Source organism: Aeromonas salmonicida subsp. salmonicida, assembly GCF_001643305.1.
In the GTDB taxonomy this organism is placed as follows: domain Bacteria; phylum Pseudomonadota; class Gammaproteobacteria; order Enterobacterales; family Aeromonadaceae; genus Aeromonas; species Aeromonas salmonicida.
Genome location: NZ_LSGW01000118.1, coordinates 54,148 through 110,287, shown reverse-complemented (window position 1 = coordinate 110,287; position 56,140 = coordinate 54,148). Strand labels below are relative to the sequence as shown.

The following is a 56,140-nucleotide window of genomic DNA, read 5'->3' as shown; positions in this document are numbered from 1 at the left end:
GGCACAGGTTGGTCTTGCCGGATCTGCAGAACTTGCACTCGCCGCACTCCGGGGTGTAGAGCGGGATCACGTGATCACCCACCTTGACGCTGGTGACGCCTTCCCCGATTGACTCGACGATGCCGCCGCCTTCATGGCCCAGGATGCAGGGGAAGACCCCTTCCGGATCTTCGCCGGATAGCGTGAAGGCATCTGTGTGGCAGACGCCGGTGGCGACGATCCGCACCCGCACTTCACCGGCCTGGGGTGGCATGACCTCCACCTCTTCGATGGAGAGGGGCTGGCCCGGTCCCCAGGCGATGGCGGCTTTACACTTGATGCTTTGAACCTGTGCCATGAATGACATCCTTCTTGTTGCGGTAGGTGAACAGAGATGAACTCAGGTATGCAGTGTAGTTTCCCTTCGATTTGGTGATAATAAGGCTAAATATCAAATCACTTTTACACACAGGTAATAATGCTCGGCTGGGAAGGGATCTGTGAATTTGTCAGTGTGGCGGAGCAGGGGGGCTTTACCCCGGCTGCGCGCAAACTGGGGGTATCGGTGGCGCAAGTCAGCCGGCAGGTGGCACAACTGGAAGACAGGTTGCAGGCCAAGTTGTTGCTGCGCACCACCCGTCAGGTGCGGCTTACCGAGCTAGGCGAGATCTACTATCGTCACTGCCGTCAGCTGCTGGACAACCTCTACGAGGCAGAGCTGGCGGTGGGACGCCATCAGGCGGTGCCGCAGGGTTCTCTGCGCATCACGGCGCCCGTCTCTTACGGTGAAAGCCGCATCGCCCCGCTGGTAAACGACTTCATGGTGCGTTTCCCCCAGCTGGAGGTCACTCTCAACCTCACCAACCAGCTGCTGGATCTGGTGCACGAAGGTTACGATCTGGCGATCCGGCTTGGCCACCTCAAGGATTCGAGTCTGGTGGCGCGCAAGCTGGCGCAACGGGTGCCCTATGTGTGCGCCTCGCCAGCCTACACAGCCCGCCACGGCATGCCCAACAGCCTCTCCGAGCTGACCCGCCATACCTGTCTGGTGGGCAATGGCGACGAGTGGTACTTCACCCTGGATGGCCGCCCTCACAGCGTCCGGGTGCACGGTCTGTTGCAGTGCAACAGCGGCCACGCCCTGCTGGATGCGGCGCTCAAGGGGATCGGCATCATCCAGCTGCCGGACTACTACGTGAGTGACCACCTGGCCCGGGGGGAGCTTATCGAACTGCTGCCTGAACTGCGGGCACCGGAGGAGGGGATCTGGGCCCTCTATCCCCACAACCGCCACCTATCTCCCAAGGTACGGCTGCTGGTGGACTATCTGGCCGAGCGGCTGAGCGATCCTAACCAACCCGCCCTGGTTCGCCCGGTTGGCTGAGTGTGCGGGCGGCATGGAAAGGACATAAAAAAGGCCCACTTCCGTGGGCCTCTTGTTGAGAGCAGCAGGGTTACTCCCGCTCCTTGACGTAAGGGGTACCGAGCGCCTTGGGGGCCACCGCCTTGCCGATGAAACCGGCCAGCAGGAACACTGTCAGTATGTAGGGCAATGCCTCTATGGCCTGCACCGGAATGGCGAAGTCACCTATGCTGACCCCTTGCAGCCGGATGGCGACCGCATCGAGGAAGCCGAACAACAGGCAGGCCGCCATGGCACTCCAGGGTTTCCACTTGCCGAACACCAGTGCCGCCAGTGCCATAAAGCCCTTGCCCGCGCTCATGTTGGGGATGAACTGGGCCGTCTGGGCTACTGCCAGATAGGTGCCGCCGATACCGGCCAGCAGGCCGCCGATAATGAGCGCCGTGTAGCGCATCCGCACCACAGAGATACCTGCGGTGTCGACCGCCGCCGGGGCCTCGCCCACCGCCCGCAGACGCAGACCGAAGCGGGTGCGGAACAACACCCACCAGGCCAGCGGCACGCAGGCAAATGCCACGTACTCCAGCAGGGAGTGACCGCTCAGCAGCTCGCTGTAGAGCTGGCCTATCACGGGCACGTCATACAGCTCCCTGGCATAGGGCAGCTCTATGGGGGCGAAGCGGGCTGCACCGGACAGCGCCGGAGTCTGGCCACCCTGATCGAACCAGTAACGGCCCAGGGTCACGGTCAGACCGGCCGCCAGTATATTGATGGCCATGCCGCTTACCACCTGATCGCCTCTGTGGGTGATGGTGGCAAAACCATGCATCAGGGCGAACAGGATGGAGACACCCACGCCGGCGCCCAGACCCACCCAGGCAGAGCCGGAAACAGCCGCGGCCGCTCCCCCGGTGAAGGCGGAGGCCAGCAGCTTGCCCTCCAGCGCTATGTTGACCACACCGGAGCGCTCGCAAAACATGCCAGCCATCGCAGCCAGAATGAGCTGCGGTGCGGTACGAATGGTCGCATCCAGCATCAGGATCAGCAGTTCAAACATGATCACACTCCCTTGGCTTGCGCGGTTGAGCGATTGGCAAACGCCAGATAGAGCTGCTCGATGCGCGGACGCATCATGTGCTCAAGGGCGCCACAGAACAGGATCACCAGGCCTTGCAGCACCACCACTATGTTGCGGTCGACCCCGAACTCGAAGCTGAGTTCGGCGCCTCCCTGATAGAGGAAGCCAAACAGCAGGCTGGCGATGATGACGCCGACCGGGTGGTTGCGTCCCATCAGCGCTACCGCGATACCGGTGAAGCCAAACCCTTCCACGAAGTTGAGCTTGATCTGGTGCAGTTCTCCCTGCAGCACGTTGAGGGCGAAGAAGCCCGACAACATGCCGGAGATCACCATGGCCAGGATCACCACCTTGGGATAGGAGATGCCCGCGTAGGCGGAGGCACTCTGGCTCGCGCCGACTGCCCGTATCTCGTACCCCCAGCGGGTATGCCAGATGAAGACCCACACCAGGGCCGCACAGATCAGCGCCCAGAAAAAGCTGATGTTGAGCGGGCTGTTCGGCATCTCCATGCCAACACCGCTCGCCAGCTCGCTCATCTTGGGCAGCCAGCTCGTGACGGCAAACACCTTGCTCTCGGTGGCCATGGAACCGGGCGGCTTGAACACCTCGACCAGCAGATAGGCCATCAGGGAGGCGGCGATGAAGTTGAACATGATGGTGGTGATGACGATGTGGCTGCCACGCTTGGCTTGCAGCCAGGCCGGGATAAAAGCCCAGGCCGCACCGAACAGACCACCGGCTATGATGGAGAGCGGCAGCAAGAGTACAAACGGCAAGGTGTCGCCGAGCAGCAGACAGACCATGCCAACCCCGAGGCCGCCGATATAGGCCTGACCTTCACCGCCGATGTTGAACAGACCTGCGTGAAAGGCCACTGCCACCGACAGGCCGGTGAAGATGAAACCGGTCGCGTAGTAGAGGGTGAAACCGACCCCTTCACCGGTACCGAAGGCGCCATACCACATGATCTGGGCGGCATCGACCGGATTGATGTCGAGGTAGTAGAACAGGATGGCCGACACCAGGAAGGCCAGCAGTATATTGACCGCGGGCAGCACGCCTACGGAGATCCAGGCAGGAATACGTGCTTGGCTCATCAGTGGGCCTCCTTGGCAATCTCGTCAGGCACCCGCTGTGCCATCATCCAACCAGATACGATGCAGCTAGAGAGAGCATTCATGTTGTGGCTCCTTGGGGCTGGCTTGCCGCCACCTCATCGGGAACTATGTTCGCCATCATCAGGCCGATTGTGCGCTCATCTGCCTTGGCGGCATCCAGCTCGCCGACGATGCGACCGTCGGCGATGACCAGGATCCGGTCAGACAGGCTCATGATCTCGTCCAGCTCCACCGATACCAGCAGCACAGCCTTGCCCTTGTCGCGCATGGCGATGATCTGCTGGTGGATGTACTCGATGGCGCCTATGTCGACCCCGCGGGTCGGCTGACCTATCAACAGCACATCCGGGTCCTGCTCCACCTCCCGGGCGATCACCAGCTTCTGCTGGTTGCCACCGGAGAAGTTGGCCGTCTTGTGATCGGGGTGGGGCGGGCGCACATCCCACTTCTCCATCTTGGCCTGACAATCCTGCTGGATCGCCTCCTTGTTCTGCAGCCAGCCCTTGTTGTACTGGGGGCGACGGTGATAGCCGAGGATGAAGGCCTCTTTCGCCTCGAAGCGGTTGATGAGTCCCATCTTGTGCCTGTCTTCCGGCACATGGCCGAGGCCATAGTTGCGCACCCGCTCCGGGTCGGCTGGATGAGCCAGGCTCACCTCGTGAGTCTTGCCGTCGTTGGTGATGGTGAAACTGCCCTTGCTGGGCTTGAGGATGCCGCCGAGCAGACTGAGCAGCTCGGACTGGCCGTTGCCGGATACCCCGGCGATGCCGACCACTTCACCGGCTCGCACCTCGAAGCTGACGGATTTGACCCTCTCCACCTTGGCGTCATCGATATAACTGAGGCTGTTGACCTTGAGCTTGGCTGCCCCCGGCAGATTCGGGCCCTTGTCGACCTTGAGGCGTACCTTGCGGCCCACCATCAGCTCGGCCAGTTGCTCCTTGTCGGTATCCTTGGTCGCCACGTGGGCCACCATCTCGCCGCGGCGCATGATGGAGACCTGATCCGTGATGGCCAGGATCTCCCGCAATTTGTGTGTGATGAGGATGATGGTCGCGCCCTGATCCCGCAGCTTTTTCAGCACCTCGAACAGGTGATCCGCCTCTTGAGGGGTCAGCACGCCGGTCGGCTCGTCGAGGATCAGGATGCGGGCGCCGCGATAGAGCGCCTTGAGGATCTCGACCCGCTGTTGCAGGCCCACCGGCAGATCTTCGATCTTCTCGTGCAGCGGTACGTCGAGACCATAGTCCCGCGCCAGCTCGCCGAGCAGCTTCTCGGCCGCCGCCAGACTCTGGCCCAGGTGCCAGCCGTTCTCCGCGCCGAGGATGACGTTCTCCAGCACGGAAAAATTGTTCACCAGCATGAAGTGCTGGTGCACCATGCCCACGCCTGCGGTGATCGCATCTTGTGAGCCATGGGGGTTGAAGGGGTTGCCATCGATGAACATCTCGCCTCTGTCGGCGTGGTAGAAACCGTAGATGATGCTCATCAGGGTCGACTTGCCGGCGCCATTTTCGCCGACGATGCCGTGAATACTGCCTTTTTGAACCTTGAGGTCGATCTGCTTGTTGGCGTAAACGTCGCCGAACCGCTTATCGATACCCCTTAATTCGATGGCATAGCGATCTGTCTGGTCCATGATGCAGTCCTTGCGAGTCATGAAAAGAGACTAAAAACCGGCCCGTGCGGGCCGGTCATCGGGTTGAGAGTCGTAGCGGTAACTCAGTATTTGCAGGTGCTGTCGCTCATGTAGTCATGCACCTTGACCTTGCCGGCAATGATGTCGGCCTTGATGGCTTCCACCTTGGCTTTCATCTCGGGGGTGATCAGCTTCTCGTTGTCCTTGTCGAGTGCCCAATCCACACCGCCCTCGGCCAGGCCCAGGTTCTTGATCCCCGGTTTCCAGGTGCCTTTGGCGGCATCATCTCAGGTTTGGTAGGCGGCCAGACCGACCGACTTGACCATGGAGGTCAGCATGGTGCCGGTTGCAGGTGGTTCTGGTTGGAGTCAACGCCGATGGCGAACTTGCCTTCGTCCTTGGCGGCCTGATAAACACCGATGCCGGTACCGCCAGCGGCGGCATAGACCACATCAGCACCCTTGTCGAACTGGGACTTGGCCAGCTCGGCACCCTTGGCCGGGTCAGCAAACGCAGCCGGTGTGGAGCCTGTCATGTTCTGGAACACTTCGATCTTCGGATTGACGTACTTGGCACCCTGCTCATAGCCGCACTGGAACTTGCGGATCAGCGGTATGTCCATGCCGCCCACGAAGCCGACCTTGCCGCTCTTGGAGGCGATGGCAGCCAGCGCACCCACCAGGAAGGAGCCTTCATGCTCCTTGAAGATGATGGACTGCACGTTCGGCTTGTCGACCACCATGTCGATGATGGTGAACTGGGTTTTCGGGAATTCGGTCGCCACTTTCTCGACGGCCGAGCCCATGTTGAAGCCGACGGCCACGATGGGGCCGTTGCCACGGCTGGCCAGACGACGCAGACCCTGCTCGCGCTGGGCTTCGTTCTGGGGTTCGAACTCCTTGACCTTGACCCCTTTGTCCTTGTTGTAGACTTCGACGCCGTTGCGGAACACGGCTTCGTTGAACGACTTGTCGAATTTGCCGGCGGTGTCATAGATGACGGCGGGTTGGGTGGCTGCCTGGGCAGAGAGGGCAGCGAGAGTGAGGGCGGCCACGGTGGCCAGCTTGAGCACTTTAGTCACGATCGTATCCTTGATTGTTATGTGAGGGTCCACAGCCTGCCGGAGCAGGCATAAAGCACGCTGGCTAACTGTAAGTGAGCCATGGAGCGGGTCAAGCAGATCATAAAGGAAAAACGTTTGCGGTAACGGTTTGAAATATAAGCAGATCAATTTATAAGTGTTTGTTTTAATGTCTTTTTTTAGATTTAAATTCTGTGAAATACAGGCTTCAAACGACATTTGTGTTTATATTCATATGGTTATAAGCAAGCGTTTTCTTCTGGACGGAGGAGAAGCGGTTTCTATTGGTGCCGGTTTATGATTTTCCCCGTATCGGCCTGCCACCAAGCCGCCCCTATACAAGCGCAGCGGTTCGTCATTCACTCGGATTTGGTCTGTGGCGCCACAGGTCGTATAATCCCCGCCTGTATAAATAAACAGGAGTGGTGATGGACGTTTCAACCCTGCTCGACGGGCTCAACGACAAGCAAAGAGACGCGGTGGCGGCCCCTCGCAGCAATCTGCTGGTGCTGGCGGGCGCCGGCTCGGGCAAGACCCGGGTGCTGGTGCACCGTATTGCCTGGCTGATGCAGGTGGAGCGTTGCTCACCCTTCTCCATCATTGCCGTGACCTTTACCAACAAGGCGGCGGCCGAGATGCGCGGCCGGGTCGAGAAGGTGTTGGGCAGCATGCAGCGCGGCATGTGGATCGGCACCTTCCACGGCATCGCCCACCGCTTGCTGCGGGCCCATCATCTGGACGCGGGCCTGCCGCAGGATTTCCAGATCCTCGACTCCGACGACCAGTACCGCCTCATCCGCCGCGTCATCAAGGCGCTCAACTTGGACGAGAAGCACTGGGCCCCTCGCGCCGTGATGAGCTACATCAACGGCAAGAAGGATGAGGGCTTGCGCCCCGGTGACATCGATCTCTACGGCGACCCCGTCACCCGCACCTATCAGCAGATCTACAAGACCTATCAGGAGACCTGCGATCGCTCCGGGCTGGTGGACTTCGCAGAACTCTTGCTGCGCGCCCACGAGCTATGGCTCAACAAGCCCCACATCCTCGAGCACTACCGGGATCGCTTCCAGAACATACTGGTGGACGAGTTTCAGGATACCAACGGCATCCAGTACGCCTGGCTGCGGATGCTGGCAGGCGACAGCGGCAAGGTGATGATCGTCGGCGACGATGACCAGTCCATCTACGGCTGGCGCGGCGCCAAGATAGAGAACATCCAGCGCTTCCTGACCGATTATCAGGGCGCCGAGACCATCCGCCTGGAGCAGAACTACCGATCCACCGCCAATATCCTCAAGGCCGCCAACTGCGTCATTGCCAACAACTCTGAGCGGCTCGGCAAGGAGCTATGGACCGAGGGGGCCGAGGGTGACCAGATTTCGCTCTATGCCGCCTTCAACGAGGTGGACGAAGCGCGCTTCGTGGTCGGCCGCCTCAAGGATTGGAAAGAGAAGGGCGGCCTCTTGGCCGACTGCGCCATCCTCTATCGCTCCAACGCCCAGTCGCGGGTGCTGGAAGAGGCGCTGATGCAGGACGCCATGCCCTACCGCATATACGGCGGCCTGCGCTTCTTCGAACGGCAAGAGATCAAGGACGCCATGGCCTACCTGCGGCTGATCAACAACCGCGGCGACGACGCCAGCTTCGAGCGGGTGGTCAACACCCCGACCCGTGGCATCGGCGATCGCACCCTCGAGATCCTGCGCACCAACGCCCGGGATCAGGGGCTGAACCTCTGGCAATCGGCCAAGGGACTGCTCAATGACAAGGTGCTGACCGGTCGCGCCGGCAACGCTGTGCGCGGCTTTGTCGATCTGATCGATGCGCTGGAGGAACAGGTCGGCATGCTGCCGCTGCACCAGCAGGCGGATATCGCCATCCAGAATTCCGGTCTCAAGGCCATGTATCTGGCGGAAAAAGGCGAGAAGTCCCAGGCACGGGTAGAGAACCTGGACGAACTGGTCACTGCCTGTCGTCAATACAACCGCCCGGATGAGCTGGAAGAGATGAGCGATCTGTCAGCCTTCCTCGCCCACGCGGCGCTGGAATCCGGCGAAAATCAGGCGGACGAATACGCCGATGCGGTGCAGCTGATGACACTGCACAGCGCCAAGGGGCTGGAGTTCCCGCTGGTGCTGCTGGTGGGCGTGGAAGAGGGCATGTTCCCCAGCCAGCAATCGACCGAGGAGTCGGGCCGCCTGGAAGAGGAGCGCCGCCTCTGCTACGTCGGCATGACCCGCGCCATGGAGAAGCTCTATATCTGTTATGCCGAGAGTCGCCGCATCTATGGCCGCGAGATGTTCCACAAACCGAGCCGCTTTATCCGCGAGATGCCCGCCGAGTGTCTGGAAGAGATCCGGCTGCGCACTCAGGTGAGCAGACCCACCCAGTACGGCCGCTTCAGCCAGAACGAGGTGCAGCAGAGCTTCGACGCCAGCGGCATCACGCTCGGCCAGCGGGTGCTCCATCCGAAATTCGGGGAAGGGGTGGTACTCAACTTTGAAGGGGTCGGCCAGCAGAGCCGGGTGCAGATCCAGTTCGACGACGTCGGCGCCAAGTGGCTGGTGACGGCGTATGCGAGATTGGAGGCGCTGTAATCCCCTCACCCTGACCCTCTCCCAACGGGAGAGGGGATCATCCCCGCGATAGTCTTTGCCTCCTTCTCCCATTGCGGGGGAGGGGTCTGTTCCCGTGATCGTCTTGCTCCCTTCTCCCCTTGCGGGAGAGGTGCTTGTTCCCGTGATCGTCTTTGCTCGCTTCTCCCCTTGTGGGAGAAGGGTTGGGGATGAGGGGGCGCTTGCAAATGGTGTCTTGGCTTGCTGCTGATGGCACGGCTGGCGCCGTGCAGGACGCGAGGGCATGGCCCTCGACAGGGTTTCGCCCGCCCTTCGGGCTTGGGCGAGTGACTTTGGAAAGACCCAAAGTCACCAAAGGTCTTCTCCCCCGCCAATCCGCTGGCTTTGCCAGTGCCCTCGGGCCAGAGCCAACGTCGGACGGGCCGCCGCAGACGGCACATCCCTGTGCCGGCTGCGGCTACGCCATCATCCCTGATGGCGTCCCTGACGTTGCCTCTGACCCTCGGCGGATTGGAGGGGGATCAATACCGTGCCCACCTGTGGCTTGGGGGCTTCATTCGATATTCCGGTAAGGAGTGGAACTCAACTTCGAAGGGATCGGCCAGCAGAGCCGGGTGCAGATCCAGTTCGACGACGTCGGCGCCAAGTTGCTGGTGACTACCTACGCCTGGCAGCAATCACCCTTATTTCTGTAGCTTTTTCGCTGCACCAACCCGGCTCTTTAGGTCGGGTTGGTTTTATGTATAGTGATATTTAATAGTCAAAGTATTATTCTATTCGAGAATGTTGAATTAATTACAACTAAATTGCTTCAAATAGTCCTTCACATTTGAGTCATCACTGTTTAATTTCTTGTTGTTATAGTTAATGTTGTGAACGCCCTCATCCTTATTTATTTTAGTCATGATATCTCTTAATTGTTGCACTGTTTCTTTGTTTCCGGTTGTACTAATTAACGTATTGTTGATGTTTGATGTTATGACATGTATTATTTTTTTCTTGTCTTCTAATTCATCTTTTACGCTGTAAAGAGAAGTTTTTGTCACTTCATGAGTTTTTTTCCTTATTAAGAGGGTTTTGCATATTCAAGTCCTCATTTACATAATCCCTTAACAGCCCCATTACAGCAGTGAATGCGATCACTATTGCGATCCCAAGTTGGATAGGGAGAAAAGGGGATGCTGATTGCATATCACTCTTAAAAAAATCCATTGCATAAAATGTCACTGCTGATGCAAGTAAAGTATGCAGCGCAGATAAAAACTTCCCTGTGTGTTTTAAGTTTAAAAAACGACTCCACATCTTCTCACCTCAATTTTCCGTAACTGAACGGTGCGGGAAGTTATTTTCATTCAATGCGTTACTAAACAAAATTGGAGCGATGGATAATATTGAAAGAGATGATAAAAGTAATGTTGGCGAGTCATTTTCACCAAAGGACAACATTTCTTGTATAAATATTACTTGGGTTTTTTTGGATTCGTTACCGACATATCTGGTTTTTATTAAAGGGCTGCTGGCACTGAATGAATTTATTACCCTGAGAATTTCCAATTCTGAGATTTTCTTGTTAATCAAGAATTCAAAATTAAGTTTAAATACAACTAGGCTATTTTCATCTTTTGCAATCTCTAGAAATCTGAAGGTGACGGATTTGAATTTAAAAACACCTTTTATTACCCTTTTATTATCATTTTATTCATTGTCACCTTCGTCTGAGGTAACAACCAAATCACTAACGGAATTTATTTTTTGCAGATTTTCAATAACTCTTGAACGCATTTTATGGCCTTGCTTGTAAGTAATGATGAATTCTATTTTAAAACAAGTCGACTGGTGAAATCTAGGGCCGTACGTTCGATTAGCGAAGCGTAATCGGACGATTGCGGATTTTTACGTTAGTGGTTTCGGACAGTCGTTTCTTCGACACCTTTCTGGGACATCCACCTTTCTGGGTAAGCCGCAACCAGGCTGGTGATGGGATGAAAATCTGGGACCCCCATCTTTCTGAGCAAGCCTTAGCCAGGTTAGTGATAGGTAAAAGATGGGTGTCCCAATATGCAGCTTCCTGTCGATGGGCATACCTTGTCGCGGCGGTTGTGGGGTGGGGGTGATACTGCGAGGGGATGCGCTATAGTGGTGCCGCTCGTTTAACTGCCTTCAACCAACCGAGAACGCACCATGAACCGTGATATTGCTGCCCAGTTTATCAAGATGCTGACCAACCTCGACCTGTGCCTGGCCAAGGCCGCCGCCCATGCCGAGGCGAAGCAGTTCAATGTGGAGAACTTCTTCGGCGATCGGCTGATCGTCGACATGCTGCCACTCAGCAAACAGGTGCTGATCTGCTGCGATTCGGCCCGTACCTGTGTCGCCACCGCCAGCCATGGCGAGCAGCCCGTGATGGGGGATGAGCCGAAGACGATGGCGGATCTGCGCGCCCATATCGCCAAGACCATCGCCTTTTTGCAGAGCAAGCTGGATGCCGATTTCAGCCAGTTCGAGAGCGGTCGCTACGTCCCCCACTGGGCGGGCGGCAAGGGGATGGACGGTCATACCTGCGTGCATGAGTACGCCATCCCCAACTTCTATTTCCACCTCACCATGACCTATGCCCTGCTGCGCCGGGCCGGGGTCGATCTCGGCAAGCGGGACTATCTGGGCGGGTTGAACCTGCAATAAGTCTCAGGGTTGCCAGAATGAAGAGAGCCTGCCATGTGGCAGGCTCTCTTTTTTGGGCTGGCCGACGCGCGCAACCCGCTCGGGCCTGTGCCCGGCTACTCCGCCGGGATCTCGGGTTCGACCAGGGCAGCCAGCTGGGTCAGGGACTCCTGCCAGCCGAGATAGCACATCTCCACCGGTATGACCTCGGGGATCCCGGCCTGCTCGATGGCAAGCTCGGTGCCGCAAAGCACCTCGGTCAGGCTGATGGTCACCTGCATCACCCCTGGCAGGTTGGGGTCGTCGAAGCTGTCGGTGTAGCGGATGCGCTTGCCCGGCTCCAGTTCGAGGTACTCGCCGCCAAAGGCGTGGGCATGCCCGCTGGCAAAATTGCAGAATGACATCCGAAACGAGCCGCCAACCCTGGCCTCCAGCTGCGCCACCTGGCAGGTAAAGCCGTGGGGCGGCAGCCACTTGGCCAGCGCATCCGCCTCGATAAAGGCCCGATAGACCCGCATCGGCGGCGCCTTGAGCACCCTGTGCAGTCGTACTGTTCCCGTCGTCATGATCAACTCCTCCTGATTGAGATCCGCATCAAGGATAGTCGCCAGCGCTGGGTCATTCCGGTATGAGCGCCGGATCAGAAAGGACCGTTACTGTCGCGCAGCTTGTCGGGCAGGCCGTCATGATCACCCAGCTCGCGCTCGGGGACATCGTCCCAGTGCAACTTGCCGAGGGTGATATTGCGCTCGGGATGAACGGCGTAGTGGATACGGTTGTCCTCCCGATCGGTATCGCCGATGCAGAGCAGCCGCACCGGCTCCTCGGTGTTGTTGATAAAGGCGTGGGACAGCCCGTCACCGGCCTTGAAGCCCACCGAGTCGCCCGGTTGCAGCCGATAGAGTTCGCCGTCGAGCCAGACATCCGGCGTCCCTTCCAATACGTGGACGAACTCGTCCTCGGTCTTTTCGGCGTGGGGCCAGCTGGTGCGGTGACCGGGCTCGACGATCTCGTGGTGAATGCCGATCCGGCTAAAGCCAAAGTGTTTGCCGAGGGCGCAGCCGCGGGAAAGCGGCTCCTGACTGCCGGAGTAGTAGCGCGGCGTCTGCTCTTGCAGCTCGCGCCAGTGTTTGATGCAGGGGTGGCGATTCATAGTGGTTCCTTTTCTATGAGGATGCAGTCACGGGAGGGTCATCCTAACTGCCAGAATGCGGGGGAGAAAAGCAGAAATCGGCAGCCGGTTTCACTACTGATGGCGAGACGGCGGACTCGGCTACGTGTCGCGCGCCCGTCCAGCAAGGGCTGTGCGGCCATGTCAAAGGCAGCGGTGCGGATGCTTATTTGCCGCTGTTATTTTCCGATATTGTCCGCCAGCTGTTTGGCGCGGCTGGGAGCCCACTGGTCGATCATCTTCTCCATCTCCTCGGCGGTGATGGGCTCATCCTTGTGGGTGCTGTCAGGGCTTTCGCGGGCATCCATCACCCAGACCGGCTCCCTGTCCTGTGCAGTGTCATGGTTTGACGCTGTGAGTGTGGGCGGATGCAGAAGATGTTGTGGGTGACAGAAGCGGTATGGGCCACCAAGGGAATGCGTTTGCAGACTCCTTGCAGAATGAGCCCGTCGCCTCCGGCCGCTTGGTGTTGCACCGGGTCAATAACCTTGCTGATGCAGCCGCGACGCGGGCTGCAGGGGTGCCAATGAACTGACCAAGAAGACGGATTGTCAGTTGAGCCAGCAGGATCATGGTCGACGAACGTCAGATGTCGGGCTGGCTTTGCAGCATCCAGGTGGTCGATTTCATCAGCGAACCGCTCTCGCTCCACCATATCGAAGGGGTTGTCTGTGCGTTGGAGAACAGACCAGACCCCGTATCCGGAGCACCATTACCACGGCATGGGTCGTTTATGTCATCCAATATGCAACATTTAGGAGAAAGAAATGACCATGGGAACCATTCTGCTGATCGTTCTTGTCTTGTTGTTGATCGGCGTCATTCCAAGCTGGCCGCACAGCCGAGGCTGGGGTTACGGCCCAAGCGGCGCCATTGGACTGGTGCTGACCATACTGCTCATCCTGGTCTTGCTCGGCAAGATCTAGGCAACCTAGCACCGGAGAAACCACCACATGATACAAAGCAAAGCTATCCTCATCGCCATCTCGCTGCTCCTCACACTCGGGGTGAGCGGATGCGACCAGCCAGGGTCGGCCGAACAGGCCGGCAAGAAAATTGATGACGCCGCCAGCGAGACTGGCGAGAAAGTCGATGCAACCGTCGACAAGTATGAAGACAAGATGACTGAGCAAACTGCCAAAAGTGCCCAGTCCTGGAATGACACCGAAGTGACGGCCAAGGTCAAAGCCGAGTTCCTCAGCGAGCCTGGTTTGAAGTCAATGGACATCAGTGTCAACACTGTCCAGGGTATGGTCACTCTGACCGGTACTGTCGATTCGCGAATCAACAGCGACAAGGCCAGTGCCCGTGCGATGGCCATCAGCGGCGTCAAGGGTGTCGTTAACCAGCTCGTTGTCACGGCTGTCCAATAACGCTATCGCTCATCAGCACCCAAGGAGAACACCATGGAAGTGCAAAAGGCATACAAGGAAAAGTTGAATGCTCAGCTCAATGAGTGGAGCAGTCAGATCAATCTGCTGGAAGCCAAAATGGAAAACATCTCGGCCGATCTGAAAGTCAAACGGGCGAAAGAGATCCAGGCTTTGCGTGCCAAACAGCACGCTGCCTCCGACAAGATGGATGAGCTCGGCAAGGCAAGCGGTGAATCCTGGGAGCAGGTCAAGTTGACCGCTGACAAGATGTGGAGCGACCTGAAGACTGGTCTGGCCGAAGCCCAGTCGAAGTTCAAGTAAGCACTGAGTTTTACGCCTTTGGGCCAATCTGGTCCGGTTGCGAAAATCAGGCATAAAATCATCATTCCAGCGAAAGCTGGGATGATGATTCTCTCATCTGGCCGCACCCCCCGGTGACTGCGCGCTTCACTGAAATACCCCATCAAGGCCGGCGCGGTTCAGCGACAGGCCGAATCGATACACACCACAGCACTACATCAGTCCGGGTCTGTGGAAAAGAGGCTGCGGCTGCCGCTTTCTGACACGCCAAAACATTCATCCCCCCCTCAAGTGCCGATTTGGCATGGTCAAATTTGCTCACACTGCGCCGGGTTTCAGAACCGCTGTCAGTTGTTTGAATACTCCTGGGCTTCAAGGTGCGGTGTGGCCTGCATGGCACTTTGTACTGTCTGGAACAGAGTGATCAGGCGTGATCGATAGGTGTGGTGAGTCAATACCGTCAGTTGCCCATGGGCGGCGATGGCGGCGCGTTCTTCCTCGTGGCTCAGGTAATAGCGGCAGATCTCCAGAAGGTCCTGCTCGTCGCGGAAGATCACCAGATCCTTGCCCGGGGTAAAGAGGTGATGCAGGTCTTCCTTGTCATTCGTCACCATAAACCCACCCGCTCCCAGTATGTCGAACACCCGCATGGGCAGACCCGACTCGACGAAGCTGCGGATCAGATTGAGGTTGATCCTGCTGCGTTGAAAGAGGCGCGGCATCATCTCGTAATGTTCGGCGTGTCCGCAGTAGGCGTCGGTACGTGTTGCCCACTCTTCGTTTCCGTACACGGCTACTCGCTCAAACCGAGCCTCCAGTGCCCGGATAGCGGCCACCCTCTCCCGATAGGAGTGCTCGCGCCCCAGCAGATAGACCAGTTTTTCCTGTTCGCTCAGGTAGGCGAGCCCGCTGAGCGGGTACACCTCCTTCACGATCTTCAGATGAGCCGCCGTGAGTTGTTCGGTCAGGGAAAAGCAGGCTGAATGCGTATCGAGTTGTGCAATCAAGTCTTCCAGTATTTGCAGTTGCCCAGCGGCTAGCCGTGGTCTGATGTGGGTCTGGTATTCCGAAGGGGTCAAGTTGGCGATGAAGGAGACATCGTGATCATAGCCGGGCTCTGCGGGGATCAAGCGCTGCTCGTTCACCGCTACCGGCAGGTAATAGACGTTGCCCTGACTGCGCTCCTTGAGTCTGCTTGCCACGGCCAGGTCGTAGACAAACGTGAAAGAGAAGGGGTTGCAGATCGCCTCCTGATACAGGCCATAGCAAGGGGTGTCGACCACCCATGCAATGTAGGGCTTGCGCAAAGCTTCGGCTGCTTGAGAAAGGAAAGGGTTGAAGTTGATGCTGAAGAGATAATCGAAGGAGAGAAACGGCAGTTTGGTAAACACCTCGGGCGAATAGGTCATGGGTATCACGTTAAACCCCAGTGCCTGGAGTGTGTCCATGCAATCTCTGGCTATGGTGGCATGCTCAAAGCAGAGCACGGTTGCTGCCTGATCCTTCATTTTTTCTTCCCATTATCCATCGTGTTCCCCGTCATGGGGACGCGCCACAAGCCCTTGAGGCCACCTGCTTGTGCGACAGCCCAAGATGTCTGCAAACCAGTTATTCCCTGATGGCAGGCCTGTTACCCCATCACTGGATGCACCTGTTTTCCTGACAACCTCCTCTTCACTGGGCTTAAACAGACCGGCAGTAAGGCGGCGTTGCCTGGATGTGGCCTTTGTTCTTCTTGGATAAAAGAAAGCTTCGCATGAGGCCGTTTTGTCGGCAATCACCCAAGCTGGGGGGGATGGCAACATGCTGTCCGCGGTAGAGGTTGCTCGCGAGATTGATGATCCGGGGTGGCTTGTTTCAGTGGTTCACTGGTTGCCGCTCTCATCCTTGTTGCGTATCCGCCGTCAGCTTCTTTCGCTAACACTGTGATTTTTCAGTGGATTGGTAAGGATTTGATCAAGGTTGAGGTTATTGCGGCCATTCGCTCATATAATCGCCGCCATGAAAATGATTCGGATGGATTCGATGGTCACGCTGATGGCGGCCCTGTTCGGGCTGCTCTGCACCAGTCTGGTATGGGCGGCACCCACACCTTTTGTCGCCATTCCGACCGGCCCGTCAGCGGCCAGTGCGACAACGACCCGGGTCGGCATGGAGCCGCTGCTCTCCTGGTTTACCGGCGAGTTTTCCAGTCGCGAGCAGGCCGGCTATGACACTCGTTTCACCAGCGCCGAGCTGCGGCTGGTGGAGATTTGGCCCGGTTATCAAGGCTTTCGCTGGGTCTATGCCGAGCAGTTCCTGACCGAGCGCTCGGTGCGCCCGTTCCGTCAGCGTATCTACCGTTTTTCTCCCGTGCCCGATGGCCGCATCCTGATGGCCGAACTGACCATGCCCAGAGCCGTCGACTTTGCCGGTGCCTGGCGCGACCCCGGACTGCTTGACTCCCTTACCCCGCAACAGCTCTCTTTGCGCCAGGGCTGCGAGGTCTGGCTGAGCCGTCAACCCTCGGGGGAGTATGCAGGCCACAGCAAGGTCGGCAGCTGCGCCACCAACTTCGGCGGTGCCAGCACACTGGTGCAATATCTCTGGGTCGGCCCCGACAGCGTCAGATTGCTGGATCGCGCCTACGACAACGAGGCCCATCAGCGCTGGGGCAGCCCGGGTGAGGGTTATGTCTATCTGCGCAAGGTGAAGCAGCGCGGGGAGTAGCCGGCCTGGTCTCCCTCTTGAGCGGGCTAATCCAGTTCATGGCGCTGCTCGCTGAGATAGTCGATCAGCAGTCGAAGCCGAAGCGGCATGGGTTCGCGGGCGGGATAGAGCATATTGACAGGGCGAGGGGCGGGCAGAGCATCCGGCAGTATTTCCAGCAGGACGCCGCTTTCCAGCTCCGGAGTCAGCAGGGCCCTGGGTTGCAGCACTATGCCCGCATGGTTGATCGCGGCTACCTTGAGGGCGCTGCCATGGTTGCTGATGAACTGGCTGTCCCACAGGTGCAGGTGTTCGAGGGGAAAATCCTCGGCCAGGCTCGATTGTGTCAGCCAGGGGGTGAAACCCAGGCACTGATGGCGGGCCAGGTCAGCCAGTGCCATGGGGGTGCCGTGGCGTTGCAAATAGCGCGGCGAGGCGCAGAACACAGAGGTTGAGCTGGTCAGTGGGCGAGCGATATAGGCGGCATCCTTGGGGGTGCCGACCCGAAAGATGAGGTCAAAACCGTCGCCAATCACATCGACCAGCCGATCGCAGAGATCCAGCTCGATGCGGATCTGTGGATACTGCGCCATGAAGCGGCACAGCAAGGGGGTCAGCCGATAGCTGCCGAAGGTGATGGGGGCATTGATGCGGATCTTGCCCGCAGCCTGACCTGTGTGGGCCCGGGTGTTCTGCTCCAGTTCCCGATAGTGCTGCAACAGGTTCTGGCAACCGCCGAGGTACTCTCTGCCCGCCTCGGTCAGGCTCTGGCGGCGGGTGTTGCGATTGAGCAGACGGGATCCGACCCTGGCCTCCAGCCACTTGATGTACTTGCCTATCATGGCCGGCGTCATCTCGAATCTCTCCGCGACGGCACTGAAGCTGCCCGCGCGGGCGACCTCGACGAAGATCTCGATGGCGGTCAGACGGTCCACTCTAAACTCCTGGTTTATAAAGCCGAGCGCCACTATGTCTGGCTGGCGAAGCGGCTGTCAATATACTGGGCGGCACTACACCGACCATGGAATGCCCTGTGATGAGTCTCGAATATTACGCCCTCTACCTGCTGCTCGCCGTGGGGACTGTGCTCAGCCCCGGGCCTGCGGTGATCTACACCATAGGCAACACCCTGACCCGGGGGACCCGCCACGCCATCGCCGGTTTTGTCGGAGTGGCTGTGGGGATCCTGCTGGTGGCGACCCTGGCCTCGCTGGCTGTGCTCTGGTTTACCCACTGGTTGGCCGAGGGACAGCAGATCCTGACCCTGGGTGGCGCCCTCTATCTGCTCTATCTGGGGGTGAACTCCTGGCGTCAGCGCGCGGTCGGCCCGGTCGTCGGGGCCTCGACCGATCGGGATTGCGGCCGCAGTTTCGCGAAGGGAGCGCTCATCAGCCTGCTCAATCCCAAGGCGATCATCTTCTTCACCAGTCTGTTTCCCCAGTTCATCGATTTTCGTCAGGGGGCGCTGGGCCAGTGCATGCTGCTGGCACTGACCTTCAGCGCCGTTGTGCTGGTGGTGCACGGCGGCTACTGTCTGGTGTTTCGCTGGGTAGGCTTGCAGGGGTATGGCGAGCGTTTCGCCAGAGGTATCAACCGGTTGTCGGCCGTGATGTTCACCGGCTTCGCAATCCTGCTGCTGATGAGGGCGCTGGGCTGAAGTAAAGGAGAGAGCTGGTGGTATGACGCCCGCTCCGCGGTCATCAGGCCGGGACATAAGGAAAGGTATTTCAACGGGATGGCGCACTTGTGCGCCATCCCGTTACTTCATTAGAGCTTGAACAGCGGCCGCAGGCGAATGCCGATCAGGCTGCCGGCCAGGGCTATCAGCATCCAGACCCAGCCGTGCAGGCTGCCCGACGCCGTGCCATCGAAGAAGCCACCCAGATTGCAGGCGCTGTACATGGCGCCCATCCCCATCAGCAGGCCGCCCAGGATGGATGCCAGGCTGTTGCCGAGCCGCATCGGGACGAAGTTGCCGCCACCGTTGATGCAGCGCGCCAGCATGGCCCCCAGGATCCCCAGCCAGAACATGCCGACCATGGGGTTGATGAAGAGCGGCTGGGCCAGTTTCGGGTTCCCCTCGAACAGGCCGAACAGGGAGGCGCCGCGCAGCGCCATGTCATAGACGGCGCCCGTGATGGTCCAGGCAGAGCCGTGCAGGGCGACCACGGAGGAGTTGAGCAGGGCGATGAGGATGCCGCCGGTCAGCACGGTGAAGCGGCCGTCGCGCCAGAACAGGTTGCCACCGCTGAAGAGGGGCTTGAGCTCGCCGGTGCGTTTGAGTTCGCTGTTGCGAAACAGCAGGAAGAGCACGGCGACCAGCGCCAGGTTGAGCAGCATGCCGCTCCAGAGATTGCCGGTCAGATCCTTGGCCAGTACCACCTGGCTGGAGAAGGTAGCCTCCAGCTCGGGGCGGAACTGGTTGCTGATCAGGGTGCCGATGCCGTAGCAAATCAGCACCAGCCAGAAGCGGGGTTGCCCCTCGCCGCAGCAGTAGAGGGTGCCGGTGGCGCAGACGCCCGCCAGCTGCATGCCGATGCCGAACAGGAAGGCGCCGACGATGAAGGGAATGCCGATGGCCATCACGTTGCCCACCATGGCGTCGCCAAACAGGGCGTGGCTAAAGGAGAGGAAGCAGGTGAACAACAGAATTTCGATGGCGATGGTGAGCAGGTGAACCCGCACATAGTAGCTGTTGCGCTTGGTCAGCATTTCGCGCCAACCGAAGACGATGCCGAAGCGGCTGAAGGAGAGGGTGAAGCCGAAGCCGAATCCGATCAGGGCCATCAGAGCCCATTTCATACCAAAGGTGTTGCCGAGCCAGAGTAACGCTCCCCCCGCGAGTACCACGATGGGGAGCGACCATTTTCGATTCATCTTGTTGTTTCCTGTGCGTCATGTGTGAGTGGAAGCCGTGCATCCTATTCCCACATTGAGTCCGATTCCAGCGCGGATCCGTGCCTGTGGCGGAAAATGAAAGCAAAACCCCATCCAGATCAATTCCTGGCAAGGGCCCATGGCGAAATGAGTATGAATCTATTTCAGGGGCGGGAAATAATGGTGTGACGAGTGTGAAACTAATTAAATGGAAAAAGATGAATTTAAATTTTGCGCCCTCGAATGCTTTTGGGTAGAATCTCGGCGTGTTATCAACAGATGGAAGGATATTATGGAAAGCGACAGTTGTAGCCGATTGCAAATCGCGATGTGGGCTTGCCAGAGCTGAGGTTGATATCCTTTCTTCCCCCTCACTCTGATTGCTCAGAGTGCAGCATAGAGTGCAGCATCTATATGAGTCATCTTCGACTCTCACAACCGCTTAATCCCGGCCTTCATCAGGGATTGCCGTTGTAAATCTGGATTGTTCCGCTCACCTGCGAGCCATGCCGCTTCGCGATCCTGCAATTGAACGCTTCATCATGCGCCCCGGGTGCTGCCCGTCAGGGCCGCCACAGCGTCGGAACTGTGCATCCGTACCGTGGCCGGGAAGTGATCGAGCGTGAAATAACAAGATGGACAATACCATATTGAAAACAGATTAGTTTTCGATAGGACAGGTTGCGAAATAAAATAATTGACGTGATTGCTCAATATATTCCGGTCGTGGCAAAGGTTGCGCCGCAATATTTCCATGGGGCGCGGTTTTCTCCGTTATATTCACCCGCCCGGCATCGCTGACATTATTCCCTGCCCGGCATCCAGTTATTTCTAGCTGTTGTTATCCTTATTTCCTTTATGGGTGTATGCCGCCCTGGTGGCGGGATCACCGGACTCGTCCGCCGATAATACAGACCCGTGGGTCATGCTCGCCAACGACAGTGTATCTGGCTGTCAGTGGCCGCACCCGGCCCTCTCTCCACCCCACTCGGAGGATATCGTATGACCGAAGAGCCCAAGCCTCGACCCTCGGGGTCCACGCCTCCCCACGCCTGATCCCCTGCGGGTAACAGGATGCGGAGTCCTGATCCCTGATAGCCCCCTACCTGCTGGCAAGCTTGCCCGACAGACATACCGTCTGGCGGCAGCCATGCTGCGCCTGCGCCAACCGGGGGCCCATTGCCTGTCTCACATTAGAACTGACGCCTGGCCTGGCCCGCGACAGGGCCTTGCTGCAAGCGAAAATCAGGATAAAGAGTTATGAAGCAACAACATACCGCCAGCCGGCACAAGCAAAAGGGATTCGTCTCCCCGGGCCGTGCCAATGAGAAGCTCTCCTCTCGGGTGCTCGACGAGGCCGACAAGTCCCTCGAATACACCCTCACTGCCGTGCGCGGCAATATCGACGGCCTGACCTCGACCGAGGCGGCCAACCGTCTGGTCCAGTTCGGCCCCAACGAGGTGACCCACGACAAACCGCCCCATCCGCTGATCCAGCTGATGCAGGCGTTCAAGAACCCCTTCGTGATGGTGCTGATCGTGCTCGGGCTGGTCAGCTACGTGATGGACGTGCTGATGGCCGAGCCGGGTGACGAGGATTGGGTCAAAGTGATCATCCTCGGCGTCATGGTCAGCCTGAGCGGCCTGCTCCGCTTCTGGCAGGAGTACCGCTCGGCCAAGGCGGCCGAAACCCTCAAGTCGCTGATGCGCAACACCGCCACCGTGCTGCGCCACCCTTCGCCGGGAGCCCCTTCCCAGCGCAAGGAGGTGGCGATGGTCGAGCTGGTGGCCGGTGACATAGTGCACCTGCAGGCGGGGGACATGATCCCGGCCGACATCAAGCTGATCGAATCCCGCGATCTCTTCATCAGCCAGGCGGTGCTGACCGGCGAGGCCCTGCCGGTGGAGAAGTACGACACACTGGGAGCCGTGGCCGAGAAGTCGGCGGACGGCAGCAGCACGGGGGAGGTGGGTCTGCTCGACCTGCCCAACATCTGCTTCATGGGCACCAACGTGGTGAGCGGCACCGCCAAGGCGGTGGTGGTGGCGACCGGCAGCGACACCTACTTCGGTTCGCTGGCCCGCAACGTGGTGAGCCACAAGCGCATCGAAACCAGCTTCGATCGGGGTGTGAACAGTGTCACCCGGCTGCTGATCCGCTTCATGCTGGTGATGGTGCCCGTGGTCTTCATGCTGAGCGGCGTCAGCAGCGGTGACTGGATGTCGGCGCTCACCTTCGCGCTGGCGGTGGCGGTGGGGCTGACCCCGGAGATGCTGCCCATGATAGTCTCCGCCAACCTGGCGCGGGGCGCCGTGGCCATGGCCAAACGCAAGGTGGTGGTCAAGCGGCTCAACTCGGTGCAGAACTTTGGTGCCATGGACGTGCTCTGCACCGACAAGACGGGCACCCTGACCCAGGACAAGATCATCCTGGAGCACCACTACGACGTGCGCGGCAGCCGGGACGACAGGATCCTGCAGCTGGCCTGGCTCAACAGTTATCATCAGAGCGGCATGAAGAACCTGATGGACATAGCGGTGATCGAGCACGCCGATGTGCTGGGTGACAGCTGCAAGCCGAGCAACTACAGCAAGGTGGATGAGCTGCCGTTCGACTTCGTGCGTCGTCGCCTGTCGGTAATAGTGCAGGATGATCTGGGCCAGCAGCTGATGGTCTCCAAGGGGGCGGTCGAGGAGATGCTCTCCGTCTCCAGCCACATCGACGACGGCAAGCAGATCCGCGAGCTGGATGAGATTGAGCGCCGTGCCCTGCTGCGCCGCAGCGAGGAGTACAACGCCGACGGTTATCGGGTGCTGATAGTGGCGACCCGCGATATCCCGGCTGCCGAGTGCAAGCAGAGCTACCGGACCAGTGACGAGGCCGGACTGGTGGTGCGCGGCTTCCTCACTTTCTTCGATCCGCCCAAGGATTCAGCCGCCCCGGCCATCCGTGCGCTGAATGACTACGGCGTGGCGGTCAAGGTGCTGACCGGTGACAACCCCATCATCACCAGCAAGGTGTGTCGCGATGTGGGGCTGAATCCGGGGGTGCCGCTGCTCGGCAAGGATATAGAGGTGATGGACGACGTGGCCCTGTGCACAGTCGTCAAGCACACCACCATCTTCGCCAAGCTCACCCCGCTGCAGAAGTCGCGGGTGGTGAAGGCGTTACAGGCCAACGGCAACACGGTCGGTTTCCTCGGTGACGGCATCAATGACGCTCCGGCGCTGCGGGATGCGGACGTGGGAATTTCGGTGGACAGCGGTGCCGACATCGCCAAGGAGACGGCCGACATCATCTTGCTGGAGAAGAGCCTGATGGTGCTGGAAGAGGGAGTGGTCAAGGGACGCGAGACCTTCGGCAACATCCTCAAGTACCTCAACATGACTGCCAGCTCCAACTTCGGCAACGTCTTCTCGGTGCTGGTCGCCTCCGCCTGGCTGCCCTGGGCGCCCATGCTGGCGATGCAGATGCTGATCCAGAACCTGGTGTATGACGTCTCCCAGATGCTGCTGCCCTGGGACAAGATGGATCCCGAGTTCCTCAAGCGCCCGCGCAAGTGGGAAGCGAGCAACATCAAGCGCTTCATGCTGTGGCTCGGCCCGACCTCCTCGGTGTTCGACATCAGCACCTTCTGCCTGATGTGGTTCGTGTTCGGTGCCGGCGCCATGTATGCCACCGCCAACGGCAGCATGGATCCCCTGGTCAATGGTCAGGCCATCATGAACTCGGGCTGGTTCATCGAGGGGCTGGTCTCCCAGACCCTGGTGGTGCACATGCTGCGGACCCGCAAGATCCCCTTCCTGCAGAGCACGGCTACCCTGCCGGTGCTGTTGTCGACCTCCATCGTCATCGCCATCGGCTGCTACCTGCCGTTCTCGCCGCTGGCGGAGCACTTCGGCTTCATCACCCTTGAGGCGCCCAGGTACTTCATGTGGCTGGTGATCACCATGCTGGCCTACATGGGGCTGACCCAGGCGATCAAGACCATCTACATCAAGCGCCACGGTCAGTGGTTCTGACGGGATAAGCCTGTCATCAAGCACCACAGTCGGTGGTGCCCGGTGTGAACCAGATTGTCATGCGGATCTTTATTCGTGTGAACGCAAAGAGGGATGGCTCAGGCCATCCCTCTTTTTCATGGGGGGGGGGAGGAGATCAGTGCGGGACCAGGGCATAGGCCTCGCCAGCCATGCCGGTCAGGATGGAGAGGCTGACGGCGCCGAACAGCAGACCCGTGACCAGATTGAGTGGACGCTGGATCCGGCCAAGCAGGCGTTGGGCCCGCGGGGTGGAGAGGCTCCAGGCCAGCACGCCGAACCAGACCAGAGAGAGCAGGAACAGCTCCAGCACCAGCAGGCCGCGCGTCAGCCCGTCCACCTGCGGCGTCACCATGGCCGCCAGCAGTCCCATGAAGAACAGCAGCGCCTTGGGATTGAGCAGATTGGTGGCAAGCCCGCTCCCTATCCCCTTGCGCCAGCCCTGCTGCTCTCCGCCAGCCTTGAGGGCCAGTGTTGCCGAGCTGTGCCAGGCGGCCTTGAGCGCCCCCCAACCGAGCCAACCCAGATAGAGGGCGCCGACCACCTTCACCGCCATGAAGAGCCAGGGATGTTCGGCTATCAGCAGGCTGATGCCGGTCAGGCTGAGGGTGGCGTGCAGCAAGATGGCGAGTGCTATGCCGAGCGCCGCCCCCAGTGCCGTTGGCCTGTGCAGGCTGGTACGCAAGATCAGCGCGAAGTCCGGCCCAGGGCTCGCCAGTGCGATCAGGTGGATAAGACCTATGGTCAGAAACAGGCTGGTGAACATGGTGAAACCTCGATGACGGTATGAGGTGACAGCATGGGGGATCAGGGCGGGGAGGCGATTGTAAAAGATTGCATCTGCTGCCGGTCATCGACCGGGCTGGGCTGTCATGGCCCTGGCTAGCCGGGCTGGCCCGTAAAAGACTGCATCTGTTGGCGGTAATCGGCGGGAGTCAGCCCGAATGCCTGCCGGAAACCGTGGTGGAAGTGGCTCTGATCGAAGAAGCCGACCGCCAGCGCCACCTCGCTCACCGGCAGGCCGCTGCCGAGCAGGCGCTTGCCCTGCTCCAGTCTCAGTCGCTTGAGCCAGGCATAGGGGGTCATGCCTGTCTTTTTCTTGAACTGACGCAGGAAGGCGAAGCGATCCAGCCCGAACAGGGCGGCCAGATCCTCCAGGCTGTGGCGCTCATCCAGTCGGGCCAGCAGATAGTCGCGCAGGTATCTGAGTTGGGGGTCCGCCAGGGCGTGGCGCTCCGGCGCTATGTGCAGCAGCTCGCCGAGCAGGGCCAGCAGCTGACTCTCCGCCAGCAGGCCGTCCGCCTGGGGCGTGTCCAGGTACATGTGCAGCCGGGCGAAGCCCTGATAGAGGTCGGGACGGCTCTGTAAGCCCTTGTCGAAGAAAGGTTCGGGGCTGTCCGGCAGCCAGCGCGCCAGCTGTTCGGGTGCGATGGCAAACACCCGCACCTCGTACCCTTCCGGCAGCAGGCTGAGGCCGTCGTGCATCTCGTCCGGGTTGACGGTGGAGAGCTCGCCGCGCACCAGATTGTGGCTGCTGCCCTTGTGGATGAATTTCTGGCCGCCCTGCTGCACCAGACCTATGTGATAGTCCAGGTGAACGTGGCGGCCATAGCTGAACTCCCTGTGGTGGGAGTGGGAGAGTTCAACCCCCGGCAGCAGCCGGGATTGCCAGTAGTGGATGCGGGATTGGGGAGCGCTCATCGGCTATTGATAACCTGAAACCCGAATATTGGCTTGTAGATTATTGCAGTGTCGACGCGGCCATGCCGTCAACCCTGACTGGCAGCCCGGCGCCGCTTGCCGCTGCGCAGTCCGTCCAGGCTGAACAGCACAAGCGCACTCCAGATGCAGCCGAAGGTGATCAGCTTGTCCGGTGTCAGCGCTTCCCCGTACAAAGTCACCGCCAGTATGAACATCAGGCTGGGGCCTATGTACTGGAAGAAACCCAGGGTGGAGAGCTTGAGGCGGGTGGCAGCTGCGGTGAAGCAGAGCAGGGGCGCCGTGGTGACGGCTCCGGCGGCGATCAGCAGCAGGTTGAGGTGCCAGTCGTTCTCTGTCATATGGCTGGTGGGGCTGTCGGCAAATCCCCACAGGTAGATGGCGGCTGGCGGCAGCATGATCATGGTTTCGATCAGCAGGCCGGTGAGGGCATCGAGGGCCAGCTTCTTGCGAATGAGGCCGTAGATGGCAAAGCTCGAGGCCAGTACCAGGGCTATCCAGGGCAGGGAGCCGAAGGCGATGAGCTGGACGGTAACACCGATCACCGCCAGTCCCACGGCCCACCACTGCAGGCGACGCAGCTGTTCACTCAGGAACAGCATGCCGAGCAGCACGTTGAACAGCGGATTGATGTAGTAGCCGAGGCTCGCATCCAGCATGTGGCCGTTGTTGATGGCCCAGATAAAGAGCAGCCAGTTGCCGCCGACCGTGACCGAAGTGAAGGCCAGGGTCAGCAGCACTTTTGGCTGACGCAGCACGGCCTGCACCTTGTGCCACTGGCGCCCGAGCAGGGTCAGCACCATCAGCAGAACGCAGGACCAGATCATGCGGTGGGTCAGGATTTCGGCGGCCGGTACGGCGGAGAGGGTTTTGAAATAGATGGGGGCGAGACCCCAAAGGGTATAGGCGCACAAGGCATAGATGATGCCCTGACGCTGAACTTGTTGCTGCATGCGGATAACCTTCACTGGAGAGTCGGACGTTGGAAAACATCGCAAAAAATCAGTGTAGCGATCCTTTTGGAGGGAAAGAAGTGAATAAATGGTGATCGGCGGATTTTAGCGGTACGTTTCTCTGCTCAGCGGCCCCCGCCACGACGGATCTTCTCGACGTCCAGCAGCAACCACAGCATGAGTGCGATGGCGGAGATCCACGGACCCCAGATCACATAGGCCTCACCCTGCCCCAAGAGGTAGAACAGCAGGGGCAGTCCTATCACCAGAAACAGTACACTTCCCAGAAAAAATAGCATTTTTATCTTTATATTTAAGGGCTTGTCTAGTTGACGATTATATCGATTGAGGCGGGCGATGAAAGGGCAAAAATGAAAAAGGAGGATTTCTCCCCCTATTTCACGAATGAGCGTCATTTCTGATGCTATTCGAGCTGGATCCAGGTGCTTTTCAGCTCGGTGTACTTCTCCAGGGCGTGCAGTGACTTGTCGCGGCCGTTGCCGGATTGCTTGAAGCCGCCAAACGGCATCGTCATGTCGCCGCCATCCCAGTTGTTGACGAAGACGGTGCCGGCACGCAGGGCGCGGGAGCCCTTGATCGCCTTGTTGAGATCCGCCGTCCAGAGTGCTGCGGCCAGGCCGTAGTCGGTGTCGTTGCCAAGGGCGATCGCCTCTTCCAAGGTATCGAAGCCGGTTACCGCCAGCACAGGGCCGAAGATCTCCTCGCGGAAGATACGCATCTCGGGCGTCACCTCGTCGAAGATGGTGGGCTCGATGTAGAAGCCACCGCTCTCCATATTGGTGCGCTTGCCCCCCAGCAGCAGCTTGGCCCCTTCCTGCTGACCGATATCGATGTAGCGCAGCACCTGCTCCATCTGGATGCCATCGACCATGGCGCCGATGCGGGTGGCGGGATCGAGGGGGTTGGCCGCAATCCACTCACGCGCATGGGCCAGCAGCCGTTCCATAAATTTCGGCTTGATGCTGTTTTGCACCAGCAGGCGGGAGGCGGCGGTACACACCTCACCCTGGTTGTAGAAGATGGCGCCGGCGGCACTCTTGGCGGCGGCGTCCAGATCCGGCGCATCCGCCAGTATGATGTTGGGGCTCTTGCCACCACACTCCATAAAGGCGCGCTTGAGGTTGGACTTGCCGGAGCACTCCACCAGATGTTTGCCGATCTTGGTGGAGCCGGTGAAGGTGATGCAATCCACGTCCATGTGCATGGCCAGCGCCTCGCCCACTGTATGGCCAAAGCCCGGCAACACGTTGAAGACACCGTCAGGAATGCCCGCCTCTTTCGCGATCCCTGCGATGCGCAGGGCGGTGAGGGGGGATTTCTCGGAGGGCTTGAGGATGACCGAGTTGCCGGTGGCCAGTGCCGGGCCCAGCTTCCAGCAGGCCATCACCAGCGGGAAGTTCCAGGGGACTATGGCGGCGACCACGCCGAGGGCCTCTCGGGTCACCAGCGCCAGAGCGGACTCTTCCACCGGCGCGACCTGATCGTAGATCTTGTCGATGGCTTCGGCGTTCCAGGCGATGCAGTTGGCAGCGGCGGGGGCGTCATACCCCATGGCATCACCGATGGGCTTGCCCATGTCCAGCGACTCAAGCAGTGCCAGCTCCACCTTGTTGAGACGCATCAGGTCGGCGAAGCGCTGCATGATCAGCTTGCGCTGTTTCGGGGCCAACCCGCTCCAGCGTTTGTCATTGAAGGCGGCGCGGGCGGCCTGCACCGCCAGCTCGGCATCGGCGGCATCGCAGGCGGCGACCTTGGTCAGCAGCTTGCCGTTGGCCGGGTTGATGCAGTCGAAGGTGGCGCCATTGATGGCATCCCGGTAGCTGCCGTCGATGAAGGCTTGGGAGGGCAGGGTCAGATGGGCGGCCTTGTGTTGCCACTGGGCCAGGGTCAGGTCACTCATGTTCACTCCTTGAACCGGCAAAGAATTGGTATCCGCGTATCAATATGCTAAACATACTGCCGCTTGTAAATCCATCCTGTAACATTTTGTTAAACATTTGAGGCTGCTCCCGTCAGAAACTGGCCGGGATGCTTTGCCTGAGAGCAGCTCGAACACTGTTCAATGATGCTGCCTTGCGACTCTGTGTGGCCTTCGAGATCAGCCCGAACCCTGTCAAATGGCGATTTGGAAACTGGCCGGCGTGACTTGCCCGAGATCAGTCCGAACCCTGTCAAATGGCGGCTTAGAAACTGGCCGGCGTGTTGGCAGAGATCAGCACGCACTCCTGCTCGCCCACGTTGCGAAAACGGTGCGGCGTGCGGCTGTCGAAGTAGTAGCCATCACCCGGTGCCAGCTGGTGGATCTGCTCGCCAATGGTCACCTCGACCGTCCCCTGAATGACGATGCCGCACTCTTCCCCTTCGTGGCTCAGCATGTCGTCACCCGTGTCTGCGCCTGGCGGGAGTATCTCCTGCATCATGCCGATGGCACGGTTGGCGCGGCTGTGGCCCACCAGTCGGTAGCTGATGGGATGGGTGCCGAGATCCGGCATGTCGCTGGCGCGGAAGATTACCTCTGTCCCCATCTCTGTCTCTTCGGTGAAGAAGCTGGCCAGGGACATGGGAATGCCTTCGAGTACCTTGCGCAGTGAGGACACTGAGGGGCTCACCTGATTTTTCTCGATCTGGGAGATAAAACCGTTGGTCACACCGGAGCGTTTGGCCAGCTCGCGCTGGGAGAGGGCCGCCTTGGTGCGAACCGCCTTGAGGCGGTGACCGATATCCATCAATAGACACTCCTTGACTGTTTACTATTATTAAAATTGTGTTAAATATCTTATACCACCCCGGTCGGGGTGACACCAAGCAGGGCAACATTGAGCCCTTTTTTATGGATTCAGGTGTTTAATTTAATAGGCATAAGCCGATAGTTACTAAACACCTTAAGGATGAGGTGACCATGAAACCGATCAGCGACATCAATACGCCCTCCGACATGTCCGCCTTCTGGATGCCGTTCACCGCCAACCAGCAATTCAAGGCGGCGCCGCGCATCCTGAAGTCGGCAGAGGGGATGTATTATCACTCAGAGGATGGCCGCAAGATACTGGATGGCACTGCCGGGCTCTGGTGTTGCAACGCGGGCCATGGTCGCCGCGAGATCGCCGAGGCGGTTTCCCAGCAGATTTCCCACCTCGATTTTGCTCCTACCTTCCAGATGGGGCATCCCCTGCCGTTCGAGCTGGCCAACCAGCTGGTGGAGATAGCCCCCCAAGGGTTCGGCCACGTCTTCTATACCAACTCGGGTTCTGAATCTGTGGATACGGCGCTGAAAATAGCGCTGGCCTGGCAGCGGGCGAGGGGGCAGGGCACCCGTACCCGGCTGATTGGCCGCGAGCGTGGCTATCACGGGGTCGGTTTTGGCGGCATCTCTGTGGGGGGGATCCCCGGCAACCGCAAGTGGTTCGGCTCCCTGCTGACCGGAGTGGATCATCTGCCCCACACCCTCAATATTGCCAAGCATGCCTTCACCAGGGGATTGCCCGACGAAGACGTGACCCTGGCCGACGAGCTGGAGAAGATCGTCTTCCTGCACGATGCCAGCAACATAGCGGCTGTCATCGTCGAACCCATAGCCGGCAGTACCGGTGTCATCATGCCACCCAAGGGCTACCTCAAGCGGTTGCGGGAGATCTGCACCAAACAGGGCATTCTGCTGATCTTCGATGAGGTGATCACCGGCTTCGGTCGCCTCGGCTCCCCCTTCGCGGCACAGGAGTTCGATGTCATTCCCGACATGATCACCTGTGCCAAGGGGCTCACCAACGGCGCCATCCCCATGGGAGCCGTGATGGTGCGCAATGGCATCTATGACGACATGATGGCCGCCGGCAAGGGCGCCATCGAGCTGTTCCATGGCTACACCTACTCGGGTCATCCGGTGGCCGCCGCCGCCGCGCTGGCGACCCTCGACATCTATCGCAACGAGAACCTGCTTACCCGCGCCGCCGATCTGGCGGGCTACTGGGAAGAGGCGGCCCACTCCCTCAAGGGCTGCAAGCATGTGAAGGATGTGCGCAACTACGGTCTGGTGGCGGGTATCGAGCTGGAATCCATGCCCGATGCCCCTGGCAAGCGTGCCTATGAGGTGTTCGTACGCTGTTTCGAGAAGGGGGCCCTGGTGCGCGTGACAGGGGACATTATCGCCCTGTCGCCGCCGCTCATTATCGAGCGCAGTCAGATCGACGACCTCTTCACCCTGTTGCAGGATGTGTTGCAGACCCAGGACTGACCTTTTTAACCTTGTTTCATGGCGCCCGCGGCTTGTCGGGCGCCATCTCCCTGTGCCCGGCCCGTAGGCCCGCAGGGGAATGCGGATTACTCATCATGGAGGATATATGACATACAGGGTCAGCAACTTTATCGACGGCCAGCTGCAACAGAGTCACAGCGAGCGGTTTGGTGCCATCTTCAACCCGGCCACCGGCCAGCAGCAGGGGAGTGTGGCACTCGCCACCGCCGCCGAATGTGGCGAGGCCATCGCCGTGGCGGAGCGTGCTTTCACCGACTGGTCCCAGACACCGCCGCTGGTGCGTGCGCGCGTGCTGTTTCGCTTCAAAGAGCTGATGGAGCGTCACAGGGATGAGCTTGCGGAGCTCATCAGCCGCGAGCATGGCAAGGTTTTCTCCGATGCCCAGGGTGAGCTGACCCGGGGGCTGGAAGTGGTGGAGTTTGCCTGCGGCATTCCTCATCTGCTCAAGGGGGAGCACTCCCTCAATGTGGGTCGGGGGGTAGACAGCCATTCCATGATGCAGCCGGTGGGGGTGTGCGCCGGTATCACGCCGTTCAACTTTCCGGCCATGGTGCCGCTCTGGATGTTCCCGGTGGCCATCGCCTGCGGCAATACCTTTATTCTCAAGCCCTCCGAGAAGGATCCATCCCTCTCCCTGCGCATGGCCGAGCTGCTCAAGCAGGCCGGTTTGCCAGATGGTGTGCTCAACGTGGTCAACGGCGACAAGGAGGTGGTGGATGTGCTGCTGACCGATCCGCGGGTCGGCGCCGTCTCTTTCGTGGGTTCCACTCCCATCGCCGAATATATCTATGCCACTGCCTCGGCCCACGGCAAGCGGGTGCAGGCGTTGGGCGGCGCCAAGAACCACATGCTGGTGATGCCGGATGCGGATCTCGATCAGGCGGTCTCCGCCCTGATGGGGGCGGCTTATGGGGCGGCGGGCGAGCGCTGTATGGCCATTTCGGTCGCTGTGGTGGTGGGTGATGAGACCGCCGATGCACTGGTTGCCAAGCTGGCGCCGCTGGTGGAAACGCTACGGGTCGGGCCTGGCCTGGGTCAGGTACCGGAGAACGAGATGGGGCCTCTCATCAGCCGTGAGCATCTGGCCAAGGTGCGGAGTTATGTGGATCAGGGGGTGGCCGAGGGCGCCCTGCTGCGAGTAGATGGTCGCGGCGTGAGTCACGGGGAAGGCTACTTTATCGGTGGCAGCTTGTTTGACGAGGTAACCCCCGAGATGCGCATCTACCGAGAGGAGATTTTCGGCCCCGTGCTCGCCATAGTGCGGGCCCCGGATTACGAGACGGCGCTCGGGCTCATCAACCAGCACGAGTATGGCAATGGCACTGCCATCTTTACTTGCGACGGCGATACTGCGCGGGACTTCACTGCCAGGGTTCAGGTCGGTATGGTAGGGGTGAACGTCCCCATTCCCGTGCCCATGGCGTTTCACAGCTTTGGGGGTTGGAAACGGTCCATCTTCGGGCCGCTCAACATGCACGGGCCGGATGGGGTGCGCTTCTATACCCGGATGAAGACGGTAACGGCGCGCTGGCCACAGAGCCTGCGGGCCGGTGCCGAGTTCTCCATGCCGACCATGAAGTAAGCAACCATGCAGCAGCTAGTCCAGGCATGGCCCGGTGGTGAAACGCTGCCGGAGTGCCCCGCTATCCCTGTTGAAGGAGTAACAGATGCGACTGGGAATTCTCGATTGTGACCGGCTGGATCCCGATTTGGCGGATCATTTTGGCCCCGTTTACTCCGAGATGTTTATCAAGGGCTTTCGGGCGTTGGCCCCCGAGCTGGAGTTCAGGATCTGGTCGGCGCTCGATGGCGAGCTGCCGGACGATCTGCAAGAGTGTGATGCCTGGCTCATCACGGGTTCGCGGCACGATGCCTACAGCGATCTGCCCTGGATCCAGGCACTGCGCGCCTGGATCCGGCTGGCCCACGACGCCGATGTCAAGCTGGCCGGGGTCTGCTTCGGCCATCAGGTGATTGCGCAGGCGTTGGGGGGCGAGGTGGTGAAATCCACCAAGGGGTGGGGGCTGGGGGTCTCGGTTCACCCCATGCTGGCGACCGGATCCTGGATGCAGCCCGGGCTGGATCAGATCCGGATCCTGGCCAGCCATCAGGATCAGGTGGCCCTGTTGCCACCCGGTGCGACCCGGCTGGCTGGCAACGATTTTTGCCCCAACTTCATGTTCTTGCAGGGGGACCACATAGTCGCCATTCAGGGGCATCCGGAGTTTTCGGTGGAGTACAACCGGGCGCTGATCGAGCGGCGGCGGGACTTCTTGTCCGATGATCGTTATCAGAGCAGCCTCTCCTCGCTGGAGGGGGAGGTGGATTCGGCCACCATGATGCAGTGGTTGTTACAATTTTTGGGCATCCTGCCCGGTAGCGAAAGGGCGGCCGGCGGGATCACAGCAGGAGAGCGAGCATGATTATTGGCGTACCCAAGGAAATCAAAAACCATGAATACCGGGTCGGCATGACTCCCGCCGGAGTGCAGGAGCTGGCGGCCCGGGGACACAAGGTACTGGTGCAACAGCAGGGAGGCGAGGCGATCGGGCTGTCCGATGCCGAGTACCAGGCTGCCGGTGCTGAACTGGTGGCGAGTGCGGCTGAGATATTCGCCCGGGCCGAGATGATAGTGAAGGTGAAGGAGCCCCAGCCGGAGGAGTGTGAACTGCTGCGCCCCGGTCAGCTGCTCTTTACCTATCTGCACCTGGCGCCGGATCCGGTGCAGACCCAGCTGCTGGTCCACTCGGGGGCGGTGGCCATCGCCTACGAGACGGTGACCGACGAGCGTGGCGGTCTGCCGCTGCTGGCGCCCATGTCCGAGGTGGCGGGGCGGATGGCGATCCAGGCCGGCGCACACAGTCTGGAGAAGGCGCAGGGGGGCAATGGCACCCTGCTAGGTGGTGTGCCTGCGGTGGCCCCTGCCAAGGTAGTGGTGCTGGGGGGCGGTGTAGTGGGCGTCAACTCGGCGCGCATGGCGCTGGGTCTGGGGGCCGATGTCACCATTCTGGACCGTTCCCTGCCGCGTCTGCGGGAGCTGGACAGCCTCTATGGCCCGGCCCTCAAGACGCTTTACTCCACCCGCACCAATATCGAAGCCTGCATCGCCCAGGCGGATCTGGTGATCGGCGCCGTGCTGATCCCGGGAGCGGCGGCGCCCAGGCTGCTGACCCGCGACATGCTCAAGCTGATGCGCAAGGGCTCAGTGCTGGTGGACGTGGCCATCGATCAGGGCGGCTGCTTTGAAACCTCCCACCCCACTACCCATGAAGAGCCCACCTATGTGGTGGATGGCATCATTCACTACTGTGTGGCCAACATGCCGGGCGGTGTCGCACGCACCTCCACCTTCGCGCTGACCAATGCCACCTTGCCGTTCGTGCTGGCGCTGGCAGACAAGGGCTACGCCCAGGCGCTCAAGGATGACAAACACCTGCGGGCCGGCCTGAACGTGTTCAAGGGCAAGGTCACCCAGGCGGCGGTGGCCCAGGCGCTCGGCTATGAGTATGTCAGCGCCGAATCCGTGCTGGGCTGACTGCAGCGTGAAGCTGGCCGGCAAACGTCGAGCGGGCTCACAAACCCCGTGATTTCAGGGAGGGCCGTCAGGGCCCTTTCTCATATACTGGGGGCCCTTGTCAGTGAGGCTTCTCCATGTCCCGCATTCTGCTGCTTGCCAATCTCAACTGTGATCATGTGCTCTCCCTCTCCGAACCCCTGGTGGCCGGTGCCCGTCTGCAATACGTGGATCAGGGCCGCCGGCTGGGGGGCGGTGCCGCCAACACCGGCATAGGGCTGGTATGGGCAGGCCACGAGGTGACCATCGCCTCCCGCATCGGGCTGGATGAGGCCGGCGACTGGCTGCTGGAGCAGGCGGCGGGTTACGGGCTGGACTGCTCTCATGTGGAGCGCTTCGGGGGCGAAACAGGGGAACTGCTGATCCTGGTGGATTCCACCGGCGAGCGCACCATCCTCAGGCGGCCGCGTCGCCCCGACCTGCCTGGCGACTTGCCGGTGGAGGGGGTGGACTGTCTCTACGTGAATTATCCCGGCACCGCCATCACAGGCTATATGCGCCAGATGCTCGGCAAGAGTTTCGTGGTGGCTCAGTATCCCAAGGGCGGGCAGGCTCGCCGTCCCTGTCACGTGCTGGTGGCCTCCCGCTCCGATCTCGGCGAGGTGAGCGCCCCTTGGCTGCATGCGCGTCAACTGGCCGGGGAGCAGCTGGAGTGGCTGGTGCTGACCGAAGGCAAGGCGGGGGCCGTGGCCATCCATGGTGAGGAGCAGATCCGGGTCGCGGCGCGGCCCGTGTCAGTGGTGGATACCACGGGAGCGGGGGATGCGTTCGCCGGTGGCCTGATCCACGGACTGGCGCGAGGCATGGCGATCCAGGATGCCTTGCAGTGCGCGGTGGACTGGGGCGCCTTCGCGGTTGCCTCCGAGAGCTCAATTCCCTCCACCGCGCTGAAAAACTGGCTCAAGCAGCCCCATTGAATCCACACAGCAGGAGTCGTGTGGTGCACGCCTATCCGCGCCGGCCTTGGGGATGGCGCGGCGAAGTTAGCCGCCCAAAACCCCTCAAACCCGGGAGCCAGCCTGCAAGTTTGCGATCAATCAAAGAAAGTGTCGATTTATGTGCATCTTCATCGACACCCGCCTGAGCTGCTCTTAACCTTGTCACTCCACGACTCGGATTAAGATGCGGACTCTGCGCGGGCGCAAGAGCTGTCCCGCCTCTTAGCTTTAGGTTGTCGTCCTGATTTCCAGCTTGTAGTAAGAGGCAAGTGCGACCATGCAACTGACACGATTTACCGACTATGCCCTGCGTACCCTGACTTTTTTGGCGGTTCAGCCGGGAGATCGCCTGTCGACCATCACTGAGGTGGCCGATACCTTTGCCATCTCCCGCAACCACGTGGTCAAGATAGTGCATCAGCTTGGGATCAAGGGGTACATAGAGACGGTACGCGGCAAGCATGGCGGCATCCGCCTCGGTCGCTCCGCCGTCTCCATCAACCTGCGTGATGTGGTGATGGACATGGAACACGTGCTCTGCCCTGTGGATTGCAAGCGCGAGAACTGCCGCCTCTCCGGTGGCTGTCGCATTCAGGGTATTCTGCGCCGCGCCATGAACGCCTTCCTCGAGGTGCTGGGGGAATACACATTGGCCGATGCGGTGCGGGATCCCACTCGTCTCTGTCACCTGCTCGGCATTGAGCACGACTCCATTCTGGCCATGGCATAGAGCCAGCGTCAGACCATGAGGGGCCCACGGGCCCCTTTGTGTTTTCTGGCGTCTGGTAGCAGTGGAATATGGCTTCAGTGCTGAAGACGGGGTTCTGGGGGTCAAAGCTGTGGGATCAGGGTGATGGCGCCGTGCAAGCAGGCGAGACCGCAGGCACCGCAGCCATCACACGCCGCCATGTTGACGCTCACCCCATCGCTGGTAGCCTTGATCGCCTGCTGGGGACAGGCATCTTCACACAGCAGGCAGTAGAAGCCCTGTCGTGCCTGACAGCTCGCTTCAATCTGAACCCGGGTCTGCACCTGGCGCCCCCATTGCAGATCGAGAGCGCCGGTCGGGCAGGCTCTGGCACAGCTGCCACAATAGCTGCACTGGCCGCAGGCGAGATCCAGCACAGGGGTGCCGGCGATGGCGGTACCTTCGTATTCGGGTTGACTGGCCGGTTTGAGCAGGCCGTTGGGGCAGGCCTTGAAGCACTCACCGCAACGGGTGCAGAGGGAGAGGTACTGGGACTCTTCGATGGCCCATGGCGGGCGAGCCTCGTGACAGACCACGTCCGGTTTGCGGGTGCCCCCCAGTGCGTGCGTCAGCCATCGACAGAAAAAATGAGTCATGCTCACCCCCGATACCTATTAGGGGTTAATTTTATCCAAGTTTCTGCTGGCAAGCCAGAGAATAGCGGCGGTCAGGATCGCAAGCCGGGTTGCCCTTGTGTAAGCTAGGCGGGTCTTTTTGCGGGATTGAATGAACTCATGTGGTTATTTTTGTGGCGTGCTTCTCTGTTGTATATCTTCCCTCTGCTGATGTGGGCTTACTGTCGCATCAAGGGTATCGAATTCGCCGAGCTCGATACCGGGGTTAACAGTCACAAGTGGGTGGTGCTGGCCGCCTACCTCCTCTACGTGCTGCTCTGGCTGCTGCTCAACCGTTACCTTGAGCTCTTCCTGCGTCAGCGGAGCCGCAAATGATCGAGCTGGCGACCTGGGGGCCGGCGCTGCTGGCAGCCCTGCTCGCCCTCTGTGTCGGCTGGTTGGCAGGGCGCCGCTTTGCCAGCGCCCAGGAGCAGGAGTTGCTGCTGACCCAGGAGCGCCATCAGGCGCTGCAGGATCGCTTCGACGAATTGCAGGATGAGCGGATGCAGGGTCAGCAGAAGCTTGATCAGCAGCAGACCCTGCTCATCAAGCTCACTGCCCGCCTCAAGGATGCCGAAGCCACCCTGCGCAGCGAGCGACTGGCCGCCGCCGAGAAGCTGCAACTGCAGCGGGATGGGGAACAGCGTCTCAGCCAGCAGTTTGAAAACCTCGCCAATCGTATTTTCGAGCAGAATTCGGGTAACTTTCGCGACCTGAACCAGAACAGTCTGGATCTGCTGCTGACACCGCTGAAAGAGCAGCTGGAAGGCTTCCGTCGCCAGGTGGGAGAAACCCACGCCCAGGAGACGGCCCAGCGCCACAGCCTCAAGTTCGAACTGGAGCGTCTGGCCGAGCTCAATGCCCGCATGACCGAAGAGGCGGCAGCCCTGACCCGCGCCCTCAAGGGGGACAGCAAGCAGCAGGGTAACTGGGGGGAGGTAGTGCTGGCCCGCATCCTCAGTGAATGCGGTCTGCGTGAGGGCCACGAGTACCACACCCAGGTCAATATCGAGCTGGACAAGGGCAAGCGCTATCAGCCCGACGTGATCGTCCATCTGCCGCAAGAGAAAGACATCATCATAGACGCCAAGGTGTCGCTGACCGCCTACGAGCGCTGGTACAACACCGATGACGCGCTGGAAAAAGCGGTAGCGCTCAAGGAGCACGTCGCCTCGGTGCGCAACCATATCCGCGAGCTGGGCCGCAAGGATTACCAGCAGCTGCCCGGGGTGCGTACCCTCGACTACGTGTTGATGTTTGTGGCGGTGGAGCCCGCCTTCCTTACCGCGCTGGAGGCGGACCCTTCCCTGGTACGCTTCGGCCTCGACAATAACATCTTGCTGGTAAGTCCCACCAACCTGATGGTGGCGCTGCGGACCATAGAGAACCTGTGGCGCTACGAACGGCAGAACCAGAATGCCCGCCAGATTGCCGAGCGTGCCGGGCGCCTCTACGAGAAGCTGCGGCTGTTTGTGGAAGAGATGCAGCAGATGGGGGGCAGTCTTCACAAGGCGCAGGAGAGCTATGACAAGGCGATGGGGCGGCTGGTCAACGGCCGTGGCAACCTGATCGCCCAGGTCGAGCGTTTCCGCGAGCTGGGGGTGGAGGTGACCAAGCCCCTGCCCGAGACGCTGGTCAATCGTGCGCTGGAACGGGAAGACCCGGCCGAATAGCGCCGAGCCTTGCCAGCATATGAGATGGAGAAGGGCAGCCGCAAGGCTGCCCTTCTGTTTTCTGTGTTATCGCTATCCTGGCAGGAATTACTGCTTCCAGAACGAGGGGAAGAAGATCACGGCCACGGTCAGGATCTCGAGGCGCCCCAGCAGCATGCCGAACGACAATATCCACTTGGCAGAGTCCGGCAGGGTGGCGAAGTTGGTGCTGGGTCCTATGACGGGGCCCATGCCGGGGCCCACGTTTGCAACCGCAGTGATGGAACCCGAGATGGCAGTCAGGGGGTCCAGGCCGATGGCGGCGAGCAGGGCGGCGATCAGCAATATGATGGCGAAGTAGGCCAGCACGAAGGAGATCATGGATCGAATGATGGCATCGCTGACTGGGCGGCCGTTGTACTTCTGCGGGAAGACAGCTGAGGGATGCATCAGCTGGCGCATCTGCTTTTTGAACAGGGCGAATGCTACCTGCACCCGGAAAATCTTGAGACCGCCGGCAGTGGAGCCGGAACAGGCGCCCAGTGCCAGCAAGATGATGAAGATGATGCTGGTGAGGGGTCCCCAGGTGCCGAAGTCGCCGAGGCCATACCCCGTAGTGGTGAGCACGGAGACGATATTGAAGCTGCTGATGCGCAGGGCATCCATAAAGCCGTAGATATCTCTGACCCACAGATAAAATGTGACGACGACTGTGACCCAGACTACCAGCCAGAAGAAGCCCTGCACCTGAGCATCCTTGAGCAAGCTGTTGTCACGGCGACTCAGGCTCTGCACATAGAGCAGGAAGGGCAGCCCCCCGAGAAACATGAAGAGGGTACCTATCCAGTGCGCCGAATGGGAAAAGTGGGACATGGATTGGTCCGAGGTGGAATACCCCCCGGTACTGAGCGTGGTCATGGCGTGGTTGACCGCCTCGAACAGCGTCATGCCGCTCACCCAGTAGGCGAGGAAGCAACACATGGAGAGCACCAGATAGACCACCACTATGTTGTTGGCCACCGTCTTGGCGCGGGGGGCACTCTTGTCAGACCAATCCGAGCTCTCGGTCTGGAACAATTTCATGCCGCCTACGTTGAGGTAGGGCAGTACCGCCACCGCCATCACGATAAAGCCCACGCCCCCCAGCCACTGCAGGGTAGAACGCCACAGCAGTATGCTGTGTGCCATGCCGTCCAGCCCCGAGAGCACTGTGGATCCCGTGGTGGTGACCCCTGACATTGTCTCGAAATAGGCATCGGCAAAGCCGATGTGGGTGATGAAGACGAAAGGCAACGCCCCGAAGATGCAGGCCACGACCCAGACAGAGGTGGTGAGCAGGAACATCTCACGCACGCCGAGGTGAAACGCCGCCTTGCGGCCGTAGTGGAGGCAGAGCAAAGCAGCACCATGGGTGATCAGCACGGATTTGAGGAACTCGACAAATCCCTCCGAGCCGGTGAACAGGGCAAGCAGGGTGGGCAACCACATAAACAGGGCCAGCTTGGAGAGCACCAGCCCCAGAGTGAAGATGATAGGACGCAGCTTGATCATGCAGGATAACCTGGTCGTTGAGTGACAAGAGACCCGGATACTTCCATTGGGAGGCAGTGCCGGGTCTGGGTTGTGCTGGCTGGATGCATGGCAGATTACAGGAAGAAGGGACTTGGCTGGAATAGCCGTTCCACTTCCGGTATGTACTTCTTGTCCACCAGGAACATCACCACATGGTCATCCTGCTGGATCTGGGTGCGATCGTGGGCGATCAGCACCTCATCACCGCGGACAACGGCGCCTATGGTGGTGCCGGGCGGCAGCTTGAGCTCGCCCACCGTCTTGCCCACCACCTTGGAGGTGTTCTCGTCACCGTGGGCTATGGCCTCGATGGCTTCGGCCGCCCCGCGGCGCAGGCTGTAGACGTTGGCAATATCGGCCCGGCGCACGTGGGTCAGCAGGGCCGAAATGGTGGCCTGCTGTGGCGAGATGGCGATGTCGATGGAGCCGCCCTGCACCAGATCCACGTAGGCGCTGCGCTGGATAAGCACCATTGTCTTCTTGGCACCCATCTTCTTGGCGAGCAGGGCCGACATTATGTTGGCCTCATCCTCGTTGGTGACCGCGATGAAGACATCGATCTGATCGATGTGCTCCTCGGCCAGCAACTCCTGATCCGCTGCATCACCACAGAAGACGATGGTGTTCTCCAACTGTTCCGAGAGTTGCTCGGCCCGTTTCTGGTTACGCTCTATGAGCTTGACGCTGTAGCGCTTCTCCAGCTGACGGGCGAGACCGGCCCCTATGTTGCCACCCCCGACTATCATGATGCGGCGATAAGGGCTCTCGAGCCGCTGGAGCTCCGACATGACGGCCCGAATATGACCGGCGGCAGCGACGAAGAACACTTCGTCATCCGCTTCTATGATGGTGGTGCCTTGCGGACGGATGGAGCGGCCCTGGCGGAAGATGGCCGCTACCCGGGTCTCTATGTTGGGCATGTGATCCCGCAGAGTGGAGAGAGCATTGCCCACCAGGGGGCCACCATAGTAGGCCTTGACTGCCACCAGACCCACCTTGCCACCGGCAAAGTCCACCACTTGCAAGGCGCCGGGATATTCGATCAGTCGGCGAACATAGTCGGTGACCAGCTGTTCTGGCGCTATCAGGTGATCCACCGGCACGGATTCCGGTAAAAACAGCCGGTCCCGCTCGGTCAGATAAGCCGGGGAGCGAATGCGCGCCACCTTGTTCGGGGTATTGAACAGGGAGTAGGCCACCTGGCAGGCGATCATGTTGGTTTCGTCGCTGTTGGTGACCGCCACCAGCATGTCCGCATCCTGTGCACCCGCCTCGCGCAGTACCCTGGGGTGGGCGCCGTGACCATTCACCACCCGCAGGTCGAACTTGTCCTGCAGCTCCCGCAGACGGTCGCTGTCGGTATCGACTATGGTGATGTCGTTGTTCTCTCCGGCCAGGTTTTCGGCCAGGGTGCCACCGACCTGGCCTGCGCCCAGAATGATGATCTTCATTGGGACCCCTCTTGGGACGAGGATGGGTTGTTACCGCTGACAATATGGCAGGGATCAGTCATCAACATGGTGATTTTCATAGGGAAAACGTGCTCGATGTTGCGCAGTAATGGGGGCTGTCAGCCAGCACCCCTCATGATCATGGTCACTGCTCTGCCTATCGCTTGATCAGCTTGGCGTAGTAGAAGCCATCCATCTCGGCTTCGCCTGGCAGGAACTGGCGGCCCGGACAATCTGGTGTGTCCTGCGCGTGCAGCGGCACCAGGGTTGCATCCGGCGTAGTGGCCAGGAAGGCGCGGATCTGTTCGCGGTTCTCTTCCGGCAGCACTGAGCAGGTAGCGTAGAGCAGAGTACCGCCGCTTTTCAGTTTCGACCAGAGGGCGATCAGAATACGGCGCTGCAACTCGGCCAGCTCGCGGATGTCCTGATCCCGGCGCAACCACTTGATGTCGGGGTGACGACGGATGACACCGGTGGCGGAGCAGGGGGCGTCCAGCAGGATGCGGTCGAACTGGCCTTGTGGCCACCACAGCTCAGGGGTGCTGGCATCGCCATGGATCACCCGGGCCTGGAGGCCGATACGATCCAGGTTTTCCTGCACCCGCTTGAGGCGGTTCTCGTCGGCATCCACGGCCACTACGCCAGCCAGCGCGGGTTGACGCTCAAGCAGGTGGGCCGTCTTGCCACCGGGAGCGGCACAGGCATCCAGCACCCACTCACCCGGCTGCGGATCGAGCAGTCGGGCGGCCTGTTGGGCAGCACCGTCTTGCACCGAGCAGTCACCTGTCTCGAAACCGGGCAGCTTGGTCACGTCGCAGGGACGTTCCAGCAGAATGCAATCTTCGCCCTCCTGACCGGCAACCGCATTGATGCCGACCTCGGCCATGCGAGCCAGCATCTGCTCGCGGCCCTGGCGCTGGCTATTGTTGCGGATCCACATGGGGGGGCGCTGATTGTTGGCCTCCATGATGAATTCCCAATCTTCGGGATAGGCCTGACGCAGGCGCTTGGTGAGCCACTCCGGGTGACCGAGGCGAATACTGGGGACTCGGTCGATGCGCAGCAATATGACTTCGGCGCTGCGCTGGAAGTTGCGCAGCACACCGTTGATGAGGCCGCGCAAGGAGGTACCCTTGAGCAGCTTGACGGCGTTGACTGTCTCGGCCACGGCAGCGTGGGCCGGAATGCGGGTGTAGATGAGCTGATAGAGGCCGACCAGGATCAGATAGTGGAAGATGCGGCTCTTGTTCTTGAGCGGCTTGTCCATCATCTCGCCCACCGCAGCGTCGAGGCGGGGCAGCCAGCGCAGGGTGCCATAGCAGAGTTCTTGCAGGAGGGCGCGATCGCGGGGCGCAACCTTCTCCTGGGCAGCAGGCAGAACAGCGGAGAGGGATTGGCCCTGATCCAGCACCTGTTGAATAACGAGAGCGGCCTGTGCACGTGTTTTCATAGTGTTACCTTAGATGCGCAAGTCGGGGCCTGGGCCCCGCTTGTTTCAATTCAATTGCGTGCCGGGTTCAAACCAGTCGCGGCGAGAGTTGAGCAGATCCGAAACGGACATGGCCTTCTTGCCGGGTGGTTGCAGGGTCAGCAGGCGCAGGACACCCAGGCCAGTAGCGATGTCGATCCCCTGCTTGTCGGCCTTGAGCAGGGTGCCGGTAGGTTGGCCATGGTCGCTGTTGATGACCTCGGCCTGCCACACCTTGATAGTCTGTCCCGCCACCTCAAACCAGCTGATGGGCCAGGGATTGAAGGCGCGGATGCAGCGATCTATGGCGACGGCTTCCATCGACCAGTCGATGCGAGCCTCCTCTTTGGAGAGCTTCTCGGCATAGTTGGCCAGCGCATCGTCTTGCTCCTCGGCTGCGGTTTCACCGGCGGCCATGGCATTGATGGTGTCGACCAGTGCCTGCGGGCCCAGCTCGGCCAGCTTGTCATACAGGCTGGTGGAGGTTTCGTTGGCGGCGATGGGACAGGTCACTTTTCTGATCATGGCGCCAGTATCCAGCCCCACATCCATCTGCATGATGGTCACGCCGGTTTCGGTATCACCCGCCCAGATGGAGCGCTGGATCGGGGCTGCACCGCGCCAGCGCGGCAGCAAAGATCCATGCACGTTGATACAGCCCAGACGCGGGGTATCGAGCACCACCTTGGGCAGGATCAAGCCGTAGGCCACTACCACCATCAAGTCGGCGCCCAGAGAAGCCAGTTCGGCTTGCGCCTCTTCTTTGCGCAGGGAAGCTGGTTGGTAAACCGGCAGATTGTGGGTCAGAGCCAGTTCCTTGACCGGGCTGGCGGTGAGCTTCTGACCACGGCCAGCAGGCTTGTCCGGCTGGGTATAAACGGCAACGACCTCGTGGTCGGAAGACAACAACGCCGCCAGGTGACGGGCGGCGAAGTCGGGAGTACCGGCAAAAATCAGTTTCAGCTTATTCAATGGGGCAGATCCTCAGAGGGCTTTGCGATCTTCACGGGCCATCTTTTCCAGCTTCTGGCGAATGCGCTGGCGCTTGAGCGGAGACAAGTAATCCACAAACAGCTTGCCGATCAGATGATCCATCTCATGCTGTATGCAGATAGCGAGCAGATCGTCCGCTTCCAGCTCGAACGGCTGGCCGTTGCGATCCAGTGCACGTACCTTGACCCACTCGGCGCGTGGCACCAGAGCTCTGTGGTCGGGCACCGAGAGGCAGCCCTCTTCGATGCCTGTGCTGCCCGCTTGCTCGAGGATCTCGGGGTTGATCAATACCAGAGGATCTTCACGGTTCTCAGAGACATCGATCACTATGATGCGCTGATGAATGTCGACCTGAGTGGCGGCCAGGCCTATGCCTTCCTCCGCGTACATGGTTTCGAACATATCATCTACAATGTGTTGTAACTCGGGTGTAAAGGTCTCGACAGGGGCTGCAACTGTGCGCAGACGTTCATCGGGAAAACGCAATACATCTAGAATGGCCATAGTTTTTTCTTTAGTTTCGTATAAATGCAGTCAATATTGGCGTAATTCTAGTCATTTACGCCGACAAAAAACAGCAACACTTTGCGCGCAGAAGTAACAGGGAGTGTTATGTATCTGAAGCAAACCATCCTCGCTTGCCTGCTGGCCACTCTGAGCCAGGCTGCCATGGCCGACCAGTTGACACTGAAAGCGGGTTATCCCGAGCGCTATGTCGTGCAAAAGGGTGACACCCTCTGGGATATTTCAGGCCGGTATCTGGCACAACCCTGGCTCTGGCCCCGTCTCTGGAACATCAATCCCCAGATTGCCAACCCGCACTGGATCTATCCCGGTGACGTGCTGCATCTGAGCTGGGTCAATGGCGAGCCTCGCCTCGGCAAAGCGATGCAGGGGGGCAAGCCAGTGGTTCACCTCTCTCCCAAGAGCCGTTACGAGAACAAGGCCAATCCGATCCCGACGTTGCCGCTCAGCGAGATAGGTCCCTTCCTGCGTACCGACCATATCCTGGCCGACAGCCAGCAGGCGAAACCGCTGCCTTATGTGCTCGGCAACGATGAGGCGCATATCGGCATGCTGGAGGGAGACACACTGTATGTACAGGGATCGCTGACCCCGGGTCAGGACTACGGCATCTACCACCCGGGGAGCTTGTACAAGGACAAGGAGACAGGTGAGTTGCTGGGGCAGGAAGCTGTGTTTGTCGGCACGGCCAGAGCCGAGGAGCGGCTGGCGGATGATCGTACCCGAGTCACGCTCAGCCACAGCCAGCGGGAGGTATACCAGGGAGACAAGGTGATGCCCTTCCCGCCGCAAGAGAGTCTCTTCGCCGTATTCACTCCTAAAGCCGCGCCCGTTATTTCGCCGGGTTACATCATAGATCTGCTGAGCAAGACTCGTGGTGGCGGCAAGTTTGACGTCGTTCTCATCAATAAGGGGCTGCGCGATCAGGTTTCCCCCGGCGATGTGCTGGAGGTGCGGCGACCTGGCGCCCAGCTGGTGAGCAAGAACGGCAAGGTCGCTTACAAAGAGTACTCTTCCGTCTATGACAAGGCGTTCTATTCTGCCGGCAAGCCCTCCCTGCCGTCGGAGGCGGTGGCGCGCGTCATGCTGTTCAAGGTGTACGACAAGCTGAGCTACGGCCTCATCATGCAGAGCCAGGGCATGGTCAGCTCCGGCTATCAGGTCAGTAACTTCTAACGTGCCATTTCCATCCGGGCGGCTTTCACTGTGGCTGACGCTGGATGCCGTTACTGGCATAGGCCCGGTTACTGCCTCCCGCCTGCTTGCCCGCTTCGATGGTGACATAAAAGCCCTGTTTGAGTGCGATGATGGCGGTTTGCGGGCGCAGGGTCTCCACTCGTCCCAGATACGGCAGCTCAGATGGCCGCTGCCGGTGGTAGAGCTGGGGCTGAACTGGGCTGCCATGCCCGGCAATCACCTGATTTGTCCCGATGATCCCGCCAATCCCGACCTGCTGAAAGAGATCCCTGCCGCCCCCTTGCTGCTCTATTGTCGCGGAAATGTCGCAGCCTTGTCGTTGCCGCAATTGGCTATGGTAGGGACGCGTCATCCCACTTATGCCGGCAAGGACAATGCCGCGCGTTTGTGTAGCGAGCTGGTAGGGTGTGGACTGGCGATTACCTCGGGGCTGGCGCTCGGCATAGATGGTGTCTGCCATCAGCAGACGCTTGCTGCGGGCGGTATCACGCTTGCGGTGTTGGGCTCCGGCCTGGATTGCCTCTATCCCAAGCGTCATCAGGGGCTGGCTGGCCAGATCCTGGAGAGCGGCGGCTTGCTCATCTCAGAGTTGGCGCCGGACAAGGGGCCGCTGGCCGAACATTTTCCCCGTCGCAACCGCATCATCAGTGGCCTGTCGCTGGGTACCCTGGTGGTGGAGGCTGCCGAGCAGAGCGGGTCACTCATCACGGCGCGTTACGCACTGGAACAGGGGCGCGAAGTGTTTGCCGTGCCGGGAGCGCCACAAAATGGGCAGGCTCTGGGTTGCAATAAATTAATCCAGCAGGGGGCCAAACTTGTGTTGAGTGCGGCCGATATAGTGGAAGAGCTTCCCGGATTGGTCAGTCTGGTGCGCAAAGAGGCTGGATTGCTTGAGCAAGAGCATAATAGCGAATTGCCTTATGCCGATTTGTTGGATAACGTAGATTATGAGACCACGAGCGTGGATACCGTCGCCGAACGGTCCCAGCTTCCTGTCGAAGTGGTATTGGGCAGGTTGGTAGAGCTGGAACTGGCAGGCGCAGTGATAGCGGTAGCCGGTGGATACGTCAGAGCGAGGAGGGCGAATCATGTTTGATGTACTGATGTACCTTTTCGAGACCTACATCCACAGCGATGCAGATGTGATGGTCGAACAAAATGAACTCACCGACGAACTGAGCCGGGCCGGTTTCGACAAGGACGAGATCGAGAAGGCGCTCAACTGGCTGGAAAGGCTGGCCAATCTGCATGATAGCGAGCGGGAGGTGTATGTCGCCGCCAGCGCGCAAGGCTCGATGCGTATCTATGCCCCGCAGGAGCTGGCCCGCCTTGGTACCGAGTGCCGCGGCTTTCTGCTCTTTCTGGAACAAGCCCAGGTGCTGAATGCCGAAACCCGCGAAATCTGTATCGAGCGACTGCTCGAGCTGGATAAACCGGATATCGAGCTGGATGACCTGAAGTGGGTTGTCATGATGGTGCTGTTCAATGTGCCGGGCAGTGAAAATGCCTACCAGCAGATGGAAGAGCTGGTGTTTGATGAGTCCGACGGCGTCATTCACTGACAGTCTGGTGTCGCGCTGGTAGAATTCAGGCCATCTGAATTTCAAGGCGCGGCACATGTCAAAAATCGATCATCATCTCTTTTCTGCTCACGAGCATGGGTTCGAGCGAGAGCCGTGCCCGCAGTGTGGTGCCGAGCTGGTGATCCGCCAGGGCAAGCATGGCCCTTTTCTTGGCTGCTCCGCCTACCCCTCCTGTGATTACATCCGTTCTCTGACACCGTCCGGTCGTGACATCGAGAAAGTACTTGAGGGGTCAGCTTGCCCGGATTGTGGCCAGCCGCTGGCAATCAAGAAGGGTCGTTACGGCTTGTTTGTAGGGTGTACCCAGTATCCGGCCTGTCAGCATATTGAGTCTCTGCAGGAGAGCGATGATACCCAGATCCTCTGCCCCGAGTGTGGCAAGGGTCATCTGGTGAGCCGTACCTCCCGTTACGGCAAGCAGTTTTACTCCTGTGATGGGTATCCCCATTGTAAATATGTGGTGAATGACAAGCCGATCCCCATGCCTTGTCCCGAATGTGGCTGGGGCATCATGGTGGAGAAAAAAGTGAGGGGAAATCTGAAGTGGATCTGTCCGCAAAAGAAATGCGGCCATCAAAGTGAGCAGGTATAATCCCGCCGCCGTAACCAAATTGAAACGTTTTCGGCGCACTTCAACCCCCCACTTGGAGTAAGGAAATTCCCACCATGAATAAACCTTTTGTTGCCGTATTGATGGGCTCTGACTCTGATTTTCCCGTGATGCAATCCACCCTTGAGATCCTCAAGTCGTTTGATATCGCAGTGGAAGTGAAAGTAACCTCTGCGCACCGTACTCCGGCTGCGACCCATCAGTATGTGACCGATGCCGAGTCCCGTGGTTGCAAGGTCTTTATCTGTGCTGCCGGTTTGGCGGCTCACCTGGCGGGTGCCGTTGCCGGCATCACCACCCGTCCCGTGATCGGGGTGCCCATCGACGGTGGTCCGCTCAAGGGGCTGGATGCACTGCTCTCCACCGTGCAGATGCCGGGTGGCGTGCCAGTGGCAACCGTGGCGATCGGCAAGGCCGGTGCCAAGAACGCAGGTTACCTGGCAGCCCAGATGCTGGCGGTGGCTGATGATGAACTGGCAGCCAAAGTACGTGCCGAACGCCAGAAGAATGCCGAAGAGGTGATGGCCAAGGATGCCGCCCTGCAGGCCCAACTCAAGTAAGTGATGAGGTGACAGCCCGCTGTATATGGTGCGGTTGTCGCCTTGCAGGCTTAACTCAACCAAGTAATGAGGTGGCAGCCAGGCTGCCGCATTTTTCCTATGTCTACTGAATTTGAACAAGCGGTTGCCGCCCTTCACGGCGAAGGGGTGATCGCGTATGCAACCGAGGCCGTGTTTGGTCTGGGGTGTGATCCTGACTCCGAGCTGGCGGTGCAGCGCCTGCTGGCCATCAAGCAGCGTCCGGTGGAGAAGGGCCTGATCCTGATTGCCGCCGATCTGGTGCAGTTGCAGGATTATATCGATCTGAGCCAGCTTAGCGGTGAGCAGCTGGCTCGGGTTGAAGCCAGTTGGCCCGGTCCCTTCACCTGGATCATGCCGGCTCGCGCCACGACACCCACCTGGCTCACCGGCCAGTTTGATACGCTGGCTGTGCGAGTCACCGCACACCCACAGGTGCAGGCCTTGTGCCGCGCCTTCGGCAAGCCCCTGGTTTCTACCAGCGCCAACCTGACCGGTGAAGAGCCCGCCCGTCGGGTCACCGATATCGGTGAGCTGCTGGCAAGCAAGCTTGCCTATATCCTGCCCGGTGAAGTGGGTGGGCAAGCTAACCCATCCGAGATCAAGGACGCCCGTACCGGCGCCGTCATTCGTCCCTCCTGAGCGGATAGACTCTTTTTTGCAGTAATGCCGATGGGCGTGGAGCTCATGGCGTGACATCACAATAAAATGGACAGGGCGTTCAAGATCCTGCCTGACTGGAGACAAGATGAGCAAACCGGATGTGGCCCAGGTCAAGGCCTTCCTGTTGCAGTTGCAGGACGAGATCTGCCGAAGCCTGGAGCAGGCCGACGGCGTTGGGCGCTTTGTTGAGGATGCCTGGGCCCGTGAGGGCGGTGGCGGTGGTCGAACCCGCGTAATGCGCCACGGCGACATGATTGAGCAGGGTGGGGTCAACTTTTCCCATGTCTATGGTGATGCCATGCCAGCCTCGGCGACGGCTCATAGGCCCGAGCTGGCCGGTCGCAAGTTTGAGGCCATGGGGGTGTCGCTGGTGATCCATCCGCACAATCCCTATGTGCCGACCAGCCATGCCAATGTCCGTTTTTTCATTGCCGAGAAAGAGGGCGAGGAGCCCATCTGGTGGTTCGGTGGTGGTTTCGATTTGACGCCGTTTTATCCCTTTGCCGAGGATGTGCAGCACTGGCATCGAGTGTCACGCGATCTCTGCCAACCCTTTGGCGAAGATATTTACCCCGAGTTCAAATCCTGGTGCGATCGCTACTTCTTCCTCAAGCATCGCAACGAGACGCGGGGGGTGGGTGGCCTCTTCTTCGACGACCTGAATCGTTGGCCCTTTGCTGACTGCTTCGCCTTTATGCAGGCGGTAGGCCGGGGTTATCTCGATGCCTATCTGCCGATCATTGAGCGACGCAAGGCGCAGCCCTATGGCGAGCGGGAGCGGGAGTTCCAGCTCTATCGCCGCGGTCGTTATGTCGAATTCAATCTGGTGTACGACCGGGGCACCCTGTTCGGGTTGCAGACCGGTGGACGTACCGAGTCGATTCTGATGTCGATGCCGCCACTGGCACGTTGGGAGTATGACTGGCAGCCGGAAGCGGGCAGCCCGGAGGCCTTGCTCTACACAGACTACCTCGCGCCGCGAGAGTGGCTGTGACCCGAGGGGCCATGACGGCCCCTTTTTATTGGCCGATATTCGGCTTGTTCCTGAGTGCGAAAACCCGTTAAATCGGAATATTGCCCTCTGATGGAACTCTTTGATGGATCGTTATCTGGTTTTTGGCCACCCGGTGCGCCACAGCAAGTCCCCCTTCATTCATACCCTGTTTGCCAGACAAACTCAGCAAGAGCTGGAGTATGGTCTGGCTGAACCTGCCGTCGACGAGTTTGCTACGACCCTGCGGGCCTTCTTTGCGCAAGGAGGCAAAGGGTGCAATGTCACAGTACCGTTCAAGGAGCAGGCGTTTGCGTTGGTTGACAGTTTGAGCCCCCGAGCCAAACGGGCGGGTGCCGTCAACACCATCAAGCTGACCGATGACGGTGTACTGCTGGGAGACAATACCGATGGTGCTGGTCTGGTGGCGGACCTGAAGTCTCATGGTGTGGCCTTGGCCGGGAGCCGGATCTTGCTGCTGGGGGCCGGGGGAGCCGCCCGTGGTGCTTTGGCTCCGCTGCTGGCCGAGCATCCGACAGAACTGGTGATTGCCAACCGAACGCACGCAAAAGCGCAGCAACTGGCGGCCGAGTTTCATGATCTGGGGGTGGTGACAGCTCTGACCTACGAGCAACTGGGCGGGACGTTTGATCTCATCATCAACTCCACCTCCGCCAGCCTGCAAGGGGAGCTGCCGCCCCTCTCCCCTGCACTGATCCACGCGGATATTGCCATCTACGACATGATGTATGGATCCATGGATACCCCTTTCATCAGCTGGGCCAAACAGTACGGTGCCCGTCAGGCTATGGATGGGCTGGGTATGCTGGTTGAACAGGCGGCGGAGGCATTCACCGTGTGGCGAGGAATCCGCCCAGGAACTAAACAGGTATTGAGAGAGCTGAAACGAAATCTGGGGACTCTATGAATCAAGGCATCCTGTTTCCCGAACTGGCGGCCTGGCAGCCGGACGAACAGAGGATACATTTTCCAGTCCAGCAGATGGGGGCATTGATCAATTGCTACATCAGTCGTCGGCGCCTGGAAAAAATGACCGGACTCTCCCTCGTCAAGGAGGAGGACATACTGCGTGCTTTCGAGAGCGTTCGTTTTGACATTGAAGATATTGCTGAGAAACTCATTGAAGAACAAGAGTTTGCAGAGGATGGATCCATCTACCTCTGAGTGTTCCAAGTTTTTTCTCAAAGCGGCGGAACTTGTGAGAAATACCGCTGACTAACTAGATAGTTGAGGAAGTGCTAGCTAGTCACCTTTATAACTCCCCGGTATTCGTACTGGGGATTTTTTTATCTGCATGAAAAGTAAGTATTTTTACCAAGTCTTCTTTCGTGAAACTTAATTACATAAATTACTTTCACTTTTTGCTGCTTTGCTATACAGTTAGCGACGTAGGGTACAGAGGTAAGATGTTCTATCTTTCAGACCTTTTATTTCACGTAATTGAATGTGGCTGAATAGCTGCCCCGATGAGTATTCGTCGGGGTGTTTTTTTATGCACCCAATTTAGAGTAAATGCTTTAGTTTTGGCAAGTATTTGCTAGAATGAAAGGGCTTCTTGAGGAAAACCAGTCGTCTTTGTTCTCAAGATTTAGCTTCTTCCCAATTTTTGAACTGATTGTTTCAGGCCGGTACTGCACCAGTGGTACTGGCTTCATTTTTATCCCTTCTTTATCCCTTCTTTATCCCTTCCATACCTCGAAGTGTAATTAAATTTCATTTTGGTACTTCTTGCGTGATGTGCTTGCCGTTTGATAGCAAAAATATGAAACCGTTATCATGTCGATATGAAGTTAATTATTAATTGAAATTAACTTCATATCCTATTGATTGATAATGATTTTACTAGGATTGCTAGAAGGGCATATCGGTGGGGATTGAGCGTTGGCAGGAAGCAGTCGAACTGAAAGTCTTTCAATCAGCGGAGGGTCAGCTCCGCTAATTGCAAGAGAGAAGCAGCAGGAAGATGGAGGAATGTATTATTCCTCAACCTGCTCTTGCTCATCGTTATCGGCAATTTCATCGGCACCCGCCAAGTACCAGCCAGACAGAGTCTGGGCCAATTTTTCCACCCCTATGTTGTTAAGGGAGGAGAAAGCTTCCACCTGGATCTGCGGGCCCAGGTCGGCAATGGCCTGGCGTACCTTGATAACCTGATTGTTGCGGGGACCAGGGCTCAGCTTGTCAGCCTTGGTCAGCAGCAGCATGACCGGCAATTCACGGTGTGAGCTCCACTCCAGCATGTTCATGTCGGTATCTTTGAGCGGGTGGCGGATGTCCATCAGGATCACCAGGCCTTTCAATGACTCGCGGCGCTGCAGGTACTCTGCCAGTGACTTTTGCCACTTGAGCTTCATTTCCAGCGGAACTTGCGCATAACCATAGCCCGGCAAATCGACCAGACGCTTGCCCGGCTCCAGTTCAAACAGGTTGATCAACTGGGTGCGACCCGGTGTTTTACTGGTGCGAGCCAGGTTCTTGTGTTTCGTTAAGGTGTTCAATGCAGATGACTTACCGGCATTGGAACGGCCGGCAAACGCAATCTCGACACCCCCATCATTTGGCAGGTGGCGGATGTCGGGTGCGCTGGTCACAAAATGCACCTTATTGAAATTCAGAGTTTGTGTATCCAACGTAAATTCCCCATAGAGATAGAGGGTTATAGAGTTACTTTTTTGTGAAATCGTGTAAAATGACGTCGCTTAAACGCGTTTATTTTAACATGCCTTCAGCGGCATGGGATCTGGAAGCCTAATAACGAGAAGTTGGAACGCCATGAAGAACCTAGTCATTACTCTTGCTCTGATGGTTGGCGTAACGGGGATGGCACAAGCCAAGGGCGATGCCGCTGCGGGACAATCCAAGGCTGCCGTGTGTGCGGCTTGTCATGGACCGGACGGAAACAGCCTTGTTGATATGTATCCCAAGATTGCTGGTCAGCACGCATCATATATCAAAAAGCAATTAGTTGAACTGAAGGCTGCAGCTTCTGGCCAAATTGGTCGAGTCGCACCTATCATGGGGCCTATGGCTCTCCCCTTGTCTGAACAGGACATGGAAGACCTTGCTGCCTACTTCTCCAGCCAGAAGGTAACACCGATAGCGGTGCCTGATGATGCTGTAGCAGCGGGTAAAGCGCTCTATATGGGTGGAGACATGAGCCGTGGTCTGGCTGCCTGCACTGCCTGTCATGGTCCGCGTGGATCAGGTATAGAACAGGCGAAATATCCAAGTCTGTCCGGCCAACATCCTGCTTATATCAAGGCTCAGCTCACCGCCTTTCGTGTGGCTGCCCGTGATAATGATCCGAATGGCATGATGCAGGATGTTGCCAAGAAGCTGACTGATCAGGACATCGAAGCGCTTTCCAAATATGTGGGCGGTTTGCACTGAATCATGTCTGATGATGTACCCCATTGATATGAACGAGGAGCCACTGGCTCCTCGTTTCTTTTTGACCTTTAACTCCATTTGGCCAGTTTTCTCGCATTGCTGTAAGAGATCCCCCATTCATCGGCCTGGCCAAGGCTTAAACATTTTTCAAATTATGTTTAATAATTCATTAATTTCAATATGTTAAATAAGAGTGATAGGTTTATCTCCGTTTGAAAACGTTATCGGTGGATTGAGCCGCTTTATTAAGTTGATACAGTGAATATATGGAGCGGCCCACAGGGCCATTCACGACCGGGATGTTGTGAAGACAGGATGTCGATTTGGCGGGATGCCACAGAACCACGCAAATGACAGGCAAGGGATGGAAATACCAGGATGGTGACTGCTCAGGAAGAGCCGGGCTGCGGGATGCAACCACCCCAGAGTGATGACCGGATGTCGTCCCCATGGGTCAAAGCAAGCACACGCACATTCAGGATCGACCAATTAAGGTCAAGATGACCACATACAAAGATATGATGCGCAGAGGTATCACCACGGACAGGGTGATTTGCAGCCAGGGATGGGACTCGCATAAACATATCAAGGCAGCTTCGGCTGCCTTTTTTCTTTTGGGTCATTAACCCGATTAGCCATTCTGTGTCAAAATACCAGCAACATGCCCAGAGGATACCGATCCTGCGGTGTTCAGAGGCCAGCAATGGCCGGATTGGTGCGGGATCCCACTCTTGTTTCTAGTCCACTGTTCCCCGTGTCTGTATCTTCCCCGGATGATTCTCATCCCGGGTGCGGGCTTCAATCCAGTTATTTGTCGGAGTCAGTCATTCATGTCGGCTAAACAACCCAATCGCAAGCCTACCGGTAAGCGCAAAGAATCAGATGCCAGTGCCCTGGACGGCCGTGAGCGCAAACGCGCTGCCAAGCGTAAGGGCTTGAAGGCGGGTTCCCGCCAGCAGGCAGAGCAATCCAGCAAGAACAACAATGGCAAGCAGGCCAAGGATCCACGTATTGGTTCCCGCAAGCCGGTCGCCTTGATCGTAGACGAGAAAGGTGCAAAGCCAGTTGCGCCCAAGCCTGCGAAAGAGAAGAAGCTGGTGATGACGCCGGAGCAGGAGCTGGCTGCCATCGAGAATGATGATCGCCTGAATGACCTGCTGGATCGCCTCGATGCTGGCGAGACGCTGGAAGCGACCGAGCAGGCCTGGGTTGACCAGCGTGTCGATCGTTATCAGGAATTGATGGATGAGCTTGGCATCATAGACAACGATGATGACGAAGAAGACGACGGCTCATTCGACGATGCCAGTTATGAGGCGCCGACCCAGCCCGCCTCCGAAGAGGAGCTGTGGGATCGTTTCACTCAGGTCGACTATCAGCCTGAGCCCAAGCCAGAGCCGAAGAAAAAGTGATGAGTGGATGGATGCTGGCCGCCTCGTTGGGCGGCCTGATTTTGCTGGGACTGGCGGTGTATACCGGTACCCTGCTGGCTCGTCTCAAGCGCCAGCGCGATATGCAGCAGCAGGCCATAGCTGCGCGCAATGAACGCATTCTCGACAGCGTACGGGTGATCGCCCATGCGGTGCGGGATGGTCAGTGCGACTATTCCGAAGGTGCCATTCGGCTGACCAATTTGCTGGATGCCTTGCAGATTAAGGAAGGGCGCGTTTTTGCCAGCGAATTTCCGGGTCTGTACAGTCTCTATGAGAAGGTGAAAGAGATGCCGACTCATGAGGCGAGACGTGCCCTCAAGCGCAATGAAGTGATGAAGATGGATCTCGAACGCAGTGGCTATGAGGCCGAGCTGGAGGCACAGATCCTCAAGGATGTGGCCCAACTGAAGGATTTTCAGTTAAGCCGCTGAGCCCTGGATAACAAAAAAGAGGAAGCAAGCGTGCAAGCAGAACAGATTGTGTGGGATCAGGCCCTGATCGAAAAATATAACTACAGCGGCCCGCGCTACACCTCCTATCCCACTGCGCTGGAGTTCAACGAAAGCTTCGGCTATCCGGACCTGGTCCGCGCCGCAGGCCAGTACCCGGCGCGCAACCTGTCGCTTTACGTACACATCCCCTTCTGTCACAAGCTCTGCTATTACTGCGGCTGCAACAAGGTGATCACACGTCACCAGCACAAGGCCGATCAATACCTCGACTACCTCGAACAGGAGATCAAGGCGCAGGCGCCCCTGTTTAAGCATCGGCTGGTGACCCAGCTTCATTGGGGTGGTGGTACGCCTACCTATCTGAACGAAGCCCAGACCCGTCGCCTGATGGCCATGTTGCGTGAGCACTTCCAGTTCGCGGAGGAAGGGGAGATCAGCATAGAGGTGGACCCGCGTGAAATCGAACTCACCATGCTGGATGTGCTGCGAGAGGTGGGGTTCAACCGCATCAGTCTCGGCGTGCAGGACTTCAACAAGGCGGTCCAGGTTGCGGTCAACCGCGAGCAGGATAACGACTTCATCCGCGCCATGCTGGAGCGCGCTCGCGAATTGGGCTTTCGCTCCACCAATCTGGATCTCATCTACGGCTTGCCGCACCAGAACAGGGAGAGCTTCCACCACACCCTGGAGGAAGTGCTCAAGACGGATCCGGCCCGCCTATCCATCTTCAACTACGCTCATCTGCCGAGCCGCTTTGCTGCCCAGCACAAGCTGAAAGAGGAAGACATGCC

General features: G+C 59.0%; 54 protein-coding genes and 2 pseudogenes (2 of these 56 running past the window's edge). 31 read left to right on the top strand and 25 right to left on the bottom strand.

Going from position 1 to position 56,140, the window contains the following annotated elements; genetic code table 11:
- Positions 1-337, bottom strand: partial view of an S-(hydroxymethyl)glutathione dehydrogenase/class III alcohol dehydrogenase gene (locus tag AXW79_RS21695; RefSeq protein WP_005320041.1) — the 5' portion only. It extends 791 nt beyond the left edge of the window; the window shows 337 of its 1,128 coding nt (coding positions 1-337); it begins with the start codon at positions 335-337; its stop codon lies beyond the left edge, outside the window.
- 120 nt (positions 338-457) lie between these two features.
- On the opposite strand from AXW79_RS21695, the gene AXW79_RS21690 reads away from it, so the two are divergent.
- Complete coding sequence (locus tag AXW79_RS21690) at positions 458-1,363, top strand: LysR substrate-binding domain-containing protein (RefSeq protein WP_005320039.1); 906 nt, start codon at positions 458-460, stop codon at positions 1,361-1,363.
- A gap of 70 nt (positions 1,364-1,433) precedes the next feature.
- On the opposite strand, the gene AXW79_RS21685 is transcribed toward AXW79_RS21690, so the two are convergent.
- From AXW79_RS21685 to AXW79_RS21670, 4 genes and pseudogenes are all read right to left on the bottom strand, one after another.
- Positions 1,434-2,399 carry an ABC transporter permease gene (locus tag AXW79_RS21685; protein ID WP_005320037.1) on the bottom strand — a complete coding sequence of 322 codons (966 nt, stop codon included), beginning with the start codon at positions 2,397-2,399 and terminating at the stop codon, positions 1,434-1,436.
- A 2-nt stretch (positions 2,400-2,401) separates the two neighbouring features.
- Positions 2,402-3,520, bottom strand: coding sequence for an ABC transporter permease (locus tag AXW79_RS21680; protein ID WP_005320035.1), 1,119 nt, complete (start codon positions 3,518-3,520; stop codon positions 2,402-2,404).
- Positions 3,521-3,599: 79 nt separating this feature from the next.
- Entirely contained in the window at positions 3,600-5,180 is a 1,581-nt protein-coding gene (locus AXW79_RS21675; RefSeq protein WP_005320033.1) for an ABC transporter ATP-binding protein, read from the bottom strand.
- A gap of 83 nt (positions 5,181-5,263) precedes the next feature.
- Positions 5,264-6,261, bottom strand: a pseudogene (locus AXW79_RS21670) (BMP family lipoprotein).
- Between the two features lie 428 nt (positions 6,262-6,689).
- Between AXW79_RS21670 and uvrD the strand changes: the two are divergent.
- Both uvrD and AXW79_RS21660 read left to right on the top strand, forming a co-directional pair.
- Positions 6,690-8,861: a DNA helicase II gene (uvrD, locus tag AXW79_RS21665; protein ID WP_005320031.1), complete on the top strand. Its 2,172-nt coding sequence runs from the start codon at positions 6,690-6,692 to the stop codon at positions 8,859-8,861.
- 554 nt (positions 8,862-9,415) lie between these two features.
- Entirely contained in the window at positions 9,416-9,535 is a 120-nt protein-coding gene (locus tag AXW79_RS21660) for a hypothetical protein (RefSeq protein ID WP_005320028.1), read from the top strand.
- Between the two features lie 352 nt (positions 9,536-9,887).
- Here AXW79_RS21660 and AXW79_RS21650 read toward each other — a convergent pair whose 3' ends face one another.
- Entirely contained in the window at positions 9,888-10,142 is a 255-nt protein-coding gene (locus AXW79_RS21650; protein WP_043144335.1) for a hypothetical protein, read from the bottom strand.
- 879 nt (positions 10,143-11,021) lie between these two features.
- Here AXW79_RS21650 and AXW79_RS21645 point away from each other — a divergent pair.
- Complete coding sequence (locus AXW79_RS21645) at positions 11,022-11,522, top strand: DUF1993 domain-containing protein (protein WP_005320018.1); 501 nt, start codon at positions 11,022-11,024, stop codon at positions 11,520-11,522.
- 95 nt (positions 11,523-11,617) lie between these two features.
- Here AXW79_RS21645 and AXW79_RS21640 read toward each other — a convergent pair whose 3' ends face one another.
- The 3 genes and pseudogenes from AXW79_RS21640 to AXW79_RS23490 all read right to left on the bottom strand — a co-directional run.
- Complete coding sequence (locus tag AXW79_RS21640) at positions 11,618-12,067, bottom strand: SRPBCC family protein (RefSeq protein WP_011899221.1); 450 nt, start codon at positions 12,065-12,067, stop codon at positions 11,618-11,620.
- Between the two features lie 74 nt (positions 12,068-12,141).
- Positions 12,142-12,654, bottom strand: a complete 513-nt coding sequence (locus tag AXW79_RS21635; RefSeq protein WP_005320010.1) for a cupin domain-containing protein — start codon at positions 12,652-12,654, stop codon at positions 12,142-12,144.
- Positions 12,655-12,851: 197 nt separating this feature from the next.
- Positions 12,852-12,989, bottom strand: a pseudogene (locus AXW79_RS23490) (DUF3313 domain-containing protein); the annotation flags it as partial.
- Positions 12,990-13,439: 450 nt separating this feature from the next.
- On the opposite strand from AXW79_RS23490, the gene AXW79_RS22605 reads away from it, so the two are divergent.
- Genes AXW79_RS22605 through AXW79_RS21625 form a run of 3 tightly spaced genes read left to right on the top strand, consistent with a single transcriptional unit; the run spans position 13,440 to position 14,366 of the window.
- On the top strand, positions 13,440-13,598 hold the full coding sequence (locus AXW79_RS22605) for a DUF3309 family protein (protein ID WP_005320005.1): 159 nt from the start codon (positions 13,440-13,442) through the stop codon (positions 13,596-13,598).
- A gap of 27 nt (positions 13,599-13,625) precedes the next feature.
- On the top strand, positions 13,626-14,045 hold the full coding sequence (locus AXW79_RS21630) for a BON domain-containing protein (RefSeq protein ID WP_005320002.1): 420 nt from the start codon (positions 13,626-13,628) through the stop codon (positions 14,043-14,045).
- 33 nt (positions 14,046-14,078) lie between these two features.
- Complete coding sequence (locus AXW79_RS21625) at positions 14,079-14,366, top strand: sll1863 family stress response protein (protein ID WP_005320000.1); 288 nt, start codon at positions 14,079-14,081, stop codon at positions 14,364-14,366.
- A gap of 326 nt (positions 14,367-14,692) precedes the next feature.
- Here the strand turns inward: AXW79_RS21625 and AXW79_RS21620 are convergent, their stop codons facing one another.
- Positions 14,693-15,853 (bottom strand): CgeB family protein, encoded by a 1,161-nt coding sequence (locus AXW79_RS21620; protein WP_005319997.1) that lies wholly within the window; start codon positions 15,851-15,853, stop codon positions 14,693-14,695.
- A 517-nt stretch (positions 15,854-16,370) separates the two neighbouring features.
- Between AXW79_RS21620 and AXW79_RS21615 the strand changes: the two genes are divergently transcribed.
- The gene (locus tag AXW79_RS21615) at positions 16,371-17,054 is read left to right on the top strand and encodes a chromophore lyase CpcT/CpeT (RefSeq protein WP_005319994.1); all 684 of its coding nucleotides are present in this window, start codon (positions 16,371-16,373) and stop codon (positions 17,052-17,054) included.
- A 26-nt stretch (positions 17,055-17,080) separates the two neighbouring features.
- Here the strand turns inward: AXW79_RS21615 and AXW79_RS21610 are convergent, their stop codons facing one another.
- A complete protein-coding gene (locus AXW79_RS21610; RefSeq protein WP_005319992.1) occupies positions 17,081-17,968 on the bottom strand; it encodes a LysR family transcriptional regulator in 888 nt (295 codons plus the stop codon).
- Between the two features lie 101 nt (positions 17,969-18,069).
- Between AXW79_RS21610 and AXW79_RS21605 the strand changes: the two genes are divergently transcribed.
- The gene (locus AXW79_RS21605; protein ID WP_005319989.1) at positions 18,070-18,690 is read left to right on the top strand and encodes a LysE family translocator; all 621 of its coding nucleotides are present in this window, start codon (positions 18,070-18,072) and stop codon (positions 18,688-18,690) included.
- Between the two features lie 110 nt (positions 18,691-18,800).
- Here AXW79_RS21605 and AXW79_RS21600 read toward each other — a convergent pair whose 3' ends face one another.
- Entirely contained in the window at positions 18,801-19,910 is a 1,110-nt protein-coding gene (locus tag AXW79_RS21600) for a YeeE/YedE thiosulfate transporter family protein (protein ID WP_011899217.1), read from the bottom strand.
- A gap of 1,260 nt (positions 19,911-21,170) precedes the next feature.
- On the opposite strand from AXW79_RS21600, the gene mgtA reads away from it, so the two are divergent.
- A complete protein-coding gene (gene mgtA, locus AXW79_RS21595; RefSeq protein ID WP_005319983.1) occupies positions 21,171-23,933 on the top strand; it encodes a magnesium-translocating P-type ATPase in 2,763 nt (920 codons plus the stop codon).
- Positions 23,934-24,069: 136 nt separating this feature from the next.
- Here the strand turns inward: mgtA and AXW79_RS21590 are convergent, their stop codons facing one another.
- The 6 genes from AXW79_RS21590 to AXW79_RS21565 all read right to left on the bottom strand — a co-directional run bounded on the left by AXW79_RS21590 (position 24,070) and on the right by AXW79_RS21565 (position 29,370).
- Positions 24,070-24,717, bottom strand: a complete 648-nt coding sequence (locus AXW79_RS21590) for a LysE family translocator (RefSeq protein ID WP_005319980.1) — start codon at positions 24,715-24,717, stop codon at positions 24,070-24,072.
- A 116-nt stretch (positions 24,718-24,833) separates the two neighbouring features.
- Positions 24,834-25,652: an AraC family transcriptional regulator gene (locus tag AXW79_RS21585; protein WP_005319978.1), complete on the bottom strand. Its 819-nt coding sequence runs from the start codon at positions 25,650-25,652 to the stop codon at positions 24,834-24,836.
- A gap of 68 nt (positions 25,653-25,720) precedes the next feature.
- Positions 25,721-26,623 (bottom strand): EamA family transporter RarD, encoded by a 903-nt coding sequence (gene rarD / locus AXW79_RS21580; protein ID WP_005319975.1) that lies wholly within the window; start codon positions 26,621-26,623, stop codon positions 25,721-25,723.
- Between the two features lie 125 nt (positions 26,624-26,748).
- The gene (locus AXW79_RS23380) at positions 26,749-26,922 is read right to left on the bottom strand and encodes a hypothetical protein (RefSeq protein WP_005319972.1); all 174 of its coding nucleotides are present in this window, start codon (positions 26,920-26,922) and stop codon (positions 26,749-26,751) included.
- Positions 26,923-27,047: 125 nt separating this feature from the next.
- A complete protein-coding gene (locus AXW79_RS21570) occupies positions 27,048-28,544 on the bottom strand; it encodes an aldehyde dehydrogenase (protein ID WP_005319969.1) in 1,497 nt (498 codons plus the stop codon).
- Positions 28,545-28,827: 283 nt separating this feature from the next.
- The gene (locus AXW79_RS21565) at positions 28,828-29,370 is read right to left on the bottom strand and encodes a cupin domain-containing protein (RefSeq protein ID WP_005319966.1); all 543 of its coding nucleotides are present in this window, start codon (positions 29,368-29,370) and stop codon (positions 28,828-28,830) included.
- Between the two features lie 173 nt (positions 29,371-29,543).
- On the opposite strand from AXW79_RS21565, the gene AXW79_RS21560 reads away from it, so the two are divergent.
- From AXW79_RS21560 to AXW79_RS21535, 6 genes are all read left to right on the top strand, one after another.
- Entirely contained in the window at positions 29,544-30,875 is a 1,332-nt protein-coding gene (locus tag AXW79_RS21560; protein WP_005319962.1) for an aspartate aminotransferase family protein, read from the top strand.
- Between the two features lie 106 nt (positions 30,876-30,981).
- On the top strand, positions 30,982-32,478 hold the full coding sequence (locus tag AXW79_RS21555) for a CoA-acylating methylmalonate-semialdehyde dehydrogenase (RefSeq protein ID WP_005319959.1): 1,497 nt from the start codon (positions 30,982-30,984) through the stop codon (positions 32,476-32,478).
- Between the two features lie 85 nt (positions 32,479-32,563).
- The gene (locus AXW79_RS21550; protein WP_005319956.1) at positions 32,564-33,319 is read left to right on the top strand and encodes a glutamine amidotransferase-related protein; all 756 of its coding nucleotides are present in this window, start codon (positions 32,564-32,566) and stop codon (positions 33,317-33,319) included.
- Positions 33,316-34,431: an alanine dehydrogenase gene (gene ald, locus AXW79_RS21545; RefSeq protein WP_005319953.1), complete on the top strand. Its 1,116-nt coding sequence runs from the start codon at positions 33,316-33,318 to the stop codon at positions 34,429-34,431. The genes AXW79_RS21550 and ald overlap by 4 nt, the downstream gene beginning before the upstream one ends.
- Positions 34,432-34,547: 116 nt before the next feature.
- The gene (locus AXW79_RS21540) at positions 34,548-35,387 is read left to right on the top strand and encodes a PfkB family carbohydrate kinase (protein ID WP_005319951.1); all 840 of its coding nucleotides are present in this window, start codon (positions 34,548-34,550) and stop codon (positions 35,385-35,387) included.
- A 298-nt stretch (positions 35,388-35,685) separates the two neighbouring features.
- Entirely contained in the window at positions 35,686-36,138 is a 453-nt protein-coding gene (locus AXW79_RS21535; RefSeq protein ID WP_005319948.1) for an Rrf2 family transcriptional regulator, read from the top strand.
- A 101-nt stretch (positions 36,139-36,239) separates the two neighbouring features.
- On the opposite strand, the gene AXW79_RS21530 is transcribed toward AXW79_RS21535, so the two are convergent.
- On the bottom strand, positions 36,240-36,752 hold the full coding sequence (locus tag AXW79_RS21530; protein ID WP_005319946.1) for a ferredoxin-type protein NapF: 513 nt from the start codon (positions 36,750-36,752) through the stop codon (positions 36,240-36,242).
- A 138-nt stretch (positions 36,753-36,890) separates the two neighbouring features.
- On the opposite strand from AXW79_RS21530, the gene AXW79_RS21525 reads away from it, so the two are divergent.
- Positions 36,891-37,106, top strand: coding sequence for a hypothetical protein (locus AXW79_RS21525; RefSeq protein ID WP_005319942.1), 216 nt, complete (start codon positions 36,891-36,893; stop codon positions 37,104-37,106).
- Positions 37,103-38,443, top strand: coding sequence for a DNA recombination protein RmuC (rmuC, locus tag AXW79_RS21520; RefSeq protein WP_005319939.1), 1,341 nt, complete (start codon positions 37,103-37,105; stop codon positions 38,441-38,443). The genes AXW79_RS21525 and rmuC overlap by 4 nt, the downstream gene beginning before the upstream one ends.
- An 87-nt stretch (positions 38,444-38,530) precedes the next feature.
- Here the strand turns inward: rmuC and AXW79_RS21515 are convergent, their stop codons facing one another.
- From AXW79_RS21515 to def, 5 genes are all read right to left on the bottom strand, one after another.
- Complete coding sequence (locus AXW79_RS21515) at positions 38,531-39,973, bottom strand: TrkH family potassium uptake protein (protein WP_005319936.1); 1,443 nt, start codon at positions 39,971-39,973, stop codon at positions 38,531-38,533.
- Between the two features lie 95 nt (positions 39,974-40,068).
- Positions 40,069-41,445 (bottom strand): Trk system potassium transporter TrkA, encoded by a 1,377-nt coding sequence (gene trkA / locus AXW79_RS21510; protein ID WP_005319933.1) that lies wholly within the window; start codon positions 41,443-41,445, stop codon positions 40,069-40,071.
- 157 nt (positions 41,446-41,602) lie between these two features.
- A complete protein-coding gene (gene rsmB / locus AXW79_RS21505; RefSeq protein ID WP_005319930.1) occupies positions 41,603-42,895 on the bottom strand; it encodes a 16S rRNA (cytosine(967)-C(5))-methyltransferase RsmB in 1,293 nt (430 codons plus the stop codon).
- A 45-nt stretch (positions 42,896-42,940) separates the two neighbouring features.
- Positions 42,941-43,885, bottom strand: coding sequence for a methionyl-tRNA formyltransferase (fmt, locus tag AXW79_RS21500; protein WP_005319927.1), 945 nt, complete (start codon positions 43,883-43,885; stop codon positions 42,941-42,943).
- A 12-nt stretch (positions 43,886-43,897) separates the two neighbouring features.
- Positions 43,898-44,410: a peptide deformylase gene (gene def / locus AXW79_RS21495; RefSeq protein WP_005319924.1), complete on the bottom strand. Its 513-nt coding sequence runs from the start codon at positions 44,408-44,410 to the stop codon at positions 43,898-43,900.
- A 108-nt stretch (positions 44,411-44,518) separates the two neighbouring features.
- Between def and AXW79_RS21490 the strand changes: the two genes are divergently transcribed.
- The 9 genes from AXW79_RS21490 (at position 44,519) to AXW79_RS21450 (ending at position 51,238) form a co-directional block, all read left to right on the top strand.
- A complete protein-coding gene (locus tag AXW79_RS21490) occupies positions 44,519-45,607 on the top strand; it encodes a LysM peptidoglycan-binding domain-containing protein (RefSeq protein ID WP_005319921.1) in 1,089 nt (362 codons plus the stop codon).
- Position 45,608: 1 nt separating this feature from the next.
- Positions 45,609-46,724, top strand: coding sequence for a DNA-processing protein DprA (gene dprA / locus AXW79_RS21485; RefSeq protein WP_011899213.1), 1,116 nt, complete (start codon positions 45,609-45,611; stop codon positions 46,722-46,724).
- Positions 46,717-47,190, top strand: a complete 474-nt coding sequence (locus tag AXW79_RS21480) for a DUF494 family protein (protein ID WP_005319913.1) — start codon at positions 46,717-46,719, stop codon at positions 47,188-47,190. The genes dprA and AXW79_RS21480 overlap by 8 nt, the downstream gene beginning before the upstream one ends.
- Positions 47,191-47,245: 55 nt before the next feature.
- Positions 47,246-47,803 carry a DNA topoisomerase family protein gene (locus AXW79_RS21475; RefSeq protein ID WP_005319910.1) on the top strand — a complete coding sequence of 186 codons (558 nt, stop codon included), beginning with the start codon at positions 47,246-47,248 and terminating at the stop codon, positions 47,801-47,803.
- A gap of 74 nt (positions 47,804-47,877) precedes the next feature.
- Positions 47,878-48,381 (top strand): 5-(carboxyamino)imidazole ribonucleotide mutase, encoded by a 504-nt coding sequence (purE, locus tag AXW79_RS21470; protein ID WP_005319907.1) that lies wholly within the window; start codon positions 47,878-47,880, stop codon positions 48,379-48,381.
- Between the two features lie 99 nt (positions 48,382-48,480).
- Complete coding sequence (locus AXW79_RS21465; protein ID WP_005319904.1) at positions 48,481-49,041, top strand: Sua5/YciO/YrdC/YwlC family protein; 561 nt, start codon at positions 48,481-48,483, stop codon at positions 49,039-49,041.
- A gap of 106 nt (positions 49,042-49,147) precedes the next feature.
- Entirely contained in the window at positions 49,148-50,056 is a 909-nt protein-coding gene (gene hemF, locus AXW79_RS21460; protein WP_005319901.1) for an oxygen-dependent coproporphyrinogen oxidase, read from the top strand.
- A gap of 103 nt (positions 50,057-50,159) precedes the next feature.
- A complete protein-coding gene (aroE, locus tag AXW79_RS21455) occupies positions 50,160-50,981 on the top strand; it encodes a shikimate dehydrogenase (RefSeq protein ID WP_005319899.1) in 822 nt (273 codons plus the stop codon).
- Positions 50,978-51,238, top strand: coding sequence for a DUF1488 family protein (locus AXW79_RS21450; RefSeq protein ID WP_005319897.1), 261 nt, complete (start codon positions 50,978-50,980; stop codon positions 51,236-51,238). The genes aroE and AXW79_RS21450 overlap by 4 nt, the downstream gene beginning before the upstream one ends.
- 812 nt (positions 51,239-52,050) lie before the next feature.
- On the opposite strand, the gene yihA is transcribed toward AXW79_RS21450, so the two are convergent.
- A complete protein-coding gene (gene yihA / locus AXW79_RS21445; RefSeq protein WP_005319896.1) occupies positions 52,051-52,704 on the bottom strand; it encodes a ribosome biogenesis GTP-binding protein YihA/YsxC in 654 nt (217 codons plus the stop codon).
- 142 nt (positions 52,705-52,846) lie between these two features.
- On the opposite strand from yihA, the gene AXW79_RS21440 reads away from it, so the two are divergent.
- From AXW79_RS21440 to hemN, 4 genes are all read left to right on the top strand, one after another.
- Positions 52,847-53,464 (top strand): c-type cytochrome, encoded by a 618-nt coding sequence (locus tag AXW79_RS21440; protein WP_005319894.1) that lies wholly within the window; start codon positions 52,847-52,849, stop codon positions 53,462-53,464.
- 830 nt (positions 53,465-54,294) lie between these two features.
- Positions 54,295-54,876 (top strand): Der GTPase-activating protein YihI, encoded by a 582-nt coding sequence (yihI, locus tag AXW79_RS21435; RefSeq protein ID WP_005319890.1) that lies wholly within the window; start codon positions 54,295-54,297, stop codon positions 54,874-54,876.
- Positions 54,877-54,887: 11 nt separating this feature from the next.
- Complete coding sequence (locus tag AXW79_RS21430) at positions 54,888-55,328, top strand: DUF2489 domain-containing protein (protein WP_005319885.1); 441 nt, start codon at positions 54,888-54,890, stop codon at positions 55,326-55,328.
- A gap of 30 nt (positions 55,329-55,358) precedes the next feature.
- Positions 55,359-56,140, top strand: partial view of an oxygen-independent coproporphyrinogen III oxidase gene (hemN, locus tag AXW79_RS21425; RefSeq protein WP_005319882.1) — the 5' portion only. 592 nt of this gene lie beyond the right edge of the window; only the first 782 of its 1,374 coding nucleotides appear in the window; the start codon lies at positions 55,359-55,361; its stop codon lies off the right edge, out of view.

Excerpts from the sequence above, each read along its gene's own strand:
- AXW79_RS21690 (WP_005320039.1), top strand. The coding sequence starts at position 458 with ATGCTCGGCTGGGAAGGGATCTGTGAATTTGTCAGTGTGGCGGAGCAG.
- AXW79_RS21685 (WP_005320037.1), bottom strand. The coding sequence starts at position 2,399 with ATGTTTGAACTGCTGATCCTGATGCTGGATGCGACCATTCGTACCGCA.
- AXW79_RS21680 (WP_005320035.1), bottom strand. The coding sequence starts at position 3,520 with ATGAGCCAAGCACGTATTCCTGCCTGGATCTCCGTAGGCGTGCTGCCC.
- AXW79_RS21675 (WP_005320033.1), bottom strand. The coding sequence starts at position 5,180 with ATGGACCAGACAGATCGCTATGCCATCGAATTAAGGGGTATCGATAAG.
- uvrD (WP_005320031.1), top strand. The coding sequence starts at position 6,690 with ATGGACGTTTCAACCCTGCTCGACGGGCTCAACGACAAGCAAAGAGAC.
- AXW79_RS21650 (WP_043144335.1), bottom strand. The coding sequence starts at position 10,142 with ATGTGGAGTCGTTTTTTAAACTTAAAACACACAGGGAAGTTTTTATCT.
- AXW79_RS21645 (WP_005320018.1), top strand. The coding sequence starts at position 11,022 with ATGAACCGTGATATTGCTGCCCAGTTTATCAAGATGCTGACCAACCTC.
- AXW79_RS21640 (WP_011899221.1), bottom strand. The coding sequence starts at position 12,067 with ATGACGACGGGAACAGTACGACTGCACAGGGTGCTCAAGGCGCCGCCG.
- AXW79_RS21635 (WP_005320010.1), bottom strand. The coding sequence starts at position 12,654 with ATGAATCGCCACCCCTGCATCAAACACTGGCGCGAGCTGCAAGAGCAG.
- AXW79_RS22605 (WP_005320005.1), top strand. The coding sequence starts at position 13,440 with ATGACCATGGGAACCATTCTGCTGATCGTTCTTGTCTTGTTGTTGATC.
- AXW79_RS21630 (WP_005320002.1), top strand. The coding sequence starts at position 13,626 with ATGATACAAAGCAAAGCTATCCTCATCGCCATCTCGCTGCTCCTCACA.
- AXW79_RS21625 (WP_005320000.1), top strand. The coding sequence starts at position 14,079 with ATGGAAGTGCAAAAGGCATACAAGGAAAAGTTGAATGCTCAGCTCAAT.
- AXW79_RS21620 (WP_005319997.1), bottom strand. The coding sequence starts at position 15,853 with ATGAAGGATCAGGCAGCAACCGTGCTCTGCTTTGAGCATGCCACCATA.
- AXW79_RS21615 (WP_005319994.1), top strand. The coding sequence starts at position 16,371 with ATGGTCACGCTGATGGCGGCCCTGTTCGGGCTGCTCTGCACCAGTCTG.
- AXW79_RS21605 (WP_005319989.1), top strand. The coding sequence starts at position 18,070 with ATGAGTCTCGAATATTACGCCCTCTACCTGCTGCTCGCCGTGGGGACT.
- AXW79_RS21600 (WP_011899217.1), bottom strand. The coding sequence starts at position 19,910 with ATGAATCGAAAATGGTCGCTCCCCATCGTGGTACTCGCGGGGGGAGCG.
- mgtA (WP_005319983.1), top strand. The coding sequence starts at position 21,171 with ATGAAGCAACAACATACCGCCAGCCGGCACAAGCAAAAGGGATTCGTC.
- AXW79_RS21590 (WP_005319980.1), bottom strand. The coding sequence starts at position 24,717 with ATGTTCACCAGCCTGTTTCTGACCATAGGTCTTATCCACCTGATCGCA.
- AXW79_RS21585 (WP_005319978.1), bottom strand. The coding sequence starts at position 25,652 with ATGAGCGCTCCCCAATCCCGCATCCACTACTGGCAATCCCGGCTGCTG.
- rarD (WP_005319975.1), bottom strand. The coding sequence starts at position 26,623 with ATGCAGCAACAAGTTCAGCGTCAGGGCATCATCTATGCCTTGTGCGCC.
- AXW79_RS23380 (WP_005319972.1), bottom strand. The coding sequence starts at position 26,922 with ATGCTATTTTTTCTGGGAAGTGTACTGTTTCTGGTGATAGGACTGCCC.
- AXW79_RS21570 (WP_005319969.1), bottom strand. The coding sequence starts at position 28,544 with ATGAGTGACCTGACCCTGGCCCAGTGGCAACACAAGGCCGCCCATCTG.
- AXW79_RS21565 (WP_005319966.1), bottom strand. The coding sequence starts at position 29,370 with ATGGATATCGGTCACCGCCTCAAGGCGGTTCGCACCAAGGCGGCCCTC.
- AXW79_RS21560 (WP_005319962.1), top strand. The coding sequence starts at position 29,544 with ATGAAACCGATCAGCGACATCAATACGCCCTCCGACATGTCCGCCTTC.
- AXW79_RS21555 (WP_005319959.1), top strand. The coding sequence starts at position 30,982 with ATGACATACAGGGTCAGCAACTTTATCGACGGCCAGCTGCAACAGAGT.
- AXW79_RS21550 (WP_005319956.1), top strand. The coding sequence starts at position 32,564 with ATGCGACTGGGAATTCTCGATTGTGACCGGCTGGATCCCGATTTGGCG.
- ald (WP_005319953.1), top strand. The coding sequence starts at position 33,316 with ATGATTATTGGCGTACCCAAGGAAATCAAAAACCATGAATACCGGGTC.
- AXW79_RS21540 (WP_005319951.1), top strand. The coding sequence starts at position 34,548 with ATGTCCCGCATTCTGCTGCTTGCCAATCTCAACTGTGATCATGTGCTC.
- AXW79_RS21535 (WP_005319948.1), top strand. The coding sequence starts at position 35,686 with ATGCAACTGACACGATTTACCGACTATGCCCTGCGTACCCTGACTTTT.
- AXW79_RS21530 (WP_005319946.1), bottom strand. The coding sequence starts at position 36,752 with ATGACTCATTTTTTCTGTCGATGGCTGACGCACGCACTGGGGGGCACC.
- AXW79_RS21525 (WP_005319942.1), top strand. The coding sequence starts at position 36,891 with ATGTGGTTATTTTTGTGGCGTGCTTCTCTGTTGTATATCTTCCCTCTG.
- rmuC (WP_005319939.1), top strand. The coding sequence starts at position 37,103 with ATGATCGAGCTGGCGACCTGGGGGCCGGCGCTGCTGGCAGCCCTGCTC.
- AXW79_RS21515 (WP_005319936.1), bottom strand. The coding sequence starts at position 39,973 with ATGATCAAGCTGCGTCCTATCATCTTCACTCTGGGGCTGGTGCTCTCC.
- trkA (WP_005319933.1), bottom strand. The coding sequence starts at position 41,445 with ATGAAGATCATCATTCTGGGCGCAGGCCAGGTCGGTGGCACCCTGGCC.
- rsmB (WP_005319930.1), bottom strand. The coding sequence starts at position 42,895 with ATGAAAACACGTGCACAGGCCGCTCTCGTTATTCAACAGGTGCTGGAT.
- def (WP_005319924.1), bottom strand. The coding sequence starts at position 44,410 with ATGGCCATTCTAGATGTATTGCGTTTTCCCGATGAACGTCTGCGCACA.
- AXW79_RS21490 (WP_005319921.1), top strand. The coding sequence starts at position 44,519 with ATGTATCTGAAGCAAACCATCCTCGCTTGCCTGCTGGCCACTCTGAGC.
- AXW79_RS21480 (WP_005319913.1), top strand. The coding sequence starts at position 46,717 with ATGTTTGATGTACTGATGTACCTTTTCGAGACCTACATCCACAGCGAT.
- AXW79_RS21475 (WP_005319910.1), top strand. The coding sequence starts at position 47,246 with ATGTCAAAAATCGATCATCATCTCTTTTCTGCTCACGAGCATGGGTTC.
- purE (WP_005319907.1), top strand. The coding sequence starts at position 47,878 with ATGAATAAACCTTTTGTTGCCGTATTGATGGGCTCTGACTCTGATTTT.
- AXW79_RS21465 (WP_005319904.1), top strand. The coding sequence starts at position 48,481 with ATGTCTACTGAATTTGAACAAGCGGTTGCCGCCCTTCACGGCGAAGGG.
- hemF (WP_005319901.1), top strand. The coding sequence starts at position 49,148 with ATGAGCAAACCGGATGTGGCCCAGGTCAAGGCCTTCCTGTTGCAGTTG.
- aroE (WP_005319899.1), top strand. The coding sequence starts at position 50,160 with ATGGATCGTTATCTGGTTTTTGGCCACCCGGTGCGCCACAGCAAGTCC.
- AXW79_RS21450 (WP_005319897.1), top strand. The coding sequence starts at position 50,978 with ATGAATCAAGGCATCCTGTTTCCCGAACTGGCGGCCTGGCAGCCGGAC.
- AXW79_RS21440 (WP_005319894.1), top strand. The coding sequence starts at position 52,847 with ATGAAGAACCTAGTCATTACTCTTGCTCTGATGGTTGGCGTAACGGGG.
- yihI (WP_005319890.1), top strand. The coding sequence starts at position 54,295 with ATGTCGGCTAAACAACCCAATCGCAAGCCTACCGGTAAGCGCAAAGAA.
- AXW79_RS21430 (WP_005319885.1), top strand. The coding sequence starts at position 54,888 with ATGCTGGCCGCCTCGTTGGGCGGCCTGATTTTGCTGGGACTGGCGGTG.